A 56128-nucleotide genomic window follows, 5' to 3' on the forward strand; every position below is an offset into this window, starting at 1 on the left:
AGGAGGCGGCGGCGAACGTGGCGTCGTAGCTGGTCAGCATGACGATCTTCTCGCCGCGCTGCTTGAGACCCTGCAGGGTCGTGAGCGTGACATCAGGCATGAACAAATATCCTCGTTGGCGCCAGCCAGAAGCGGCGCGGGGCAAACGGTTGCCTATAGTCCCGATGGGGGGGGTGGAAGTCAATTGCGCCCGGTTATGCGCTGCCCGTTGGCGGCGCGGCGCCGGTGGCCGGAGGCAGGCGCTCCAGGCCGACGCAGGGGCAGTCGGCGAGCAGCGCCTGCAGCGGCCGGCCATCGGGCAGCTGCAGGTCGGCGGCGATCTCCGCCAGCGGATAGAGCACGAAGGCGCGCGCGTGCATATGGTAGTGGGGCACGCGCAGGCGCTCCTCGTCCAGTTGCAGGTCGCCGAACAGCAGGATGTCCAGGTCGAGGGTGCGCGGGCCCCAGCGCTCGGCCTTGCGTACCCGGCCCTGTTCCTGCTCGATGGCCTGCAGCGCGTCGAGCAGCGCCAGCGGCGCCAGGCTGCACTCCAGGGCGGCCACGGCATTGACGTAGCGGGGCTGGTCGGCGGGGCCGAGCGGGTCGCTGGCATAGAAGGAGGAAACCCGCGTCAGCCGGCAACCGGGCAGGCGGGCGATGGCCGCCAGCGCCGCTTCGAGCTGCTGGCGCGGCTCGGCGAGGTTGCTGCCCAGGCCGATGTAAACGGGCGTCATCGTCGGCTCAGTCCTGGCCATGCGCGCCGGGCGCTTCGCTGCGCCGCTTGCGCGGGCTGCGCCGGCGCTTGCGCGGCGCCTTGGCGCCATCCTGGTTGCCCAGCTCGCGGATCATCGCCCGGCGCTCGCTGTCGCTGGCGTCCTGGTAGTCGGTCCACCACTGGCCCAGTTCGCCGGTTTCCTCGCCTGCGCTCTCGCGCAGCAGCAGGAAGTCGTAGCCGGCGCGGAAGCGCGGGTTCTCCAGCAGCAGGTCGGCGCGCTTGCCCTGGCGGCGCGGCAGGCGCTCCTGCATGTCCCAGATCTCCCGCAGCGGCAGGGTGAAGCGTTTGGGAATGGCGGTGCGCCGGCACTGCTCGCCGATCACGTCGTGGGCGGCCTCCTGCAGCGCCGGGATCGCCGGCATGCCGCGCGCCTGCAGGGCGGCGGCGCGGGCCGGAATGGCCGGCCAGAGCAGGGCGGCGAACAGGAAGGCCGGAGTCACCGGCTTGCCCAGGCGGATGCGTTCGTCGGTGTTGGCCAGCGCCTGGCGGATCAGCGTGCCGGCGTATTCGGGGTCGGCCTTGAGTGCCTTGGCGCTGGCCGGGAACAGCGGGGCGAACAGGTCGTACTGGCAGAGCAGCTCGAAGGTGCGCTCGCCCTGGCCGCCGAGCAGCAGCTTGAGCACTTCGTCGAACAGTCGCGCGGCGGGAATGTCGTTGAGCAGACGGGCCAGCGGACGGATCGGCGCGGCGCTGTGCTTGTCGATCTCGAAGCCGAGCTTGGCGGCGAAGCGCACCGCCCGCAGCATGCGCACCGGGTCTTCCTGATAGCGCTGGGTGGGATCGCCGATCAGGCGCACCAGGCGGTTGCGGATGTCGTGCATGCCATGGGCATAGTCGAGGATGCGTTCGCTGGTCGGGTCGTAGTACAGCGCGTTGATGGTGAAGTCGCGGCGCTGGGCGTCGTCTTCCTGGCTGCCGTAGACGTTGTCGCGCAGGATGCGACCGCTCTCGTTGCGCGAGGCCAGGTGGCTGTCCTCGTCGTCCTCGCCCTGCGGGTGGTTGGCGCGGAAGGTCGCCACCTCGATGATCTCGCGGCCGAAGTGGACGTGGACCAGCTTGAAGCGCCGGCCGATCACCCGGGCGTTGCGGAACTCGGCACGCACCTGCTCGGGGGTGGCGCTGGTGGCGACGTCGAAGTCCTTGGGCGTCATGCCCAGCAGCAGGTCGCGCACGCAGCCGCCGACCAGATAGGCCTGGTAGCCGGCCTTCTGCAGGCGGTCGACCACGCCGACCGCGTTGCGGCTGATCTGCTCGTGACGCAGCGGATGCTGGCTGGCGGCGAGCACCTGCGGCGTGGTGCGGACCGGGCGCACGCGGCGCAGGGGCGAACGGAGGGTCTGGAACAGCTTTTTCAGCATGAGGCTAGGGGTACCGGATAGGGCGGGAGCGGGAGCAGCCCCGCGCAATGGGGACGGATTCTAGCACTGGCCGGCGGGGATGGTGAACGCGCAGGCGGCGCGGCGCCGTGCGTGCAAAGTGCGCAAAGCACAAGGGGAGCCGAAGCTCCCCTCAAATCAGATCGTGCTTTGTTCTTCTTGTGCTGCCGGGCCGTTGTTGTTGTTGGTTGCCCGTTCCGGCGTTGGCCGGGGCTGTCCCAAGTCGGGACTCAAGAACAAACGGATTACTTTGGACGCTGATCGTGCCGCACCTTGCGGTCAACCGGTATCGGACGCTGCCTCGGGGCAGTTTTATTGTTCTCTGTCCGGCTGCGGGAAGCTCCCGTCGACTACATCCTCTCCAAAAGAATCAGTTTGCTGCGCCTCCACCCTGTTGTTTTTGTTGTGTCGGAGTCGTTGCGTGTTGTTTTTATTGTGTTGTCTTGGCGTTGTTGTTTTTGTTGTGCGAATACTAGTGCAGTTCCTGTGCCAACTTTTGAAAACCCTTTGAAATCAATGGTTTGAGGGTTTTTCAGGGTGGCCCTCAGGCGTAAAAAACCGGGTTCCCGTTACCGATGAACCCGGTTGCTGTTACGCGGCGCCGATGTGGGTAACACCTCAGGTGTCGCTCGCGGCCCCGGACTTGCGGCGCGGGATGCCCAGGCGCTGGCGGCGTTCCCACAGGCACTTGCGGCTGATGCCCAGCTTGCGGGCCAGTTCGGTCTCGGTCATGTGGTCCTGGTGTTCGAGGACGAAGTGCTGGAAGTAGTCCTCCAGCGACAGGTCCTCGGCTGGCTCGTTGCTGGCGGCCGGCGCGTGTTCGCCGTGGGCGGGGGCGAAGTCCTCGTCCAGTTCGACGTCGATGCCCAGGAGGTCGAGAGGGATCTGCGAGCCCTCGCTGAGGATCACCGCGCGCTCGATGGCGTTCTCCAGCTCGCGCACGTTGCCCGGCCAGTGGTAGTGGCCGATGGCCTTGAGCGCCTCGGCGGAGAAGCTCAGGGCCTCGCGGCCCATGCGCGCGCACTGGCGGGCGAGGAACACCTGGGCGATGTCCTGCACGTCGTCCTCGCGCTCGCGCAGCGCCGGCAGGCGCAGGGAGATGACGTGCAGACGGTAATAGAGGTCCTCGCGGAACTGGCCGTTGCGCGCCAGGCTCTTCAGGTCGCGGTGGGTGGCGGCGATCAGGCGCACGTCGACCTTCTGCGACTGCACCGAGCCGACCCGGCGGATCTCGCCTTCCTGCAGCACGCGCAGCAGGCGCGCCTGGGCCTCCAGCGGCAGCTCGCCGATCTCATCGAGGAACAGGGTGCCGCCGTCGGCCGCCTCGACCAGGCCGGCGCGCCCGGCGGTGGCGCCGGTGAAGGCGCCCTTCTCGTGGCCGAACAGTTCCGACTCGATCAGGGTTTCCGGAATCGCCGCGCAGTTCACCGAGATCAGCGGCGCCTTGGCGCGCCGCGAGAGATTGTGCAGGGCGCGCGCCACCAGCTCCTTGCCGGTGCCGGACTCGCCCTGGATCAGCACCGTGGAGTCGGTGGGCGCCACCTTGCGGATCTTGCCGAACAGGTCCTGCATGGCCGCGCAGCGGCCGATGATGCCGATCTCGTCGCTGCCGGCGCCCTGCCCGGCACGCGCCCCGGCAGCCTGTACGGCGGGGTTCTCGGCGGCCTGCGCCGGGCGCCGCTCGCGCAGGATGCGCGCCACCGCCTGCAGCATCTCGTCGTGGTCGAACGGCTTGGCGATGTAGTCGATGGCGCCGAGCTTCATCGAGTCGACCGCCGAGCGCAGGCTGGCATAGCTGGTCATGATCAGCACCGGAGTGGCGCCGGCCAGGCCGATCAGTTCGGTGCCCGGCGCGCCGGGCAGGCGCAGGTCGCTGATCACCAGGTCGAAGCTGGGAATGCTGTAGCGCTCGCGGGCCTCCTGCACCGAGCCGGCTTCGCTGACCTGGTACTGGTTGCGCTCCAGCAGGCGGCGCAGGGCCGAGCGGATGATGGTTTCGTCTTCGACGATGAGGATGTGTGCCATGTCTGTTCAGCTCTCGCGACGTACACGGAAGCGCCCGGAAACCGTCGCCGCCGCACGGGCCGGTGCGGCGGGGAGGGGCGGCGCGGGGCGCTGCCCGGGGATGACGGTATCCGTCGACTTCACGGATTGCTAGTGGGCCGTCGGGCCGGCATAGCGCGGCAGGGTAACCCGAATGCGCGTGCCGCGCTGCTTTTGCGGGTCGGCCGGGCTGTCGATGGTGATCTGGCCGTAGTGCTCCTCGACGATCGAGTAGACCAGCGCCAGGCCCAGGCCGGTGCCCTTGCCGGGGTCCTTGGTGGTGAAGAACGGCTCGAACAGGCGGTCGACGATCGACTTGGGAATCCCCGAGCCCTCGTCCTCGACGATCAGTTCGACGGTGTGCTCGCCGGCCTCGCTGCGCACGCGGATCGCGCTGCCGGCGGGCGAGGCGTCGCGGGCGTTGGACAGCAGGTTGATCAGCACCTGGGCGAGGCGCTGCGGGTCGCCCTCGACCCAGTGCTGCGGGGCGCAGAGGTTGAAGTACTGCACGTCGTGCTCGCGGTTGAGCGACAGCAGGGCGATGGCCTCGCGGGCCACTTCGGCCAGGCAGACCGGCTCGCTGGCCTGCTGGCGGCCGCCGGCGTGGGCGAAGCTCATCAGCGACTGGACGATGCGGGTGATGCGCTTGGTCTGCTCGATGATCTGCGCGCAGGTCTCGACGATCTCGGCGTCGCCCTCGCGCTCCTCGTGCAGGTTCTGCGCCAGGCAGGCGATGCCGGTGACCGGGTTACCGATCTCGTGGGCCACCCCGGCGGCCAGCCGGCCGATCGAGGCCAGGCGCTCGGAGTGCACCAGGCGGTCTTCCAGCAGCTGGGTCTCGGTGTGGTCCTCGACCAGCAGCACCAGGCCGCTGTTGCCCGGCGCCAGCGGCTCGTCGATGGCCGCCTTGTGCAGGTTGAGCCAGCGGGTCTGGCCGTCGAGGCCGAGGCTCTGCTTGTGTAGGTGCTCGTCGGCGGCGTCGACGAAGCGGCTCAGCAGGCCGCGCCAGGGTTCGGCCAGGCTGCCCAGTCGCGAGCCGACCACCAGATGCGCGTCGATGCCGGTGAGTTCCTCCATGGCGCGGTTCCACATGAGGATTTCCTGGTCCTTGGCCAGCGAGCAGACGCCCATCGGCAGCTCCTGCAGGGTCTGCCGATGGTAGCGGCGCAGGGCGTCCAGCTCGGCGGCCAGGCCGGTGAGGCGCGACTGGTAGTCCTCCAGACGGCTCTCGATGAAGTGGATGTCCTCGGTGACGTAGGTTTCGCCGCCGACCTTGTAGGGCAGGAAGTTCTCGACGATGTCCTGGGCCACGCTCGGCCCCATCAGCCCGGACAGGTTGGCCTCGATGCGGTCGCGCAGGCGGCGCAGGGCATAGGGGCGCTGCTCGTCGAAGGGCAGGTCGAGGTCGCGCAGCGCCTGCTCCACCTCGCGCTGGGCGGTGCGCGCGCCGAGCGGTTTGGCCAGTTCGGCGGCGAACTCCTGGGGCGAGCCGGCGACCAGCTCGCGGCGCTGCGGGCGGCGCAGGTTATCCACCGCGCAGGCCTCGGCGGCGCTCTGTTCCTCGGCGCTGGCCTCGCTGAGCAGCGAGACCAGGGCGAACACCAGCACGTTGGCGGTCAGCGAGGCGATGGCCGCCAGGTGCCAGCTGGTGTCGTCGAGCACGTAGACCAGGTCGAGCAGCGGCAGGTAGAAGCCGGGCACCTTGGCCACCAGCGGCAGCAGCATGGTCAGGACCCAGACGCTGGCGCCGGCCAGCAGGCCGGCGATGAAGCCGCGGCGGTTGGCGCTCGGCCAGTAGAGCAGCGACAGCGCGCCGGGGAGGAACTGCAGGGTGGCGACGAAGGACACGGTGCCCAGGTGGGAGAGGTTCTGCCCGGCGTCGATCAGCCGGTAGAAGCCGTAGCTGGCGGCGATGATCGCCACGATCAGCGCCCGGCGTGTCCACTTCAGCCAGCGGTAGATGTTGCCCTCGGCCGGCGGCTGGTAGAGCGGCAGGACCAGATGGTTGAGGACCATGCCCGACAGCGCCAGGGTGACCACGATGACCAGTCCGCTGGCCGCCGACAGGCCGCCGACGTAGGCGGCGAAGATCAGCCAGGGCTGCTCCACCGCCATGCCGATGCCCAGGGTGTAGTACTCGGGGTTGGTGCTGGCGCCGAGCTTGAGGCCGGCCCAGAGGATCGGCGGCACCGCCAGGCTCATCAGCAGCAGGAACAGCGGCAGGCCCCAGCTGGCGCTGATCAGGCTGCGCGGGTTGAGGTTCTCGGTGAAGGCCATGTGGAACATGTGCGGCATGACGATGGCGGCGGCGAAGAACACCAGCAGCAGGGTGCGCCAGGGGCCTTCCTGCAGCGGGGTGTGCAGGGTGGCCAGCGCCGTCTGGTTCTGCAGCAGCCACTGTTCCAGGCCCGCCGGGCCGTCGAACACGCCGTACAGCGCGTACAGGCCGATGGCGGTCATCGCGCAGAGCTTGACCAGCGACTCGAAGGCGATGGCGATCACCAGCCCCTCGTGGCGCTCGCGGGTGGCGATGCGCCGGGCGCCGAACAGGATGGTGAACAGGCTGATCAGCACGCAGAACACCAGGGCGACCTGCTCGTGGTTCTGCTCCTGGCCGATGAGCGCGACGGTATCGGCGATCGACTGGATCTGCAGGGCCAGCAGCGGCAGCACGGCAAGCAGCATGAACAGGGTGGTCAGCGCGCCGGCCCAGGTGCTGCGGAAGCGGAAGGCGAACAGGTCGGCCAGCGAGGCCAGCTGGTAGGTGCGGGTCAGGCGCAGGACCGGCTGCAGCAGCACCGGGGCGAGCAGGAAGGCGCCGGACAGCCCCAGGTAGATGGCCAGGAAGCCGTAGCCGTACTGGTAGGCCAGCCCCACCGCGCCGTAGAACGCCCAGGCACTGGTGTACACCCCCAGCGACAGGGTGTAGGTCAGCGGGTGGCGCACCAGCGCGCGCGGCAGCAGGCCGCGCTCGGTCAGCCAGGCGAGGCCGAACAGCAGCAGCAGGTAGAAGGTGCTGATCAGCAGCAGGTGGGTCGGGCTAAAGCTCGTCGGCATCGCGCTGGCTCTGCAGGATGAAGGTGACGACGATCAGGATCAGCCAGAGCATGTAAGGCCGGTACCAGGCGCCGGTGGGTTCGATCCACCAGTCCATGATGGCCGGGGAGAACAGGTAGATCCCGACCACCAGGATCAGTACCAGCCGGTAGATGTACATGGCAGGTCTCGCGTGCGGGGTGGCGGACGATGGTAGCCGAGGGCCGGTGCCGCTGGAAGCGTGGCCGCTGCGGCGTTCAGCGCAGCGTCGCCTCGTCCAGGCCGGTGCACCGGGCAATGGCGGCGACGTTCCAGTGGCGCACGCCCCAGTCCAGCACCCCGGCGACCGGCTCGCCGGCCAGCGCTTCCGGCGGCTGCTGGCCGAGGGCGCGCAGGGCGCGCACCAGCAGGGCCGGGGCGCGGTCGGCGGGCAGCGGCGGCGAGCGGTAGGACTTGCCGAGCTTGTGGCCGTCGGGCTGCAGCAGCAGCGGGATGTGCAGGTAGCGCGGGTGGGGCAGGCCGAGCAGTTCCTGCAGGTACAGTTGGCGCGGCGTGGAGTCGAGCAGGTCGGCGCCGCGCACGATGTCGGTGACGCCCTGCCAGGCGTCGTCGAGCACCACCGCCAGCTGGTAGGCGTACAGCCCGTCGCGGCGGCGGATGACGAAGTCGCCGACCTCGCGGGCGAGGTTCTGGGCGAAGCGGCCCTGCACCCGGTCGACGAAGGCGTACTCGGCGTCCGGCACGCGCAGGCGGATCGCCGCGTCGTGGCGCGGCCGCCGCAGCTCGCGGCAGGTGCCGGGATAGAGGTCGTGGCCTGCGAGCTGCTTGCGCGAGCAGCTGCAGGGATAGGCCAGGCCGCGCTCCAGCAGGGTCTCCAGCGCCGCGGCATAGGCGTCGTGGCGCGCGCTCTGCCGCTCGACCGCGCCGTCCCAGTGCAGGCCGTAGGTTTCCAGGCTGCGCAGGATGGCGTCCTGGGCGCCGGGCATCTCGCGCGGCGGATCGAGGTCTTCCATGCGCAGCAGCCAGCGCCCGCCGACGGCGCGGGCGTCCAGCCAGGAGGCGAGGGCGGCGACCAGCGAGCCGAAGTGCAGGTAGCCGCTGGGGGTCGGGGCGAAGCGGCCGGTGTAGGCGGGAATCTGGCTCATCGCGGCGGAATCGGGGGCGGGAGGGGACGTCAGAAACGACACGGGGCGCCGTGGCGCCCCGTGGTGGGTCAGGAACCCAGCTGCTTTTCCTTGATTTCCGCCAGCGTCTTGCAATCGATGCACAGGGTGGCGGTGGGGCGGGCTTCCAGACGGCGGATGCCGATCTCGACGCCACAGGATTCGCACCAGCCGTAATCGTTGTCTTCGATCAGTTGCAGGGTTTCGTCGATCTTCTTGATCAGCTTGCGCTCGCGGTCGCGGGTGCGCAGTTCCAGGCTGAACTCCTCTTCCTGGCTGGCGCGGTCGGCCGGGTCGGGGAAGTTGGCGGCCTCGTCCTGCATGTGATGCACGGTGCGGTCGACCTCCTCCATCAGCTCCTGCTTCCAGTTGTTGAGAATGCCGACGAAATGAGCGCGCATCGCATCGCTCATGTACTCCTCGCCGGGGGTTTCCCGATAGGGGTCGAAGCTGCGGATCAGTTGACTGCTCTTTTCTTGGGTCTTGGTGGGCATGATATGTCCGCCTCTCACATTCGCTAATCCCGTGCGCAGGTTGTGTCCATCAGCGGCATTTTAGCCGGCCCTGCGGTTGCAAGCGGGCGAACCTACCAGAAAGCCCCGGCGGGCGCCAGTGCATGCCCTCCGCGCGCCTGGGCGCGGCGCCAGTTGCTAGAATCGCCCTTTGCCTGATCACGGAGCTACGCATGCCGGCGTCCTACAGTGCGCGCAGTCGCGCCATCGAACCCTTCCACGTCATGGCCCTGCTGGCGCGTGCCAACGAGCTGCAGGCGGCCGGGCACGACGTCATCCACCTGGAGATCGGCGAACCGGACTTCTCCACCGCCGAGCCCATCGTGCGCGCCGGGCAGGCCGCGCTGGCCGCCGGGCACACCCGCTACACCGCGGCGCGCGGCCTGCCGGCGCTGCGCGAGGCGCTGGCCGGCTTCTACGCGCGGCGCTACGGGGTGGACATCGACCCGGCGCGGATCCTGATCACGCCCGGCGGCAGCGGCGCGCTGCTGCTGGCCGCGGCGCTGCTGGTCGATCCCGGCAAGCACTGGCTGCTGGCCGACCCGGGCTACCCGTGCAACCGCCATTTCCTGCGTCTGGTGGAGGGCGCTGCGCAGCTGGTGCCGGTCGGCGCCGAGAGCCGCTACCAGCTCAACCCCGAACTGGTGGCGCGCCACTGGGACCGCGACAGCGTCGGCGCGCTGCTCGCCTCGCCGGCCAACCCGACCGGCACCGTGCTGTCGCGCGAGGAGCTGGCCGGCCTGTCGGCGGCGCTGCGCGCGCGCGGCGGCCATCTGGTGGTGGACGAGATCTACCACGGCCTGACCTACGGCCTGGAGGCGCCCAGCGTGCTGGAGGTGGACGACGAGGCCTTCGTGCTCAACAGCTTCTCCAAGTACTTCGGCATGACCGGCTGGCGCCTGGGCTGGCTGGTGGCGCCGCACAAGGCGGTGCCGGAGCTGGAGAAACTGGCGCAGAACCTCTACATCAGCGCGCCGACCATCGCCCAGCACGCCGCCCTGGCCTGCTTCGAGGAGGAGACCCTGGCGATCCTCGAAGCGCGCCGCGCCGAGTTCGCCCGGCGCCGCGACTACCTGCTGCCGGCGCTGCGCGAACTGGGCTTCGGCATCGCCGTGGAGCCCGAGGGCGCTTTTTACCTGTACGCCGACATCGCGGCGTTCGGCGGCGATTCCTACGCGCTGTGCCAGCATCTGCTGGAGACCGAGCATGTGGCGATCACCCCGGGGCTGGACTTCGGCCGCCACCAGGCCGGCCGCCATGTGCGTTTCGCCTACACCCAGAGCCTGCCGCGCCTGGAGCAGGCGGTCGAGCGCATCGCCCGCGGCCTGCGCAGCTGGCGTCCCGATGCAGTTTGATCCGCCGCTGGAAGAGGGCCGCCTGCTGCGCCGCTACAAGCGTTTCTTCGCCGATGTCGAGACCGCCTCGGGCGAGACGCTGACCATCCACTGCCCGAACACCGGCTCGATGCGTCACTGCATGAGCGAGGGCGCGCGGGTCTGGTTCAGCCGCTGCGACGATCCCAAGCGCAAGCTGCCCGGCACCTGGGAGCTGGTGCAGACGCCCCACGGACGGCTGGCCTGCATCAATACCGCGCGGGCCAATCCGCTGGTCGAGGAGGCGCTGCGCGCCGGGGCGATCGCCGAACTGGCCGGTTTCCAGCGCCTGCGCCGCGAGGTGCGCTACGGCGAGGAGAACAGCCGCATCGACTTCTGCCTCGACTTCGCCGCGGGGCCGGCGTTCGTCGAGGTCAAGAGCGTGACCCTGGGCTTCGACGGCAGCGCCGTGGCAGCCTTCCCCGACGCGGTCAGCGCGCGCGGCAGCAAGCACCTGCGCGAGCTGGCCACCCTGGCGCGGCGCGGGGTGCGCGCGGTGCAGCTGTACTGCGTGAACCTGTCCGGCATCGAGGCGGTGCGCGCCGCCGCGGAGATCGACCCGGGCTACGCCTGCACCTTGCGCGAGGCGCGCGCCGCCGGGGTCGAGGTGCTGGCCTACGGCGCCGAGCTGTCGGCGCAGGGCCTGCGCCTGGTGCGGCGTCTGGAGGTCGTGTCCTAGCGCTGTCGCTGCGCGGCTAGAGCTCGACCCAGATGGCGCCGTCCTGCTCGCGGCAGGGCAGGGCGACGAGGAACTCGCCGGCGCAGGGGCCGGCGACGCATTCCCCGGACTCGATCAGGAACAGCGCGCCGTGGCGGGCGCACCGGATCAGGCTGCCGCTGTCGTCGAGAAAGCGGTCGGGTTGCCATTCCAGCGCCACGCCGCGGTGCGGACAGCGGTTGCGATAGGCGTAGACGCGGCCCTCGCGGCGCACCAGCAGCAGGGCCTGGCGGCCGATCTGGAAGCCGCGGCTGCTGCCCTCGGGCAGCTCCGGGCTGGCGCACAGTCGTGGCATGCTCACCTCCGCAAAAACGCCGATTATCCCCGGCCGCGCGGGCCGCTGGCCAGTACCGGGCATGCCGGCGCTGTTCCTCGGCGCGGCGGCCTCTTATCCTGCGCGCAGGTTTTCCCGGCTGGTGCCCTCCCCGATGATCGTTCCGCTGCGCGGCCCCTGGCTGCTCCCCCTGTTGCTGCTGGTGCTGGGCCTAGCGTTCTGGCTGTCGCTGGCGCTCGGCCCGGTGCCCCTGCCGCTGGCCGACATCCTGCGGGTGCTGGGGCGCCTGGCCGGCCTGCCGCTGGACGGCGAGGGGCTGCAGCAGGCCGAGCTGATCGTCGCCCAGATCCGCCTGCCGCGCAGCCTGCTGGGGCTGGCGGCGGGCGCGGTGCTGGCGCTGTGCGGGGTGGCGATGCAGGGGCTGTTCCGCAATCCGCTGGCCGATCCGGGGCTGATCGGCGTGTCCGGCGGCGCGGCGCTGGGCGCGGCCTGCGCCATCGTCCTCGGCGCCAGCCTGGGCGGGCTGCCGGAGGCCTGGGCGCCCTACCTGCTGTCGGTGTCGGCGTTCGCCGGCGGCCTGCTGAGCACCGCGCTGGTCTACCGCCTCGGCCGCCGCGACGGCGAGATCCGGGTGGCCACCATGCTGCTCGCCGGCATCGCCCTGACCGCGCTGTCCGGCGCGGCCATCGGCCTGCTCAGCTACCTGGCCGACGACACCACCCTGCGCAGTCTGACCTTCTGGAACCTGGGCAGCCTCAACGGCGCCAGCTACCGGCGCCTGTGGCCGCTGCTGCTGATCGCCCTGGCCGTGGCGCTGTGGCTGCCGCGCCGCGCGCGGGCGCTCAACGCCCTGCTGCTGGGCGAGTCGGAGGCGCGCCACCTGGGCTTCGAGGTCGAGCGGCTCAAGCGCGAACTGGTGTTCTGCACCGCGCTGGGCGTCGGCGCGGCGGTGGCGGCGGCCGGGATGATCGGCTTCATCGGCCTGCTGGTGCCGCACCTGATGCGCCTGCTGGTCGGCCCCGACCACCGCCTGCTGCTGCCAGCGGCGGCGCTGGGCGGCGCCAGCCTGCTGCTCGGCGCCGATCTGCTCGCCCGTCTGGCGCTGGCCCCGGCGGAGCTGCCGATCGGCATCGTCACCGCGCTGCTCGGCGCGCCGTTCTTCCTGTTCCTGCTGGTACGGGGGCGCTACTGATGCTGCGCAGCGAGGGGCTGGCGGTGCGCCGTGGCGGGCGTGCGGTGCTGCAGGGCATCGACCTGCAGTTGCATCCGGGCGAGGTGCTCGGCGTGCTCGGCCCCAACGGCGCCGGCAAGAGCAGCCTGCTGGCGGCGCTGTGCGGTGAGCTGGCGGCGGCCGGCGGCGCGGTGTGGTTCGACGGGCGGCCGCTGGCGCACTGGCCGGCGCTGCAGCGCGCCCGGCGCCTGGCGGTGCTGCCGCAGAGTTCCAGCCTCGACTTCGCCTTCCGCGTCGAGGAGGTGGTCGCGCTCGGCCGCCTGCCGCACGCCAGCGGCAGCGCCGCCGACCGGCGCATCGTCGAGGCGGCGCTGGAGGCCGCCGACATCGCCGCGCTGCACGGGCGCAACTACCTGACCCTGTCCGGCGGCGAGCGCCAGCGCGTGCATCTGGCCCGGGTGCTGGCGCAGCTCTGGCCGGGCGACGTAGGACAGGTGCTGCTGCTCGACGAGCCGACCGCGATGCTCGATCCGCAGCACCAGCACCGCTGCCTGGCGGCGGCGCGGCAGCTGGCCGCGCGCGGCGTGGCGGTGCTGGTGATCCTGCATGACCTGAACCTGGCCGCGCGCTATTGTGAGCGCCTGCTGCTGCTCGCCGAGGGGCGCGTGCAGGCGCTGGGGGCGACCCGCGAGGTGCTGCGCGCCGAGCTGCTGGAGGCGGTGTTCGGCCTGCCGGTGCTGGTCCGCGAGCACCCCGAGCGCGGCCACCCGCTGGTCATCGCCCGCTGAGGCGAGGCGTTCTTCACTGCTGTCCGCTCAAGGAGGTTCCATGCGTGTCCTGTCGTTGCTGTGCGCTGCCCTGTGGCTGTGCGGCTGTGCCGCCACCTCGCCCGGCGTCACGCCGCTGCCGGCCTGGCAGAGTCCCGAAGGGCGCGCGGATGCGCAGCTCGGACAGATCGTCGAGCTGGCCAGCGGTCGCACCCTGACCCCGCAGCAGCTGCTCGACCGACTGGCGGAGGCGCCGCGGCTGCTGATCGGCGAGCAGCACGACAACCCCGATCACCACGCCCTGCAGCTCTGGCTGCTGGAAAACCTGGCCGCGCGGCGCGCCTCCGGCAGCCTGCTGCTGGAAATGCTCAACCCCGACCAGCAGGCGCGCGTCGATGCGCTGCGCGCCGCCCTTGCCCGCGGCGAGCGGCCGGAGCTGCCGGCGGCGCTGGCCTGGCAGCCCGGCTGGGACTGGGCGCAGTACGCCGCGCTGGTCGACTGGGCGCTGCGCCAGCCGGCGCCGCTGTGGGCGGCCAACCTGGATCGCGAGGAAATCCGCCGTCTCTATGCCGAGCGCCCGGCGCTCGCCGGACAACGCTCGACCCGCGCGGCGGTGAGCGAGGCGCTGCTGGCGCAGATCCGCGCCTCGCACTGCGGCCTGCTGCCGGACAGCCAGTTGCCGGCAATGCTGGCGGTGCAGCAGCAGCGCGACCGGCGCATGGCCGAGCGGCTGCGCGCGGCGCCGACCCCGGCGGTGCTGATCGCCGGGGCCTTCCATGCGCGCCGCGACTTGGGCGTGCCGCTGCATCTGGAGGATCTCGGCGCCGCCGAGGGCGCCCGCGTGCTGATCCTCGCCGAAGTCGGCAAGCCGGTGGCGGCGCAGGCCGCCGACTACGTCTGGTACACCGCGGCGGTGCCGGCCGAGGATCACTGCGCGCGCCTGCGCCGCTAGCCGCGGTGGCGCGCTGAACGGTTTTTCCCGGGCAAAAAAAGACCCGGCGGGGGAGCCGGGTCGAAACCGTGATTAGCCTGATGAGGAGATAACCGAAAAGCCAGTCTGCCAGGGCCTTTCGTCTATCGACCGATCTCGCGATCAGTTGAGTTGATGATAAGTGTTTTCATTTGAGAGTCAAGCGCATTCTGCGCAAAGGCCTTTACAAGGTGTTACCGCTCTTGCCGAGCGCCTCGACCTGCTGCAGCAGGCGCATCTTGTGCTCGTCCGTCAGCTCGCTCCAGTGGCGGTCGAGCAGGGCGCCCTCGATGGAATAGAGCAGCACCCGCGAGGCGTTGATGCCCCGGGCCAGCACCGCCCGGTAGGCGGCGGCGGCGCCGAGGCGGCGCAGCTCGCCTGCGGTGTGGATGCCCACGGTGTGCAACCAGAGCGCCGAAGTCTTGCCGAGATTGCGCATCTGCAACAACTCGTCGTTCATCGCCTCCCCCTTGCAGCCATGCGCTGCCCACGCGCCCGGCGGCACGCGGCGGGGCGCTGTCTCGTTGTCGTGTCCGCGACGGGGAGGTGCTGGCCGCCCCGCCATATTTCAGTCTAGTCGGCTGTGGCGGGGGCGGCCGGGAGGCGGGGATGTCAGAGTTCGGGCAGTTGCTGGCGGATGCGCTCGACCAGACCGTTGAGGCTGGCGGCGTCGTGGGTGTCGATCCGCCCGCTGTGCGGCAGTTCCTCGTCGCGCAGCGGTTCGCGCCCGGCCTCCTGGGCCTGGATCACCGCGAGGGTGGCATCGGAGGGGTCGCGGCCTTCGGCCTGGCGCTCGGCCAGCCAGGCGGCGATCACCGTCTGCGGCGCCTGGCAGTCGAGGATCAGGAAGGGCACGCCGCTGTCCTCGGCCACCGCCTGGGCGGCCAGGCGCTGGGCGTGCTTGAGGTAGGTGGCGTCGAGCACCACCGGGAAGCCGGCCCGCAGGATGCCCGCCGCCAGCCGGTGCAGCTGCGCGTAGGTCTGCTGGCTGGCCTCGGCGCCGTACAGCTCGGCTTCCCCGGCGGCGGGGAACAGGCGCTTGCGCTCGACGTCCGAGCGCAGGCGCACGGCGCCGAAGGCCTCGACCAGGCGCAGGGCGACGTGGCTCTTGCCGACCGCGGAGACCCCGTGGGTGATGGCCAGGAAGCGCGAGGGAATGGCGCTGTAGCTTTCCGCCAGGGCGGCGTAGTTGCGGTACTGGCGCAGGATCATCGCGCGCTCCACCGGGTCCTGCTCCTGGCCGAGGCGGAACAGGCTGATCTTGGCGCGGACCATGGCCCGGTAGGCCTTGTAGAACGGCAGCAGGGCGAGGCCGGCGTAGTCGCCGCTCAGCTCCAGGTAGGCATTGATGAAGCGCCGCGACAGCGCCTTGAGGCCACGGTCTTCCAGGTCCATGGCGAGGAAGGCGGCGTCGCTGATCACGTCGATCAGGCGGAACGGCTCGTTGAACTCGATGCAGTCGAACAGCACCACTTCGCCGTCGATCAGGGTGACGTTGGCCAGGTGGATGTCGCCGTGGCATTCGCGGATGAAGCCGTCGGCCTTGCGCTGTTCGAGCAGCGGGGCGAGGCGCGCGAAGGTGTCCTCTGCCCAGGCTTCCAGATGCTGCAGCTGGGCCAGGTCGGCGGTCTCCTCGCCGAGCAGCGGGCGGATCTGCTCGAAGTTCTGCCGCACCGGCGCCATCACCGCCTCGGCGCTGCCCAGCGCGTGCCCGGCCGGCACGCGCGCGGCCTGGGCGTGCAGCTCGGCGATGCGCTGGGCGAGGGTGTCGATGTGCGCCGGGGTCAGTTCGCCGCGGGCCAGCACGTTGGACAGCAGGCCGCTCTGCGGGAACTGGCGCATCTTCAGCAGGTGGTCGACGACCGGGCCGTCGCCGCCGAGCTGCGGGGCTTCCGGGCTGCCGGTGACCGGCAGCACTTCCAGATAGAGGTCGCGGGCGCTGCGCTGGTTGAGGCGCAGCTCCTCGTGGCAGAAGTGCTCGCGCGCTTCGCGGCTGCTGAAGTCGAGGAAGCCGAAATCGACCGGCTTCTTCAGCTTGTAGGCATAGTCGCCAGTGAGCAGAACCCAGGAGATGTGCGTCTCGATGACTTCGAACCCCGCCACCGGGTGGGGATAAAGGGCGGGATTCTGCAGGGCTTCGATCAGGGACTGGCTCACGGGCGATCCTTTTCGTCGGAAAATGGTCAGAGCGGCATTATGGCGGCTCGCCCGGTGCCTGCAAACCGCCGGGCGTGCCATCCGTCCACGGCAAAGCCACGTATAATCCCGCGCCATGACTCGATCCCGTACCCCCTCCCGCTCTGCCCGCGGACGCCGCCAGGTGCCCGCCAAGACCCGTCCCTGGCTGCGCTGGCTGATCCGCCTGGGTCTGCTCGGCGCGCTGCTGCTGGCCGGCCTGATGATCTACCTCGATGCGGTGGTGCAGGAGAAGTTCTCCGGCCAGCGCTGGACGGTGCCGGCCAAGGTCTACGCCCGCCCGCTGGAGCTGTTCGCCGGCCTCAAGCTGAGTCGCGACGACTTCCTCACCGAGCTGGACGCCCTGGGCTACCGGCGCACCCGCGCGGTGCAGGGGCCGGGCGAGGTGTCCGTGGCCGGCAACCAGGTCGAGCTGCACAGCCGCGGCTTCCAGTTCTACGACGGCAGCGAGGCGCCGCAGCGGCTGCGCGTGGCCTTCTCCGGCCAGCAGGTGAGCAGCCTCAGCCAGCCCGGCGCCGGCAGCCTGGCGGTGGCGCGTCTGGAGCCCCTGCTGATCGGCGGCCTGTACCCGGCGCACAACGAGGACCGGGTGCTGATCCGGCTCGACGAGGTGCCGCCCTACCTGGTCGAGACCCTGATCGCCGTCGAGGATCGCGAGTTCTACAACCATTTCGGCGTGTCGCCCAAGTCGATCGCCCGCGCCATATGGGTCAACGCCAGCGCCGGCTCGGTGGTGCAGGGCGGCAGCACCCTGACCCAGCAGCTGGTGAAGAACTTCTTCCTCAGCAACGAGCGCAGCCTGACCCGCAAGGGCACCGAGGCACTGATGGCGCTGCTGCTGGAGCTGCATTACGACAAGCAGCAGATCCTCGAGGGCTACCTCAACGAGGTGTTCCTCGGCCAGGACGGCCAGCGTGCGATCCACGGCTTCGGTCTGGCCAGCCAGTACTTCTTCGGCCAGCCGCTGGCCGAACTGCGTCTGCACCAGGTCGCCCTGCTGGTCGGCATGGTCAAGGGGCCGTCCTACTACAACCCGCGGCGCCACCCGGAACGGGCGCTGGAGCGGCGCAACCTGGTGCTCGACCTGCTCGCCGCGCAGGGCGTGGCCAGCGCCGAGGAAGTGGCCCGCGCCAAGCAGGCCGGGCTGGACGTCAGTCCGCGCGGCAGTCTGGCCAACAGCTCGTTCCCGGCGTTCCTCGACCTGGTCAAGCGCCAGCTGCGCCAGGACTACCGCGAGGAGGACCTGACCGAGGAAGGCCTGCGGATCTTCACCAGCTTCGACCCGATCCTCCAGCTCAAGGCCGAAACCGCCATGGCCGACACCCTCAAGCGCCTCGGCGCGCGCAAGGGCGTCGACGAGGTGGAGGCGGCGATGGTGGTGACCAACCCGCAGACCGGCGAGATCCAGGCGCTGCTGGGCAGCCGCCAGCCGCGCTTCGCCGGCTTCAACCGCGCGCTGGATGCCCAGCGGCCGATCGGCTCGCTGGTCAAGCCGGCGGTCTACCTGACCGCCCTGGAGCGGCCCAGCCAGTACACCCTGACCAGCTGGCTGGCCGACGAGCCGTTCTCGGTCAAGGGCGCCGACGGTCAGGTCTGGCAGCCGAAGAACTACGACCGCCGCGCCCACGGCACCATCTTCCTTTATCAGGGGCTGGCCAACTCCTACAACCTGTCCACCGCCAAGCTGGGCCTGGAGGTCGGCGTCGACAACGTGCTGAAGACCGTGCGCCGCCTCGGCGCCGAGCAGGACTGGCCGGCCTACCCGTCGATGCTGCTGGGCGCCGGCGCGCTCAGCCCGATGCAGGTGGCGACCATGTACCAGACCATCGCCAACGGCGGCTTCAATACCCCGCTGCGCGGGATCCGCAGCGTGCTGGCCGCCGATGGCGAACCGCTCAAGGGCTATCCCTACGAGGTGCAGCAGCGCTTCGATCCGGGCGCCATCCACCTGCTGCAGACCGCGATGCGCCGGGTGATGCGCGAGGGCACCGGTCGCTCGGTCTACAACCAGGTGCCGGGCTCCCTGGAGCTCGCCGGCAAGACCGGCACCAGCAACGACTCGCGCGACAGCTGGTTCGCCGGCTTCGGCCAGGATCTGCTCGCCGTGGTGTGGATGGGTCGCGACGACAACGGCACCACGCCGCTGACCGGCGCCACCGGCGCGCTGCAGGTGTGGAGCGGCTTCATGCGCCGCGCCATGCCGGCCTCGCTGGACCTCACGCCGCCGGACAACGTGCAGCGCGCCTGGATCGACCCGTACAGCGGCCAGGGCTCGGACGCCAGCTGCCCGGGCGCGCTGCAGATGCCGTATATTCGCGGCAGCGAGCCGCCGGCCGGCATGCCCTGCCAGTCCGCCCCGGCGCTGGAGGCGGTGGACCCGGTGCTGGACCTGATCCGCGGCTGGCTGCAATGAACGCTGGCGACGCGGTCGCGAACAACTGACGAGAAGGGGATCGATGGTGAACAAGGCTTGGTGGGTGCCGCTGGCACTGTCTCTGCTGGCGGGTTGTGCGACGCCCGTGCAGCGCGGTTCGATTCCGGTGGTGGACGCCGGCGTGCCGCTGCCGTCGGCCGGCGGCGTGGCGACGCGCCAGCCGAGCGCGCCGCCGCGCGCCGTCGCGCCGGCCGTGCCGCAGGACTCCGGGGTGGTGGTGATGGTGCCCGACGCGGTCGGCGCCGCGCCCCTGCAGACTTTCCCGGCCAGCACGGCCGCGCCGGGGCTGAACACCACCTTCGAGCCGCCGCTCGCGCCCAGCCAGCTGAGCCAGCCCAGCGCCGGGGTCGGCGCGGTGACCCTGGCCGCCGACGAGCAGCTCGACGGCCCGGTGCTGGCGCTGCTGACTTCCGCGCAGCAGATGGAGCGCAGCGGCAACCTTGGCGGCGCCTCGGCCAGCCTCGAACGCGCCCAGCGCATCGCCCCGCGCGAGCCGCAGGTGCTCTATCGCCTGGCCGAAGTGCGTCTGGCCCAGGGCGACGCCGCCCAGGCCGAGCAGCTGGCGCGTCGCGGGCTGAGCTACGCCGGCGGGCGTCCCACCCTGCAGGCCAGTCTGTGGGACGTGATCGCCCGCGCCCGCGAGCGCCAGGGCGATGCTGCCGGCGCTGCCGAGGCGCGCCAGCGCGCGCGGGTCAACCTGTGATGGACGCCCGTATTCCGGCGCTGGCCGAGCAACTGCTGCTGATCGAGCGCGAACTGCGCCTGCTGGGCTGGTGGAGCGAGCAGATGCCGGCGGCCGAGCGTCTGGCCAGCGTCGAGCCGTTCTGCGTCGACACCCTGGCCCTCGAAGAGTGGTTGCAGTGGATCTTCCTGCCGCGGATGAAGGCGCTCATCGAGTCGGGCGGCACCCTGCCGGGCGCCTGCGCGATCCGCGCCATGGCCGAGCAGGCCTGGCCTCACGAAGGCCGGCGGGTGATCGTGCTGCTGGAGGCGCTGGGCGAGTTCGACCGCCTGATCGGCGAGCCGTCCGCGTCGATCTGAGCGCCGTGGCCCGGGCGGCGCCGCGCTTTTGCCCTGCCGTCCGGGCGGCAAACTTCGGCTTGACTTGCCCGGGCCTAATCCGAACAATCTGTGATTCGCTTGGCGGGTCGCGACATTTCGCCCCGCTCGGCAGACCATGAGGTGCACACCCGCGCCGCCCAAGCCAGGCCCTGTCACGCGTTTACCTCGCGCCGGGGTGGGGGCCTCCGTAACGCAGGATCGCTCCCGATACTCGCTAAGTCAGCAGCTGACGTCGCCGGCGACTACCATCGCCCATGCTCTGCCTGGCAGTTAACCGAACTTCGGTCGCCCTTCTGTGGGTGTTTCTCAGGCGTTCTAGAGGTGAAACGTGGAGCTTTTATCAGGCGCTGAAATGGTCGTCCGCTTCCTGCGCGACGAAGGCGTGAAGTACATCTACGGGTACCCGGGAGGTGCCCTCCTGCATATCTACGATGCCCTGTTCAAGGAAAAGGCGCTCGAGCACATCCTCGTCCGCCACGAACAGGCCGCGACCCACATGGCTGACGGCTATGCCCGCGCCACCGGCAAGGCCGGCGTGGTGCTGGTGACCTCCGGTCCCGGTGCGACCAACGCCATCACCGGCATCGCCACCGCCTACATGGACTCGATCCCGATGGTGGTGCTGTCCGGCCAGGTGCCGAGCACCATGGTCGGTACCGATGCCTTCCAGGAAACCGACATGGTCGGTATCTCCCGGCCGATCGTGAAGCACAGCTTCATCATCAAGCACCCCTCGGAAATCCCCGAGGTGCTGAAGAAGGCCTTCTACATCGCCGAGTCCGGCCGTCCCGGTCCGGTGGTGGTGGACATTCCCAAGGACATGACCAACCCGGCCGAGAAGTTCGAGTACGTCTATCCGAAGAAGGTCAAGCTGCGCTCCTACGGCCCGGCCGTGCGCGGCCACTCCGGCCAGATCCGCAAGGCTGCCGAGATCCTCCTGGCCGCCAAGCGTCCGGTGCTCTACTCCGGCGGCGGCGCAGTCATGGGCAATGCCGCGGCACCGCTCACCGAGCTGGCGCGCATGCTCAACCTGCCGGTCACCAACACCCTGATGGGCCTCGGCGGCTATCCGGGCAGCGACCGCCAGTTCCTCGGCATGCTCGGCATGCACGGCAGCTACACCGCCAACCTGACCATGCACCACGCCGATGTGATCCTCGCCGTCGGCGCGCGCTTCGACGACCGGGTGATCAACGGCGCGCCGAAGTTCTGCCCGAACGCGAAGATCATCCACATCGACATCGACCCGGCGTCGATCTCCAAGACCATCAAGGCCGACGTGCCGATCGTCGGTCCGGTGGACAGCGTGCTGAACGAGATGGTGGCGATCCTCAAGGAAATCGGCCAGAAGCCGAACCAGGAGGCGCTGGCCAGCTGGTGGAAGCAGATCGAAGAGTGGCGCGGCAACCGCGGCCTGTTCCCCTACGACAAGGGCGACGGCAGCATCATCAAGCCGCAGACGGTGATCGAGACCCTGCACGAAGTGACGCGCGGCGATGCCTTCGTCAGCTCCGACGTCGGCCAGCACCAGATGTTCGCGGCGCAGTACTACAAGTTCGACAAGCCTAATCGCTGGCTCAACTCCGGTGGCCTGGGCACCATGGGCTTCGGTCTGCCGGCCGCGATGGGCGCCAAGCTGAACTTCCCGGACGCCGATGTCGCCTGCGTGACCGGCGAGGGCAGCATCCAGATGAACATCCAGGAGCTGTCGACCTGCCTGCAGTACGACCTGCCGGTGAAGATCGTCAACCTGAACAACGGTTCGCTGGGCATGGTTCGCCAGTGGCAGGACATGGTCTACAGCGGCCGCCACTCGCACTCCTACATGGAGTCGCTGCCGGACTTCATCAAGCTGGCGGAAGCCTACGGCCACGTCGGGATGCGCATCACCGAGCTGAAGGATCTCAAGCCGAAGATGGAAGAGGCCTTCGCTCTGAAGAACCGTCTGGTGTTCCTCGACATCCAGGTCGATGCGCTCGAACACGTATACCCGATGCAGATTCGTGACGGCTCCATGCGCGACATGTGGCTGAGCAAGACGGAGCGCACCTGATCATGCGACACATCATCTCCCTGCTGCTGGAAAACGAGCCGGGCGCCCTGTCCCGGGTGGTTGGTCTGTTCTCCCAGCGCAACTACAACATCGAAAGCCTGACCGTGGCGCCGACCGAAGACCCGACCCTGTCGCGTCTGACGCTGACCACCGTCGGCCATGACGACGTCATCGAGCAGATCACCAAGAACCTCAACAAGCTGATCGAGGTGGTCAAGCTGGTCGACCTGTCGGAAAGCGCGCACATCGAGCGCGAGCTGATGCTGGTCAAGGTCAAGGCCACCGGCGCCCAGCGCGCCGAGATCAAGCGCACCGCCGACATCTTCCGCGGCCAGATCGTCGACGTCACCAGCAGCGTGTACACCGTGCAGCTGGCCGGCACCAGCGACAAGCTGGACAGCTTCATCCAGGCCATCGGCACCGCGTCGATCCTGGAAGTGGTCCGCAGCGGCGTCACCGGCATCGCCCGTGGCGACAAGACACTGAGCATCTGATTTTGAACAAGGCCCGCGAGGCCGCACTGAACCGAGGATTTCTCATGCAAGTTTATTACGACAAAGACTGCGACCTGTCGATCATCCAGAGCAAGAAGGTGGCCATCATCGGTTACGGCTCCCAGGGCCACGCCCATGCCTGCAACCTGAAGGACTCCGGTGTCGACGTGACCGTCGGTCTGCGTCCGGGCTCCTCCTCGATTGCCAAGGCCGAGGCCCATGGCCTGAAAGTCAGCGACGTGCCGAGCGCCGTGGCTGCCGCCGATCTGGTGATGATCCTGACCCCGGACGAATTCCAGGGCCGTCTGTACAAGGACGAGATCGAGCCGAACCTGAAGCCGGGTGCCACCCTGGCCTTCGCCCACGGTTTCTCCATTCACTACAACCAGGTGGTGCCGCGCGCCGACCTCGACGTGATCATGATCGCGCCGAAGGCTCCGGGCCACACCGTGCGTTCCGAGTTCGTCAAGGGTGGCGGCATTCCTGACCTGGTCGCCATCTACCAGGACGCTTCCGGCAACGCCAAGAACGTCGCTCTGTCCTACGCCAGCGGCGTTGGCGGCGGCCGTACCGGTATCATCGAAACCACCTTCAAGGACGAGACCGAAACCGACCTGTTCGGCGAGCAGGCCGTGCTGTGCGGCGGTTGCGTCGAGCTGGTCAAGGCCGGTTTCGAAACCCTGGTGGAAGCCGGTTATGCGCCGGAAATGGCCTACTTCGAGTGCCTCCACGAGCTGAAGCTGATCGTCGATCTGATGTTCGAAGGCGGCATCGCCAACATGAACTACTCGATCTCCAACAACGCCGAGTACGGTGAGTACGTCACCGGTCCGGAGGTGATCAACGAGCAGTCCCGTCAGGCCATGCGCAATGCGCTCAAGCGCATCCAAGACGGCGAATACGCCAAGATGTTCATCCAGGAAGGCGCCACCAACTACCCGTCGATGACCGCCCGTCGTCGCAACAACGCTGCCCATGGCATCGAGGTGGTCGGCGAGAAGCTGCGCGCCATGATGCCGTGGATCGCGGCGAACAAGATCGTCGACAAGACCAAGAACTAAGGTCTGTGACGAAGAAAAGACGCGGCTACGGCCGCGTTTTTTCTTTTCTGGTATAAAAAAGACGGATGGCCGGATCGGCGATATGTCGATCGACGCATGGCCAGTCGATTTGTCCTTCCGAGCAAGGTGGTTACCCATGAGCGAACAACCCGGCGAGCCGCAAAAGGCGCCAGAGACCGACAGCATGCTGCCCATCGACGAGCACGTCGAAGAGGGGCGCGATGCCGAAGGACGCAAGGTCAGGCATCGTGGCGTCTACCTGCTGCCCAACCTGTTCACCACGGCCGCACTGTTCGCAGGCTTCTACGCGATCATCAGCGCGATGAGCGGGCGCTTTTCCGAAGCGGCGGCGGCGATCTTTGTGGCCATGGTGCTGGACGGCCTGGATGGTCGCGTGGCCCGGCTGACCAACACGCAGAGTGCATTCGGCGCCGAATACGACTCCCTGTCGGACATGGTCGCCTTTGGCGTGGCGCCGGCGCTGGTCGCCTTCGAGTGGGCGCTGGGCAGTCTGGGCAAGGTCGGCTGGATGGTGGCCTTCATCTATGTGGCGTGCGCTGCGCTGCGCCTGGCGCGCTTCAATACCCAGGTGGGAACTGCCGACAAGCGCTTCTTCGTCGGTCTCGCCAGCCCGGCGGCGGCCTCGGTGGTGGCCGGCACGGTCTGGGCATTCAGCGACTTCGGCATCCAGGGCTCCAACATGGCCTTCCTCGTCGCTTTGCTGGTGGCTGCCGCCGGTGTGCTGATGGTCAGTAACATCAAGTACCACAGCTTCAAGGATCTGGATCTGAAAGGGCGGGTTCCCTTTGTCGCGGTACTGGTGACGGTGCTGCTGTTCGCCGTGGTGTTCAGCGACCCGCCGCGTGTACTGCTGCTGATCTTCCTCGGCTACGCCCTCTCCGGGCCGGTACAGCGTTTGCTGCAGCTGCGCCGTCGCCGCACTGCCGACTGAATTGACGATTTCTTGTGAAAACTCGTTGACGGCTGCTGGAAGTGGCCTATAATGCGCGCCACTTCCAGCGAGAAGCTGAACAAAAAGCCTTTTAAATCAATAGGTTGCAAAGTTCAGGCGATTGAGCGATGCTTGCGTCGCTCGCTCTTGCAGGGAGTGCGGGGCTCGGGTCCTGCTGCGGTTTTCGCCTCCGGGCGGTGCTGCAAAGAGGTGTTGACTTCGGCTCGAAAGGCTGTAAGATGCGCGCCTCGCTGATCGGAAGGGTCCTTCCGGAAGGCGCCAAGCGATTGAATCGAAAAGAAATTTTCAAAAATCGCTTGACAGGTTGAAAGGCTGCTGTAGAATGCGCGGCCTCGGTTGAGACGAAACACTGGCTCGGTCGAAACGCTCTTTAATAAGTTGAATCAAGCAATTCGTGTGGGTGCTTGTGAGATAAGACTGACAGTCGCAAGATTATCAGCATCACAAGTAACACTCGTGAATTCGAGAGTTTTTTGCGATTGCTGAGCCAAGTTTAGGGTTTTCTCAAAACCCAGATTGATTTGAACTGAAGAGTTTGATCATGGCTCAGATTGAACGCTGGCGGCAGGCCTAACACATGCAAGTCGAGCGGATGAAGGTAGCTTGCTACCGGATTCAGCGGCGGACGGGTGAGTAATGCCTAGGAATCTGCCCGGTAATGGGGGATAACGTTTCGAAAGGAACGCTAATACCGCATACGTCCTACGGGAGAAAGCAGGGGACCTTCGGGCCTTGCGTTATCGGATGAGCCTAGGTCGGATTAGCTAGTTGGTGAGGTAATGGCTCACCAAGGCGACGATCCGTAACTGGTCTGAGAGGATGATCAGTCACACTGGAACTGAGACACGGTCCAGACTCCTACGGGAGGCAGCAGTGGGGAATATTGGACAATGGGCGAAAGCCTGATCCAGCCATGCCGCGTGTGTGAAGAAGGTCTTCGGATTGTAAAGCACTTTAAGTTGGGAGGAAGGGCAGTCAGTTAATACCTTGCTGTCTTGACGTTACCAACAGAATAAGCACCGGCTAACTTCGTGCCAGCAGCCGCGGTAATACGAAGGGTGCAAGCGTTAATCGGAATTACTGGGCGTAAAGCGCGCGTAGGTGGTTCAGCAAGTTGGATGTGAAAGCCCCGGGCTCAACCTGGGAACTGCATCCAAAACTACTGAGCTAGAGTACGGTAGAGGGTGGTGGAATTTCCTGTGTAGCGGTGAAATGCGTAGATATAGGAAGGAACACCAGTGGCGAAGGCGACCACCTGGACTGATACTGACACTGAGGTGCGAAAGCGTGGGGAGCAAACAGGATTAGATACCCTGGTAGTCCACGCCGTAAACGATGTCAACTAGTTGTTGGGTTCCTTGAGAACTTAGTAACGAAGCTAACGCGATAAGTTGACCGCCTGGGGAGTACGGCCGCAAGGTTAAAACTCAAATGAATTGACGGGGGCCCGCACAAGCGGTGGAGCATGTGGTTTAATTCGAAGCAACGCGAAGAACCTTACCTGGCCTTGACATGCAGAGAACTTTCCAGAGATGGATTGGTGCCTTCGGGAGCTCTGACACAGGTGCTGCATGGCTGTCGTCAGCTCGTGTCGTGAGATGTTGGGTTAAGTCCCGTAACGAGCGCAACCCTTGTCCTTAGTTACCAGCACGTTATGGTGGGCACTCTAAGGAGACTGCCGGTGACAAACCGGAGGAAGGTGGGGATGACGTCAAGTCATCATGGCCCTTACGGCCAGGGCTACACACGTGCTACAATGGTCGGTACAGAGGGTTGCCAAGCCGCGAGGTGGAGCTAATCCCACAAAACCGATCGTAGTCCGGATCGCAGTCTGCAACTCGACTGCGTGAAGTCGGAATCGCTAGTAATCGTGAATCAGAATGTCACGGTGAATACGTTCCCGGGCCTTGTACACACCGCCCGTCACACCATGGGAGTGGGTTGCTCCAGAAGTAGCTAGTCTAACCTTAGGGAGGGCGGTTACCACGGAGTGATTCATGACTGGGGTGAAGTCGTAACAAGGTAGCCGTAGGGGAACCTGCGGCTGGATCACCTCCTTAATCGAAGACTTCAGCTTCCTCATAAGCTCCCACACGAATTGCTTGATTCACTCGCGAAAGGCGATTGGGTCTGTAGCTCAGTTGGTTAGAGCGCACCCCTGATAAGGGTGAGGTCGGCAGTTCGAATCTGCCCAGACCCACCAATTGTCGTGGTGCGCAGGCTGATCGAAAGATGGGGCCATAGCTCAGCTGGGAGAGCGCCTGCTTTGCACGCAGGAGGTCAGGAGTTCGATCCTCCTTGGCTCCACCACTTAATCGCCAAGCTCAGAAATGAGTGCTTGTACTGCAACATGCAGTGCGAAACGAGCATTGATTTCTGGTCTTATCGCCAGACGTTCTTTAAAAATTCGGGTATGTGATAGAAGTAGACTGAATGATCTCTTTCACTGGTGATCATTCAAGTCAAGGTAAAATTTGCGAGTTCAAGCGCAAGTTTTCGGCGAATGTCGACATTCACGCACATAATCACAGTCAATCAGATCCTCGGATCACAGATTGCTTGGGGTTATATGGTCAAGTGAATAAGCGCATACGGTGGATGCCTTGGCAGTCAGAGGCGATGAAAGACGTGGTAGCCTGCGATAAGCTTCGGGGAGTCGGCAAACAGACTTTGATCCGGAGATCTCTGAATGGGGAAACCCACTCAGCATAAGCTGGGTATCTTGTACTGAATACATAGGTGCAAGAGGCGAACCAGGGGAACTGAAACATCTAAGTACCCTGAGGAAAAGAAATCAACCGAGATTCCCTTAGTAGTGGCGAGCGAACGGGGATTAGCCCTTAAGCTGCTTGGATTTTAGTAGAAGGCTCTGGAAAGTGCCGCCATAGTGGGTGATAGCCCCGTATACGAAAAGATCCTTGCAGTGAAATCGAGTAGGACGGAGCACGAGAAACTTTGTCTGAATATGGGGGGACCATCCTCCAAGGCTAAATACTACTGACTGACCGATAGTGAACCAGTACCGTGAGGGAAAGGCGAAAAGAACCCCGGAGAGGGGAGTGAAATAGAACCTGAAACCGTATGCGTACAAGCAGTGGGAGCCTACTTTGTTGGGTGACTGCGTACCTTTTGTATAATGGGTCAGCGACTTATATTCAGTGGCAAGCTTAACCGTATAGGGGAGGCGTAGCGAAAGCGAGTCTTAATAGGGCGTTTAGTCGCTGGGTATAGACCCGAAACCGGGCGATCTATCCATGAGCAGGTTGAAGGTTAGGTAACACTGACTGGAGGACCGAACCCACTCCCGTTGAAAAGGTAGGGGATGACTTGTGGATAGGAGTGAAAGGCTAATCAAGCTCGGAGATAGCTGGTTCTCCTCGAAAGCTATTTAGGTAGCGCCTCACGTATCACTCCAGGGGGTAGAGCACTGTTTCGGCTAGGGGGTCATCCCGACTTACCAAACCGATGCAAACTCCGAATACCTGGAAGTGTCAGCGTGGGAGACACACGGCGGGTGCTAACGTCCGTCGTGAAAAGGGAAACAACCCAGACCGTCAGCTAAGGTCCCAAAGTTGTGGTTAAGTGGTAAACGATGTGGGAAGGCTTAGACAGCTAGGAGGTTGGCTTAGAAGCAGCCATCCTTTAAAGAAAGCGTAATAGCTCACTAGTCGAGTCGGCCTGCGCGGAAGATGTAACGGGGCTCAAACCACACACCGAAGCTACGGGTTCATCCTTTGGATGAGCGGTAGAGGAGCGTTCTGTAAGCCTGTGAAGGTCAGTTGAGAAGCTGGCTGGAGGTATCAGAAGTGCGAATGCTGACATGAGTAACGACAATGGGAGTGAAAAACTCCCACGCCGAAAGACCAAGGGTTCCTGCGCAACGTTAATCGACGCAGGGTTAGTCGGTCCCTAAGGCGAGGCTGAAGAGCGTAGTCGATGGGAAACAGGTTAATATTCCTGTACTTCTAGTTACTGCGATGGAGGGACGGAGAAGGCTAGGCCAGCTTGGCGTTGGTTGTCCAAGTTTAAGGTGGTAGGTCGAATTCTTAGGCAAATCCGGGAATTCAAGACCGAGAGCTGATGACGAGCGTTCTTTTAGAATGCGAAGTGGTTGATGCCATGCTTCCAGGAAAAGCTTCTAAGCTTCAGGTAACTAGGAACCGTACCCCAAACCGACACAGGTGGTTGGGTAGAGAATACCAAGGCGCTTGAGAGAACTCGGGTGAAGGAACTAGGCAAAATGGCACCGTAACTTCGGGAGAAGGTGCGCCGGTGAGGGTGAATGACTTGCTCAGTAAGCCCACGCCGGTCGAAGATACCAGGCCGCTGCGACTGTTTATTAAAAACACAGCACTCTGCAAACACGAAAGTGGACGTATAGGGTGTGACGCCTGCCCGGTGCCGGAAGGTTAATTGATGGGGTTAGCGAAAGCGAAGCTCTTGATCGAAGCCCCGGTAAACGGCGGCCGTAACTATAACGGTCCTAAGGTAGCGAAATTCCTTGTCGGGTAAGTTCCGACCTGCACGAATGGCGTAACGATGGCGGCGCTGTCTCCACCCGAGACTCAGTGAAATTGAAATCGCTGTGAAGATGCAGTGTATCCGCGGCTAGACGGAAAGACCCCGTGAACCTTTACTATAGCTTTGCACTGGACTTTGAGCTTGCTTGTGTAGGATAGGTGGGAGGCTTTGAAGTGGAGACGCCAGTTTCCATGGAGCCATCCTTGAAATACCACCCTGGCAATCTTGAGGTTCTAACTCTGGTCCGTTATCCGGATCGAGGACAGTGTATGGTGGGTAGTTTGACTGGGGCGGTCTCCTCCTAAAGAGTAACGGAGGAGTACGAAGGTGCGCTCAGACCGGTCGGAAATCGGTCGCAGAGTATAAAGGCAAAAGCGCGCTTGACTGCGAGACAGACACGTCGAGCAGGTACGAAAGTAGGTCTTAGTGATCCGGTGGTTCTGTATGGAAGGGCCATCGCTCAACGGATAAAAGGTACTCCGGGGATAACAGGCTGATACCGCCCAAGAGTTCATATCGACGGCGGTGTTTGGCACCTCGATGTCGGCTCATCACATCCTGGGGCTGAAGCCGGTCCCAAGGGTATGGCTGTTCGCCATTTAAAGTGGTACGCGAGCTGGGTTTAGAACGTCGTGAGACAGTTCGGTCCCTATCTGCCGTGGACGTTTGAGATTTGAGAGGGGCTGACCTTAGTACGAGAGGACCGGGTTGGACGAACCTCTGGTGTTCCGGTTGTCACGCCAGTGGCACTGCCGGGTAGCTATGTTCGGAAAAGATAACCGCTGAAAGCATCTAAGCGGGAAACTTGCCTCAAGATGAGATCTCACTGAAGCCTTGAGCTTCCTGAAGGGTCGTCGAAGACTACGACGTTGATAGGTCGGGTGTGTAAGCGCTGTGAGGCGTTGAGCTAACCGATACTAATTGCCCGTGAGGCTTGACCATATAACACCCAAACAATCTGACAATTGTTGCGTGTGACAGGCCGAAAGCTTGCATGAACCGCAAATACCGAATAGAAACACCGCTATCACATACCTGATTCGGGGTCGCGCCACGGCGAGATCCCAACCGAATTGCTTGACGACCATAGAGCGTTGGAACCACCTGATCCCATCCCGAACTCAGCAGTGAAACGACGCATCGCCGATGGTAGTGTGGGGCCTCCCCATGTGAGAGTAGGTCATCGTCAAGCACCTATACCGAACCCCCGATTAGCGCACGCTGGTCGGGGGTTTCTCTTTGCGCCGAAAATGAACGGCGGCAACGATAAGCGATGCGCTAAAGCAGCTGCTATCGCTGCTCCGGCGAGCCGAGGCGCTCGGCCTTGTTCCCCTCGGCTGGGCAAGTCGGTGGGGGAAAGCCTGCGGAAGCGCGCCGGGCTCCGCTAAAATGGCACGCAGTCTTTCCCGAGCAATCCTCATGAGCGAAACCGAGTCGCGCCCCCTGCATGAGCTCCCGCTGGAGCAGCTGCTGGCCTGTCACGAGTGCGACCTGCTGATGCGCAGACCGGTGCTGGCCGTGGAGCAGAAAGCCTGCTGTCCGCGCTGCGGCTACGAGTTGTTGGCCCGGCGCAGCCAGATGGAGCGGCGCAGCCTGGCTCTGGTGCTGACCGCCCTGGCGCTGTTCGTGCCGGCCAACTTCCTGCCGATCATGCAGCTCGATCTGCTCGGCCAGACCACTCGGGACACGGTCTGGAGCGGCGTGCTCGGTCTCTACGACAGCGGCATGGAGGCGATCGCCCTGGTGGTGCTGCTCTGCAGCATGGTGGTGCCCCTGCTCAAGCTGCTCTGCCAGTTGCTGGTGCTGCTCAGCATCCGTGGCCGCAGGGCGCTGGCCTGGGGGCGCTGGCTGTATCGTTCGTACCATCACCTGCGCGAGTGGGGCATGCTGGAGGTCTATCTGATGGGCATCCTGGTGTCCATCGTCAAGCTGATGGACATGGCCGATCTGACCCTGGGGGTTGGGCTGTTCTGTTTCGTCGCGCTGCTGCTTGCGCAGGTCTGGCTGGAGGTGACCATGTCGCCGCAGCAGGTCTGGGAAGCGCTGGAGGATGACGATGCGCGCCCTTGATGCCGGCATCCTGGTCTGCCACGAATGCCAGCAGCTCAATCGCCCGCCCGCCGGGCAGCCGCCGCGCTGTAGGCGCTGCGGTGCCCGCCTGCACGGGCGCCGCCCGAACAGCATCGCGCGGACCTGGGCCTTGCTGCTGAGTGCGGCGCTGCTCTACATCCCGGCGAACCTGCTGCCGATCATGAGCGTGCACATGCTCGGCCGCGGCAGTCCGGCCACCATCATGGGCGGGGTGATCGAACTGATCCAGGCCGGCATGCTGCCGATCGCCCTGGTGGTGTTCGTCGCCAGCATCCTGGTGCCGAGCTTCAAGCTGCTGGGGATTGCCCTGCTGCTCTACTCGGTGCAGCGCCATCAGGTGATGTCGCCGCGCCAGCGCATCCTCATGTACCGTTTCATCGAGTGGATCGGCCGCTGGTCGATGCTCGACATCTTCGTCATCGCCATCCTGGTCGCCCTGGTCAGCTTCGGCAACCTGGCCAGCATCGAGGCCGGCGCCGGCGCTCTGGCTTTCGCGGCGGTGGTGATCCTCACCATGCTGGCGGCAATCACCTTCGATCCCCGACTGATCTGGGACAACACCGACGCGGACATCGCCCATGACTGAACCTGCCCTTCCCGAACTCCGCAAGACCGGCAACTGGTCGGCCATCTGGGTGCTGCCGCTACTCGCCCTGGCCATCGGCCTGTGGCTGCTGTGGCGCGCCTTCAGCGAAGCCGGGGTGGAGATCCGCGTGCATTTCGCCGACGGCGAGGGCATCCAGACCAACAAGACCCAGGTGATGCACAAGGGCATCGCCGTGGGCCGGGTGGTCGATCTGCACGTCAGCCAGGACCTGCAGGGCGTCGAGGCCATCGTGGAGATCAACCGCGAGGCGAAGGACTACCTGAGCGGCGACACCCGCTTCTGGCTGGTCAAGCCGCGGGTATCGCTGGCCGGGGTGACCGGCCTGGAGACGCTGGTGTCCGGCATCTACATCGCCATCGACCCGGTCAAGGGCGAGGCGGTCGACGAGTTCACCGCCCTCAGCGAACCGCCGCCGCTGTCCGACCGTCTGCCCGGCCTGCACTTCACCCTCAAGGCCGAGCGCCTCGGCTCGCTGGAGCAGGGCAGCCCGGTCTACTACCGGCAGATCCAGGTCGGTCAGGTGAAGAGCTACCGCCTCGGCGAGGACCAGCGCACCGTCGAGCTGCAGATCTACGTCGAGGAACCCTATGCCCACCTGGTGCGCAAGCACACCCGTTTCTGGAACGCCAGCGGCATCAGCTTCAGCGGGGGTCTGTCCGGCTTCAAGCTGCGCACCGAGTCGTTGGTCAGCCTGGCCACCGGCGGCATCGCCTTCGCCACCCCGGAGCACCGCCAGGACAGCCCGCCCACCGACCCGGCCCTGCCGTTCCGCCTCTACGACGACTACGAAAGCGCCGAGGCCGGGCTCAAGGTGACGCTTCAGCTGCAGGACGTCGCCGGCCTGCAGCCGGGGCGTACCGCGGTGCTGTACAACGGCGTGCAGGTCGGCACCCTGAAGAAGATCGACATGGGCCGCGACTTCGCCCAGCCGGTGGCCGAGCTGACCATGGACCCGCGCACCGAGGAGCTGCTGGTCGACAGCAGCGAGTTCTGGATGGTCAAGCCGTCGATCTCCCTAGCCGGGATCACCGGCCTGGATGCGCTGGTGCAGGGCAACTACCTGGAGGTGCGCTTCGGCAAGCAGGGCGTGCCGGCCCGCGAATTCACCATCCGCGCCAAGGCGCCGCCGCTCAACGTCGACGCCCCGGGGCTGCATCTGGTGCTCGCCGCCGAGCGGCTCGGCTCCCTGGAGGTCGGCAGCCCGCTGCTCTACCGGCAGATGCGCATCGGCAGCGTGCAGAGCTACCAGCTGTCGCGCGACCGCCAGCGCGTGCTGATCGGCGTGCATGTCGAGCCGGACTATGCCGGCCTGGTCAACGAGTCGACGCGCTTCTGGAACGCCAGCGGCATCCGCCTCAAGGGCGGCCTGAGCGGCGTCGAGGTGCAGAGCGAGTCGCTGCAGACCCTGATGCTCGGCGGCATCGCCCTCGATACCCCCGATCCGCAGGCCGCGCCGGTCACCCGGGTCAAGCGCTTCCGGCTGTTCGACGACGAGGCCCGGGCGCTGGCCCGCGGCCACCTGCTGGAGCTGAGCCTGCCCCGCGCCGACGGCATCGACGCCGGCACGCCGCTGCGCTACCGCGGCCTGCAGGTCGGCGCAGTGGAGCAGGTGCGCCTCGCCGACGACCTGCAGCAGGTGCTGCTGACCCTGCGGGTCACCGAGGCCGGCGAGCGGATCGCGCGCGCCGGCAGCCGCTTCTGGGTGGTACGCCCGGAACTGGGCCTGGCGCGTACCGCCAACCTCGACACGCTGGTCAGCGGTCCTTATCTGGAGGTCGCGCCGGGGCCGCGTAGCGCCGCGTTGCAGAGCCGCTTCGAGGTGCTGGCCGCCGCGCCGCAGGCCCTGCCGGCCGAGTCCGGCCTGCCGCTGGTGCTCAGCACGCCGCGCCGCGGCTCCCTCAAGCCGGGAGTGGCGGTGACCTACCGCGAGATGCCGGTGGGCAAGGTCACCCGCGTCGAGCTGGGGCCGAACGCCGACCGCGTGCTGGTGCATATCCTCATCGAGCCGCGCCACGCCGCGCTGGTGCGCGGCGGCAGCCGCTTCTGGAACGCCAGCGGCATCGGCGTCGAGGTCGGCCTGCTCAAGGGCGCGCAGATCCGCACCGAGTCCCTGGAGGCGATCCTCGAAGGCGGCATCGCCTTCGCCACCCCCGACGAGGTGCGCCCGGTGCAGCCAGGGCAGACCTTCGCACTGTTCGACGCGCCGCAGCCGGAGTGGCTGCAATGGGCGCCGAAGATTCCCCTCGGGCGCTGACGCGGCGCCCGGCGCCGCTTTCCCGGGTCGGCGATTCAGGCCACAATTCGCCCCACCAACGCGCGTGCCACGACACGCCCGCCGCCTGCAGCCGCCGGCAGCCATGAGGAGACCGACATGAGCAACGACCGCGTCATCATATTCGACACCACGCTGCGCGACGGCGAGCAGAGCCCCGGCGCGTCGATGACCAGGGAAGAGAAGCTGCGCATCGCCAAGGCGCTGGAGCGCATGCGCGTCGACGTGATCGAGGCGGGCTTCGCCATCGCCAGCCCGGGCGACTTCGAGTCGGTCAAGGCGGTCGCCGAAGCGGTCAAGGACAGCACTGTGTGCAGCCTGGCGCGCGCCCTCGACGCCGACATCGAACGCGCCGCCGAGGCGCTGAAGAACGCCAACTCCGGGCGCATCCACACCTTCATCGCCACCAGCCCGATCCACATGCAGTACAAGCTGCGCATGCAGCCGGACGCGGTGGTCGAGCAGGCGGTGCGCGCGGTGAAGAAGGCGCGCAGCCTGTGCGGCGACGTCGAGTTCTCCTGCGAGGACGCCGGCCGCTCGGAAATCGACTTCCTCTGCCGGATCATCGAGGCGGCCATCGAGGCCGGTGCGCGCACCATCAACATCCCGGATACCGTCGGCTACGCCATCCCGCACCAGTACGCCGAGACCATCGCCCAGCTGCTCAATCGCATCCCCAATGCCGACAAGGCGGTGTTCTCGGTGCACTGCCACAACGACCTCGGCCTGGCCGTGGCCAACTCGCTGGCCGCGGTGGTCGCCGGTGCGCGCCAGGTGGAGTGCACCATCAACGGCCTCGGCGAGCGCGCCGGCAACGCTGCGCTGGAGGAGATCGTCATGGCGATCAAGACCCGCAAGGACCTGCTCGACGTCTATACCAACATCGAGACCGAGCACATCCTCAGCACCTCGCGGCTGGTCTCCGGCATCACCGGCTTCCCGGTGCAGCCGAACAAGGCCATCGTCGGCGCCAACGCCTTCGCCCACGAGTCGGGCATCCACCAGGACGGCGTGCTCAAGCACCGCGAGACCTACGAGATCATGCGCGCCCAGGACGTCGGCTGGAACGCCAACAAGATGGTCATGGGCAAGCACTCCGGGCGCAACGCGTTCCGCGCGCGTCTCGACGAGCTGGGCATCGTCCTGCCCGGCGAGGCCGAGCTGAACGCCGCCTTCGCCCGCTTCAAGGCGCTGGCCGACAAGAAGCACGAGATCTTCGACGAGGACCTGCAGGCGCTGGTCTCCGACAGCCTCGCCGAGGAAGCGCCGGAGCACTTCAAGCTGGCCTACCTGGACGTCGCCAGCAAGACCGGCGAGGTACCGGTCGCCGCGCTGGTGCTCAGCGTCGACGGCGTCGAGCACAAGGCCTCGGCCAGCGGCTCCGGCCCGGTGGATGCCACCTTCAAGGCTATCGAGGCCATCGCCGCCTCCCAGGCCAGCCTGCAGCTCTACTCGGTCAACGCCATCACCCAGGGCACCGACTCCCAGGGCGAGGTCACCGTGCGTCTGGAGAAGGGCGGGCGTATCGTCAACGGCAACGGTGCCGATACCGACATCGTGGTGGCCTCGGCCAAGGCTTACCTGCATGCGCTGAACCTGATGCAGGCCGGCGTGCACAAGGCCCACCCGCAGACGGACGGCGTGTGATCGACGAGCAGCAGCGCCGCGCCTGGCTGGGTGCCATGCAGATCGACGTCTGGCTGCCGCGCCAGGCGCTGCCGTTCGCCGCCCCCTCGCGCCCGGAACTGCTGGCCCTGCCCGAGCCGCGCAGCGAGGCGCCGTCGCGGCGCCCGGTGCGTCCGCGCCCCGGCCCGCCGGCCGCCGAGAGCGCCGCCGCGCCGGCCACGCTGCCGGCGCGCAAGGTGCTGCCGCTGCCGGCTCGGCTGTCGGTCGGGCCAGCGCCCGAGCCGTCGCGCGCGCCAGCGCCAGCGCCGGCCGCTGCGCGCGAGGCGCCGCCGCGCTTCGCCCTGCAACTGCTGCGCGCCGGCGCCTGCCTGCTGCTCGTCGAGCTGCCCAGCGGCGAACCCTTCGCCAGCCGCGATCCGGCCTACCGCCTGCTCAAGGACCTGCTGCGCGCCGCGCAGCTGCCGGACAGCCCGCAGCCGCTGGGCGAGCCGATCCGCTGGCCGATGCTGCGCGGCAACCCGGTCAGCTTCGACCAAGGCCCCGAGGCGGCGCGCCTGTACGTGCGCACCGTGCTGCAGGGGCAGCTGGAGCAGGCGCCGGCGCCCTGCCTGTGGCTGGTCGGCGAGGCGGCGGCGCGTTTCGCCTCCAGCCGGGATGCGCAGGCCTCGGAGCCGGACGACCTCGGCCTCGGCGCCCTCGGTCAGGCTTGGCGCCTGCCGGGCCTGGAACACCTGATGACGACGCCGGCCCTCAAGGCCGCGCTGTGGGACAGCATGCGCCGCACGATGCGGTGCTGGACGGACAAGCCATGAGCGATGCAATCACTTTCCGGCGCATGGGCGCCGACGACCTGGATGCGGTGCTGAAGATCGAGTACGCCGCCTTCAGCCATCCCTGGACCCGCGGCATCTTCAGCGACGCGCTGAAGTCCTACGAGTGCTGGCTGATGTTCGAGGGCAGCCAGCAGGTCGGCCACGGGGTGATCAACCTGATCGTCGACGAGGCGCACCTGCTGAACATCACCGTCAAGCCGGAGAGCCAGGGCCGCGGCCTCGGCCTGCGCCTGCTCACCCACCTGATGCAGTGCGCCCGCGAGCGCGGCGGCAACGAATGCTTCCTCGAAGTGCGCGCCTCCAACCAGTCGGCCTACCGCCTCTACGAGCGCTTCGGCTTCAACGAGATCGGTCGCCGCCGCGACTACTACCCGGCCGTCGGCGGGCGCGAGGACGCGCTGGTGATGGCCTGCCCGCTATTCGACTGAGCCGCGCCTCCCCCTGCATCGGCGCCCCGCGCGCCGCCGTCCCCGGATAGTCCCTTGTTCCGTCATCGAGAATGCCCGCCATGTCCCAGCACTGCGCCGAAGTGATAGTGGTCGGTGCCGGCCTGTCCGGCCTGACCGCGGCCTGGCGCCTGGGCTGGGCCGGGCGCACGGTGCGCGTGCTGGAAGCCGCGCCGCGCATCGGCGGGCGGATTCTCGATGCCGAGCTGGCCGATGGCCGGCGAGTCGAACTGGGGGCCCGTGGCCTCGACCTGCGCCAGCCGCGCCTTGCCCAGTTGGTGCGCGAACTGCAGCTGCCCTTGCAGGCGCCGGACGAAACCGGCGGCGCCGTCGCGGCCGTCTGGCCGCCGCCCGATCCGGCCCTGGGCCGGCTGGGCCGCTGGCAGTGCCGGCGGCTGTGGCACGCGCTGGAGCGGGAAGCGGCGCTGCTGCCGCCCGAGCCGGGCAGCGAACATGCGCGGGCGGCGGCGCTCGATCGCCTGAGCCTGGGCGACTGGCTGGCGCGGCGCTGGCCGGGGCGCGCCGCCCGCCAGGCCATCGAGGCACAGGCGCTGCTGCTGTTCGGCGCAGCGCCTGACCAGCTGTCCCTGCTGCACGCCCTGCTGCAACTGCGCCAGCACGGCCGCGCGGCCCTGCACGGTCGCCAGCTCGCGCCGCCCGCGCAGCGCCCGCGCGGCGGCATGTCGGCGCTCTGTGCGGCGCTGGTCGAGCGGCTGGGCGACGACCTGATCCTCGACAGCCCGCTGCTCGGCATGCGCCAGGACGGCGAGACGGTCGAGCTGATCTGCGCGGCGGCGCGCTACCGCGCCCGCCATGTGGTGCTGGCGCTGCCGGCGCTGCAGTTGGCCCGTCTGGACTGCGTGCCGGCGCTGCCCGGCTGGCGCGAGCACGGCCTGCGCCACCTGCTGCCCCAGGCGCGCATCGACTGCCTGCTGCGCTACGAGCGGCCGTTCTGGCGCGAGCGCCTGCCGCGGATCGACCTGCCGTTGCTGGCCGCCGGCTGCCTGATCGTCGAGGACGAGAGCGGCCAGCCCTGGCTGCGCGTTACCCTGAGCGGCGAACGCGCGCGCCGTCTGGGCCGCGAGGCCCGCGCGCGCCGCCAGGCGCAACTGCTGGACAGCCTGGTCGGGCTGCTCGGCCGCGCGGTCCACGAGGTCCAGGAATGCCTGATCCACTGCTGGGCCGACCAGCCGTTCCTGCGCGCCGCCGCGCCGTTCTGGCCGGCCGGCGGCTGGAGCCTGCAGGCCCCGCTGCTGCGGCGCAGCTGGGGACGCATCCATTTCGCCGGCGCCGATCTGGCCGCCCGCGCGCCCGGCACTCTGGAGGGCGCGGTGGATGCCGGCGAGCGCGCCGCCGAGGCGGTGCTGGCGCGCCTGTGAGGTCTGCGGCGGACTTGCCAGCGGCGCCGGGCAGTCCGTAAGGTGCCGCCCTTGACTGCCGGCGGCCCCCGCCGCCGGCGCGAGCGCACAAGGAGTCGTCGCATGTCCTTCCTTCCGCTGCCGCCGCGCGGCCATGGCCGCGTATCCTGCCGTCCCCGCGGCGGGCACCGCTGATGCCCCGGCACACGCTCTGGGCGGCGGCCGGCCTGCTGCTGGCCTGCCTGTGCTGGGCGGGCAACGCGCTGGTGGCGCGCGCGGTGGCCGACAGCATCCCGCCGATGTCGCTGGCCTTCGGCCGCTGGTCGCTGGCGCTGGCGTTGCTGCTGCCCTTCGTCGGGCGCACCCTCTGGCAGCGGCGCGCCGCCCTGCGCCGGGCCGGCTGGCGCCTGTGGGTGGTGTCCGGACTGGGCATCGCCAGCTACAACTCGCTGCTCTACCACGCCGCGCACAGCACCTCGGCGATCAACATCACCCTGCTCAACACCTGCCTGCCGCTGGCCACCTTCCTCGGCGCCGGCCTGCTGCTCGGCGAATGGCCGGCGCGGCGCGCCTGGCTGGGCATGGCGCTGGCGGCGTGCGGCCTGCTGCTGCTGATCGGGCGTGGCGAGCTGGCCACCTTCCTGACCCTCGACTTCTATCGCGGCGACCTGATCATGCTGCTGGCGGTCGTGGTCTGGGCGCTGTACTCGCTGCTGATGCGCCTGTGGGCGCCGCGCCTGGAACTGCCGGCACTGCCTCTGCTGGGCGCGATGATCCTCTACGGCCTGTTGCTGATGCTGCCGTTCTACCTGCTCGAACTGGCCCTGGTCGGTGGCTTCACGCCCAGCCCGGAGACCCTCGGCGCCATCGCCTATACGGCGCTGTTCGCCTCGCTGCTCGCCTACCTGGCCTGGAACCACGGCCTCAAGGTGCTCGGCGCGGCGCGCGCCTCGCTGTTCAGCTACCTGATGCCGGTGTTCGCCGCGCTGCTGGCCTGGCTGTTGCTCGGCGAGGGGCTGGCGTTCTACCACTGGCTGGGCGGCGCGCTGATCTTCGCCGGCCTGCTGCTGGCGACCCGCCTGCCGCCGGCTCAGCGCAGCGGCGAATAGTTGTTCTGCGCATGGCAGGCCGCCGGGTCGCGCCGCTCCCGGCACAATCGGGCAAAGGCCGCCCGGGCGCCGCGCCGGCAGTCGCGGTAGCGCAGCGAACCGGGCCGCTCGTTGCGGCATACGCTGGCGTAATCGATGCGCCCGTTGCGCTCCTGCCACTGGAAGCGCCCCTGGACCATGCCCCGGTTGCTCCGCCACGACCACGCGGCCGAGCGGATGACCGGGGCGGCCTTCGGCTCGCGCCCCGGCGCGTGCGAGCGCGGCGTGGCCGGCAGGCGGTTGAGCGCACCCCGCGGTGGGTAATTGTCGTCGCCGAACGTGCCGGGACGGGCGGGCGTTGCGCCGGACGCGGTATGGCTGGCGAGGCAGCAGCCGAGCAGGATGGCGAGCAGCAGGGGGGCGAGCGCTCCGCGCCTTGGTCGTTGCGGGAGGCTCCAGAGGGCGTTGCCGGCAGAGCGCCGCCGGGGTGTCGCACAGTCCTTGTCCGCTCGCATGAAGCCTGCTCCGTCATCTCCGATACCGCAGAGAGACTTAACCCGCGGGGCTGTAGCCCGGCGTGCTGTGCCGCACGTTCCGAGGGTTTTGGGGGTGGTTGCGCAGGCGTGCCGGCAGTCGGCACTGTGCGGTGCGGGGAAGGTTGCGATGGCGCGGCTCCGGCACACCTGCGTCAGCCACGGCATGATGGGTGGCGGCGACATCCTGGCACTGCATATGCCCACCTGTCGCCCGAGCACCTGGAGTCGGCATTGCGCTTCTCTCCGCTTGCCCAGTGTGGACACGCCGTAGTCACTTTGTAGTCACCGAGGCATAAAAAAAGGGCCTGCCTTTCGGCAAGCCCTTGATATTTTGGTGTGTGCCACTCCCGTGCTAGTGCCTCGAAGGTGCTGTTGGCCGCCAGCAGCTCGGCGTCCTTGCGTGCCTTCCGGCTCAGGATGGGGTTGGCCAGGTCGGCCCGCAGCTCGGCGGCCTTCTGGCGGGCGAGGGCGCCGCTCACTTGGGGATACCCGCCGAGGCCGAGCCAGGACCATTTGCCGGCCGGGGTCTTGTAGCGCAGCTGCCAGGACTTGGTGGCGTCCGGTTTGACCCGGAAGTACAGGCTGTTGCCGTCGAGTTCGCGGTACTCCTTGGCCTCGGCTTCCAGCCCGGCGAGGACACTATCGGCGAGGGGGCGGCGCTTGATCTCTGAGCGCTTCATGTCCTTGTATCCCTTCGGTTCAATTATTTTCGAAGGATACAAGCCGGGATACAGATTTCCCAGCGATAGGGGGAGACAAGGGGGGACAGCCAGAAACAAGAAAGCCCGCACAAGGCGGGCTTCTTGGGGCGTTTCGTAGACTGTTAGATACAGCTAGAAACAGTGTTTTGGTGGCTACGCAGGGACTTGAACCCCGGACCCCAGCATTATGAATGCCGTGCTCTAACCAACTGAGCTACGTAGCCAAGTGGCGCGCATTATTCTCTTCGAACCCGGCGGTGTCAACCCCGGGGTCGAAGAAAATTCCAGCCCGATCAATTGCTTGCCTCGACTGCCGGACGAGGCGCGGGTCTGGTGTCCCGTGGGCGCGCCGGTGGATCAGTTGCCGCGGTAGGTGGAGAAGCCGTAGGGGCTGAGCAGCAGCGGGATGTGGTAGTGCTGCTCGGTGTTCTCCACCTTGAAGAGCACCGGGATCTCCGGGAAGAAGGTGTCGCGCTTGGCACCGGCGTAGTAGTCACCGGTCTTGAACACCACGCGGTAGTCGCCGGCGGCCAGCGCCTTGCCTTCCGGGTAGAGGGCGGTGATGCGGCCCTGTTCGTTGGTCTTGCCGCGGCTCAGTTCCTGCCACTGGCCCTTGGACTGGTGTTCCAGGGTCACTTCGATGCCCGGGGTGGGGATGCCGTTCTCCAGGTTCAGCACATGGACGCTGAGCGGGTTGCCGGCGGCCATGGCCAGGCCGGACAGGCTGGAGAGGCCGAGGGCGAGGAGGGTGGTCTTCAGTGCGGTCATGGTGTGCTCCAGTGATGGATGAGTGGAGAGGATTTCAGCGTTGTGCCGGGGCGATGCTCAGGCCGAAGCGCTCGGCGGCCTGCACCGCGCAGGCCTGGTCCTGGTCGGCGCCGCCGGCACCGGCCACGCCGAGGGCGCCGACCAGCGCGTCGCCGGCGAACAGCGGGACGCCGCCGCCCAGCAGCAGCAGCTCGGGGAGGGTGTTGAGGTTGGCGGCGTCGGGATTGGCGCGCGCCCGCTCGGCCAGCAACTGGCTGGGGGTCTTGGTGGACAGTGCGGTGTAGGCCTTGCGCTGGCTGGCCAGGGTGTTGTGCGGGCCGACGCCGTCGCCGCGCTGCACCACGATCAGGTTGCCGCCGCGGTCGAGTACGCTGACCACCGCCGAGCGTCCGGCGGCGCGGCAGGCTTCCAGGGTCAGGTCGCTCAACTGGCGGGCGCTGGCCAGGTCGAGGTCGGCGTGCTGCGGCAGCTTCGGCGCGGCGCTGGCGGCGGCGCTGGCGGTCAGCAGGGCGGTGGCGATGAGCAGGTGTCTGGGCTTCATGGTGGGCCTCCTGAGTGGATGGGCACAGCCTAGGACGCGGCCCCCGTCGCCAAGCCGTCGCGGCGATTACAACTTTGTAATGGGCAACCCCGGGCCGTCCCGCTAGCCTGTACGGCAACGATGGCGGAGGTGGGCGATGCGTTTGCTGGTGGTGGAAGACGAGGTGAAGACCGCGCAGTTCCTGGCCCGCGGCCTGGGTGAATCGGGCTATACGGTGGATGTGGCGCACAACGGCCTCGACGGCCGCCACCTGATCGAGGAGGAGCAGTACGACCTGGCGATCCTCGACGTGATGCTGCCCGGCCTGGACGGCTGGCAGCTGCTGCGCCTGCTGCGCGAGCGCGGCGCCACGCCGGTGCTGTTCCTCACCGCGCGCGATGCGCTAGAGGACCGCATCAAGGGCCTGGAGCTGGGCGCCGACGATTACCTGGTCAAGCCGTTCGCCTTCGCCGAGCTGCTGGCGCGGGTGCGCAGCCTGCTGCGCCGCGGCCCGCTGCGCGAACTCGACTATCTGGGCGTCGCCGACCTGGAAATCGACGTGCTGCGCCGCCGGGTCAGTCGCGGCGGCCAGCGCATCGCCCTGACCAACAAGGAATTCGCCCTTCTGCACCTGCTGGCCAGCCATCGCGGCGAGGTGCTGTCGCGCACCCGCATCGCCTCCCAGGTGTGGAACATGAACTTCGACAGCGACACCAACATGGTCGAGGTGGCCGTGCGCCGCCTTCGCGGCAAGATCGACGATCCCTTCCCGGTCAAGCTGATCCACACCGTGCGCGGCATGGGCTACCGCCTGGACGCCGAAGCATGAGCCGCGCGCCGTCCCTGGCCTGGCGCCTGGCGCTGGCCTTCGCGCTGGTCTGCGCGGTGGTGCTCGGCGCCATCGGCTTCTACCTGTACCGCTCGCTGGAGCGCGAGCTGGCCTTCCGCGACGACCAGGCGCTGCTCGGTCGCGTCGAGCAGGTGCGCATCCTGCTGCAGGACAGCGACAGCCTGGAGGGCCTGCAGGAGCGCCCGCGCCTTTACCAGAACATGCTCGGCAACCGCGAGAGCCTGCTGCGGGTGCTGCGCGCCGACGGCACGGCGCTGATCGACATCAACCCCGCCGCCGAGCAGTTGCCGGAGCTGCCGGCGCTGGCCGCGGACCGGCGCGCGCAGCGCGGCGATCTGCGCGACTGGCGCGCCGCCGACGGCACCCCGGCGCGACTCCTGGCGGTGGCGGCGCAGGGACCGGGCGGCGAGCCGCTGCACATTCTTGCCGGCAAGCTGATGATCGAGCGCGAGCAGATGCTGGCCAGCTACCGCTGGCGGCTCTACGGCGGGGTCGGCGGCGGCGCGCTGCTGGCCTTGCTGCTTGGCCTCGGGCTGGTACGTCGCGGCCTGGCGCCGCTGCGCCGGCTGGCTGGGGCGGTGGCCGGCATCGACCGGCGCAGCCTGGACCGCCGGCTACCGCTGGAAGGCGTGCCCGAGGAGCTGCACGCGCCGATCGAGGCGCTCAACGCCATGCTGGCGCGCCTGGAGGACAGCGTGCAGCGGCTCTCGCAGTTCTCCGCCGACCTGGCCCACGAGATCCGCACGCCGCTGCACAACCTGCTGGGCAGCAACCAGCTGGCCCTCGGTCAGCCGCGCAGCCAGGGCGAATACGAGGAGCTGCTTGCCTCGAACCTGGAGGAGTACGAGCGCTTGATCCGCATGGCCGAGAATCTGCTGTTCCTCGCCCGCGTCGACAACGCCCAGCAGGCCCTGGAGCGGCGCGAGGTCGCCCTCGACGAGCTGGGCGAGCAACTGGTCGACTACTTCGAGGCGCTGGCCAGCGAGCGCGGCCTGCACCTCGACAACCGCCTGCACGGCCAGTTGTGCGCCGACCGCCTGCTGCTGCAGCGCGCCCTCGGCAACCTGCTGGCCAACGCCATCCGCCATGCCGAGGCGGACTCGACCATCCTGCTGGAACGCCACGACGGCGCGGGGCTGTGCTGGCTGGCGGTGGACAACCGCGGCGCGGCGATTCCCGCCGAGCACCTGCCGCGGCTGTTCGACCGCTTCTTCCGCGCTGATCCCTCGCGCGCCGCGCCCGGCGACAGCGGCGGCCTGGGGCTGGCCATCGTCAAGTCGATCGCCGAACTGCACGGCGGTCGCGTCGAGGTGCTCAGCGGCGACGGTCGCAACCGCTTCGCCATCGGCCTGCCGCCGGTCGAGCGGTGCGCCTGAGGCGCGGGCGGACGGCGCCTCGCTAGGCAGCGTGCAGGTGGTCGATGGACGAGCTGGCGCGAGAGGGCTGGCCGAGGCTGCCCCAGGCGGCGCGGCAGGTCCTGACCATCGAGGATGCCCCGCCGTTGGCTTGTCCCTCAAGGTGACGCCGGAAACCTAAGGCTTCGCGGTAACGCGGGTTGCCATGCCAGGCAGCCCCGGGCCTGGGAGCGGCGGTTCGCCCCGATCCCCTGCGGCATCCTGCTTGCCGGGGCTGGGGAACCTCGATCCTGCGCGCGTTCAGGCGCGCCAGGCGGGGGCCGTTTCGCTGCGCCGGCCGGCCGCCTGGCGCCGCTCGCTGCTGCGCCGGTCCGCCACCAGCTCCAGGCGTGCCGCGCCGAGGGCGCTCAGGTGGGTGTCGATGTCGGCGATCCGCGCGCTCATCGGCATGTCCAGCCAGCCGATCACGCTGCCCTGGTCGTCAAACAGTTTGATGGTGCGACAGTCTTGGCGCATGTCGGAGTCCTCGTCGGGATGTCTGCTGCGGTCACGGACGAGCGGGCTGCAGGTGCTGAGCCGCAGGGTGCGTCCTGGCTTTTACTGTATATGAATACAGTATCTTGTCGCCAGTCCCTTGTGACGCCGATCATCCCCGCCCTGTGTGGCCGCTTCCCGCGCGAGCCGTGACGCGGATAAAGAAAACCCCCGTATCGCGCGGGCGATGACGGGGGTTGCGGACGGCGCGCCGGAGTCCGGCAGGGCGGTCAGACGTTGAAGCGGAAGTGCATCACGTCGCCGTCCTTGACGATGTACTCCTTGCCTTCCAGGCGCCACTTGCCGGCTTCCTTGGCGCCGGCTTCGCCGCGGTACTGGATGAAGTCGTCGTAGGCGATGACCTCGGCGCGGATGAAGCCCTTTTCGAAGTCGGTGTGGATCACCGCGGCGGCCTGCGGCGCGGTGGCGCCGATCTTCACGGTCCAGGCGCGCACTTCCTTCACCCCGGCGGTGAAGTAGGTCTGCAGGCCGAGCAGCTGGTAGCCGGCGCGGATCACCCGGTTGAGGCCCGGCTCTTCGAGGCCGAGGGATTCGAGGAACATGTCCTTCTCCTCGCCGTCGTCCAGTTCGGCGATCTCCGCCTCGATCTTGTTGCACACCGGCACCACGATGGCGCCTTCTTCCTCGGCGATGGCCTTGACCACGTCGAGGTGCGGGTTGTTGTCGAAGCCGTCCTCGGCGACGTTGGCGATGTACATCACCGGCTTGCTGGTGAGCAGATGGAAGCCGCGGATGATCAGCTTCTCCTCCGGGCTCATGTGCTTCATCAGCGAGCGCGCCGGCTTGCCCTGGGTGAAATGCGGGATCAGCTGTTCGAGGATGGCTTTCTGCGCCAGGGCTTCCTTGTCGCCGCCCTTGGCGTTGCGCGCGACCTTCTGCAGCTGCTTCTCGCAGCTGTCGAGGTCGGCGAAGATCAGTTCCAGGTCGATGATCTCGATGTCGCGCTTGGGATCGACCGAGTTGGACACGTGGATCACGTTGTCGTCCTCGAAGCAGCGCACCACATGGGCGATGGCGTCGGTCTCGCGGATGTTGGCGAGGAACTTGTTGCCCAGGCCTTCACCCTTGGAGGCACCGGCGACCAGGCCGGCGATGTCGACGAATTCCATGGTGGTCGGCAGCACACGCTCGGGCTTGACGATCTCGGCCAGCGCATCGAGGCGCGCGTCGGGCATCGGCACGATGCCGCTGTTCGGCTCGATGGTGCAGAACGGGAAGTTCTCCGCGGCGATGCCGGACTTGGTCAGGGCGTTGAACAGGGTGGACTTGCCGACGTTGGGCAGGCCGACGATGCCGCAGTTGAATCCCATGGTGTATCCCTCGCGGAGATGAATTCGGACGTGAAGAGAAGGCGTCAGGCTTTCTGGCTGTGCAGCTTCTGCATCGCCTTGGTCCAGTCGCCGGCGAGCATTTCCGGCAGCGCGTCGAGGGCGAAGTCGATGCTCGCCTCGAGCTTTTCCTGTTCGCTGCGCGGCGCTCGGCCGAGGACGAAGTTGGAGACCAGGTGCTTGTCGCCGGGATGGCCGATGCCCAGGCGCAGGCGATGGAAGGAATTCTGGTTGCCGAGCTGGGCGATGATGTCGCGCAGGCCGTTGTGCCCGCCATGGCCGCCGCCGACCTTGAGTCTGGCGGTGCCGGGGAGCATGTCGAGTTCGTCGTGGGCCACCAGGATGGCCGCCGGCGGAATGCGGAAGAAGTTCGCCAGCGCCGCCACGGACTGGCCGCTGCGGTTCATGTAGGTGGTGGGGATGAGCAGACGAACGTCGCGGCCCTGGTGGCTGAACTTGCCGACCAGGCCGAAGTATTTCTTGTCGGCGCTGAGGCTTGCGCCCATGGCTGACGCCACGCGCTCGACGAAAAGAGCCCCTGCGTTGTGCCGGGTCTGTTCGTATTCCGCTCCGGGGTTACCGAGGCCGACGATCAGTTGGATGGCAGTCACGACAGGGGCTCTCTCAGACGTGCAGGCGGATATCAGGCGCGCACGAAGTCCATGTGCAGGGCGAAGCCCTTGGACGGATGACGCTGGACAGCCTTGATCACCACGTTCTGCACGGCGCCGTCGATGTTCAGGGCAACGGTGCTGCCGAACACGGACTGGTCTTCCAGCAGCTTGACGACTTCGCGGGCTTCCATGCAGATCGACTGCGGGGCCTGCTCGCCGCCGTAGACAACGGCCGGAACCAGGTTGGCGTTACGACGCAGGCGGCGGCTCGCACCTTTCCCCAGGTCGGAACGCGCTTGGGCATTCAGGGTGAAGTTGGTCATTGCAGTTCTCCAGAATGACAACAGGCCCGAAGCGCTTGCGACCAGCGTTTCGGGCTGTTGGCTAAAGGCCCTGCGCGGGGCAGGGCAGTTTATATCGGCGCCCGTGCCTTAGCGGAACATGGCGCTGATGGATTCCTCGTTGCTGATGCGGCGTACCGCTTCGGCAACCACCGGGCCGATGTCCAGCTGGCGAATGCGCTCGCAGGCCTGGGCAGCGGCGGACAGCGGGATGGTGTTGGTCACCACCAGCGCGTCCAGCTCGGAGTTTTCGATGTTCTCGATGGCGCGCCCGGACAGCACCGCGTGGGTGCAGTAGGCGTAGACCTTGGAGGCGCCGTGCTTCTTCAGTGCGCTGGCGGCGTGGCACAGGGTGCCGGCGGTATCGACCATGTCGTCCACCAGCACGCAGGTGCGGCCGTCGACGTCGCCGATGATGTGCATCACCTCGGAGACGTTGGCCTTCGGCCGGCGCTTGTCGATGATCGCCAGGTCTACGCCCAGGCTCTTGGCGACTGCACGGGCACGCACCACGCCGCCGATGTCCGGGGAGACAATCATCAGGTTCTCGAAGCGCTGATCCTGGATGTCGTCGACCAGGGTCGGCGAGCCGTAGATGTTGTCCACCGGCACGTCGAAGAAGCCCTGGATCTGGTCGGCATGCAGATCGACGGTGAGCACGCGGTCGACGCCGACTACGGTCAGCATGTCGGCCACCACCTTGGCGCTGATCGCCACGCGGGCGGAACGCGGACGGCGGTCCTGGCGGGCATAGCCGAAGTAGGGGATCACTGCCGTGATACGACTGGCCGAGGAGCGGCGGAAGGCATCGGCCATCACCACCAGTTCCATCAGGTTATCGTTGGTCGGCGCACAGGTCGGCTGAATCAGGAAGACATCCTTACCGCGGACATTTTCGTTGATTTCGACACTGATTTCGCCGTCGGAGAATTTGCCGACGGAAACGTCGCCGAGGGGGATGTGCAGTTGACGCACGACACGGCGAGCGAGATCGGGGTTGGCGTTCCCCGTAAAGACCATCATCTTGGACACGCGCAGTTCCTGCCGGCTGAGGGTGGACCCTGGATGAACAAAAAACCTTTGTGACCTCGCGGCGCTGTACCGCAAAACCACAAAGGTTTTTCTGGAATATGGCAGGGGCGGCTGGATTCGAACCAACGCATGGCAGGATCAAAACCTGCTGCCTTACCGCTTGGCGACGCCCCTGTGGCATCAAGTGTGTGCTGACCGGACTGTACGATTCCCGTGAGGGTTATGGCAGGGGCGGCTGGATTCGAACCAACGCATGGCAGGATCAAAACCTGCTGCCTTACCGCTTGGCGACGCCCCTGTATCGTACAACCCCGTGCTAGGCACGTGCTTCCGCTGTCAGGCCTTGCAGGACCCGGTGCAACGGTGAAAGGTTGCAACCGCGAGCTGTGAAGCTTGGCAGAGTGGCCGGAAGCTGGCGCGAGACTTTATCAGCATCGCTGCGGTTTGGGAAGCTCCCAAACACACAAGCTCCGGTTCCGGTCATCCTTGCGTGAACGAATTTGTTCAGCAAGTTCAAGGCGTTACGAACTTCGGGATAACGCGCTTCGACCACCGGCTGGCAGTCGTTATGACCGCCCCCCTCGGGAAGGCCGCAAACTTTAATGATCGGGGTATTTCGTGTCAACTCCGGCGCCGAGAAAATTTCTGCAGTGCTGACAGAGACTTGCGGCACGGCGACGAGAAACCAGGGCTCGTCCAGGTCGAGCGGGGTGAGATGCTCGCCCACGCCTTCGGCGAAGGCGGCGCGGCCGCGCACGAACACCGGCACGTCGGCGCCGAGGCGCAGGCCCAGTTCTGCCAGGCGGTCGAGGCCGAGGTTCAGCTGCCACAGGTGGTCGAGACCAAGCAGGGTGGTGGCGGCGTCCGAGCTGCCGCCGCCGATCCCGCCGCCCATCGGCAGACGCTTGTCCAGCCAGAGGTCGGCGCCCAGCGGCGTGGCGGACGCCTGCTGGAGCAGGCGCGCGGCGCGCACGATCAGGTTGCTGTCGTGGGGCACCCCGGCGATTTCGCCGTGCAGGCGGATCTCGCCGTCCTCGCGCACGCGAAAGCCCAGCGTGTCGCCGTGGTCGAGGAACTGGAACAGCGTCTGCAGCTCGTGGTAGCCGTCGGCGCGTCGGCCGGTGATGTGCAGGAACAGGTTGAGCTTGGCCGGGGCGGGCAGGATCAGGGTGGCGTCGTGCATGGTGGCGGGTCTGTCGTGAAGGCGCCGGGCCTGTGCGGCCCGGCGTTGAGCAGTGGGCTCAGCGGCCGAGGCGGCGCGGTTGCCAGTCCTTGATCACCAGGGTGACGTCGAGGTCGTGGCCGCGCAGCTTGAGGCGTTCGGGCAGCCAGTAGCCGGCGTGCCGGGCGTACTGGGCGTATTCGACCTGCCAGCCGTCCTGTTCCAGGCGGGCCAGGCGGCTGTCGGCGTCGAGGGTCAGGCGGCTCTTGCTGTCGGGCGCCGGCAGGCCGCGCACCCACCACAGCAGGTGGGCGACCGGCAGGCGCCAGCCGAGCTGCTCCTCCAGCAGCGCCTCGGGGGAGGCGGCGCGGTAGCGGCCCTGGTTGGCCACTTCGAGGAGGATGTCGCCCTCGCGGCCGGTGAGCCGCGCCGCGCCGCGGCCCAGCGGGCCGGACAGGCGTATGTCGTAGTAGTCCTGGCGCTGCAGCCAGAACAGGGTGCCGCTGCCGGAGTCCTGCGGGGCGCGGATGCCGACCTTGCCGGCGATCTGCCAGGCGTCGATGCCGGCGACCTGGCCGCGGTGGCTGCGCCAGACATCGGCATCGCCTGCGCCGGAGAGGTCCTCGCGCGGTGCGAGGCCGGCGCAGCCGGCGAGCAGCAGGGTGGCGAGCAGCGCCAGGCTGCGCAGTTTCATGGCTGCTCCTTGCCGGTCAGGCGCCGCAGGGTGTCGCGCAGGATGTCGCTGTCCGGGGTGTCCTGCAGCGCCCGGCGCCAGACGTCGCGGGCCGCGCCGCGCTGGCCGGAGACCCAGAGCACCTCGCCCAGGTGGGCGGCGATCTCGGCGTCGGGCATGCGTTCGAGGGCCCGGCGCAGGTAGTCCTCGGCTGCCTTGAGGTTGCCCAGGCGGTACTGTACCCAACCCAGGCTGTCGAGGATCGCCGGGTCGTCCGGGTTCAGCTCGTGGGCCCGTTCGATCAGTTCGCGGGCCTCGGCGTAGCGGGTGGTGCGGTCGGCCAGGGTGTAGCCGAGGGCGTTGAGGGCCATGGCGTTGTCCGGCTCGCGCTCGAGGATGAAGCGCAGGTCGCGCTCCAGGCCGGCCAGGTCGCCGCGCTTCTCGGCCAGCATGGCCCGCGAGTAGAGCAGGTTGAGGTCGTCCGGGTAGCTGGCCAGCGCCTGCCCGGCGCTCTGCCAGGCGGCATCGATGCGCCGCTGGTTGGCCAGGCTGTCGATCTCGATCAGGTACAGCTGCAGGGCGTAGTCCGGCTGGCTGTCGCGGGCGGCGGCGAGCAGGCGCAGGGCCTGTTCGCCCTGGCCGGCCTTGACCAGCAGCTCGGTGCGGCGCAGCTGGGCCGGCAGGTAGTCGTTGCCTGGGCCGACCTTGGCGTAGGCGTCCAGGGCGGCGGCGCGGTCGCCTTCCTGTTCGGCGATGCGGCCGAGGTTGTAGTGGGCGGCGTCGGTGTGGCTGTCGCGCACCACCAGTTCCTGCAGGTGTTCGCGGGCAGCGGCCCATTCCTTGGCCTCGAAGTCGACCAGCGCCAGGGTCAGGCGCAGGTCGTCGTCTTCGGGGTTGCGCTCCAGCAGTTCGCCGAACTGCGCGCGGGCGGCCTCGAGTTGCTGCTGTTCGAGCAGCTGACGCGCATAGGTCAGGCGCAGGCGCTTGTCGTCCGGGTGCAGGCGCAGGCCGCTCCTGAGCAGCGGCAGGGCTTCCTCGCCGCGCTCGAGGGCATTGAGCAGGCGCACGCGCAGCAGCAGCGGGGCGATCTCGCGGCTGCCGGCCGGGTGGTTCTCCAGGCTGGCCAGCGCTTCCTGCGGGCGGCCTTCCTGCTGCAGCAGCACGGCGCGGCCGAACAGCAGCTGGGCGTTGTCCGGGTGGCGTCCGAGCAGGCGCTCGAAGCCCTGCAGCAGGCCGGCGCGGGCTTCGGGGTCGAGCTGCGCGGCGCTCAGGGCGAGGAAGTCGAAGTGGGTGTCGCCCTTGGCCTGCAGCACCTGCTCCATGTACAGCATGCCCTGCTCGTGGCGGCCGGCGCGGGCCAGCTGGATCGCCGCGGCGCGCTGCGCGTCGAGGTTGTCCTCGGCGCTGTCGGCCCACAGCAGGGCGGTTTCCAGCGCGGCCTCGTCGGCGCCGAGGTACTCGGCGATGCGGTAGGCGCGTTCGGCCACCGCCGGGTCGCCGGTGAGCCGGGCCTGTTCGACGTAGCCGCTCAGGGCGATGTCGAAGCGCTCGCGCTGGCCGGCCAGTTCGGCGACCAGCAGGGCATACAGGGTGTCTGGGCGGAACGAGGCGCTGGGGACGGGCGCCGGGGCGACCTCGGCCTCGGCGACCGGCGGGGGGCCGTCGGGGCGGGCGGCAGGCAGGAACTGACAGCCGCCGAGCAGCGCGAGGGCCGTCAGCAGTGCGAGAGATGGGTTCATGGCTGGCATACGTGGGCTCACCGACAAGTCGCGCAATCATGACACAAGCCTCGGGTCAATCCCATGGGCGCCGGGTGTGCGCCTCGACCGCCGGCGCGCCGGCGACGGCCGATCACGGCCTGGCAGTTGTCCTGCCTTCGTCTAAGTAGGACAATTGCCCGCTTTCCAGGTCACCTAGCGTTCCGGCATGGCATTTCTCGCCCTCGGCATCAACCACAAAACCGCATCGGTGGCGGTCCGCGAGCGCGTGGCCTTCGGCCCCGAGCAGCTGGTCGACGCCTTGCAGCAGCTGTGCCGGGTGACCCCTTGCCAGGAAGCGGCGATCCTCTCCACCTGCAACCGCAGCGAGCTGTACCTGGCCCTAGACGAGGCGCGCGCCGAGGCGATCCTCGCCTGGCTTGCCGACTACCACGGGCTGAGCCTCGACGATCTGCGCGCCTGCGCCTACATCCACCAGGACAACGACGCGGTGCGCCACATGATGCGCGTGGCCTGCGGACTGGACTCGATGATCCTCGGCGAGCCGCAGATCCTCGGCCAGATGAAGGACGCCTACGCCACCGCCCGCGAGGCCGGCACCCTCGGTCCGCTGCTCGGCCGGCTGTTCCAGGCCACCTTCAGCACCGCCAAGACCGTGCGCACCGACACCCGCATCGGCGAGAACCCCGTGTCGGTGGCCTTCGCCGCGGTGAGTCTGGCCAAGCAGATCTTCAGCGATCTCAAGCGCAGCCAGGCGCTGCTGATCGGCGCCGGCGAAACCATCGCCCTGGTCGCCCGCCACCTGCACGAGCAGGGCGTGTCGCGCATCGTGGTGGCCAACCGCACCCTGGAGCGCGCCAGCGCGCTGGCCGAGGAGGTCGGCGGCCAGGCGGTGCTGCTCTCGGCGATTCCCGACGAGCTGGTCAACAGCGACATCGTCATCAGCTCCACTGCCAGCCCGCTGCCGATCCTCGGCAAGGGCGCGGTGGAGCGCGCGCTGAAGAAGCGCAAGCACCGCCCGGTGTTCATGGTCGACATCGCAGTGCCGCGCGACATCGAGCCGGAGGTCGGCGAGCTGGACGACGTCTACCTGTACAGCGTCGACGACCTGCACGAGGTGATCGCCGAGAACCTGCGCAGCCGCCAGGGCGCGGCGCTGGCCGCCGAGGAGCTGGTGCTCAGCGGCGTCGACGAATTCATGCAGCGCCTGCGCGAGCGCGACAGCCTCGACCTGCTGCGCGGCTACCGGGCGCGCGCCGAGCAGCTGCGCGACGAGGAGCTGGCCAAGGCGCTGCGCCTGCTCGGCAACGGCACCCCGGCCGAGGACGTGCTGGCCCAGCTGGCCCGCGGCCTGACCAACAAGCTGCTGCATGCGCCCAGCGTGCAGCTGAAGAAATTCTCCGCCGCCGGCCGCCACGATGCGCTGGCCGTGGCCCAGGAACTGCTCGCCCTCGACGGGGCGGCGCACCACCGCTAACCGCATCGCTCGCGCCGCACCGCCCGGCGGCGCGGCGCCCCATGGTGACTCCACCGATGAAAGCCTCGCTGCTGAACAAGCTCGATACCCTGCAGGATCGTTTCGAGGAGCTGACCGCGCTGCTCGGCGATGCCGAGGTGATCAGCGACCAGACCAAGTTCCGCGCCTACTCCCGCGAATACGCGGAGATCGAGCCGGTGATCGAGGCCTTCCGCGCCTTCCGCAAGGTGCAGGGCGACCTCGACGGCGCCCAGGCGCTGCTCAAGGACAGCGACCCCGACCTGCGCGCCATGGCCGAGGAGGAGGTCGCCGAGGCCCGCGCCCAGCTCGAGGTGCTGGAGGCCAACCTGCAGCGCATGCTGCTGCCCAGGGACCCCCGCGACGGGCGCAACGTGTTCCTCGAAATCCGCGCCGGCACCGGCGGCGACGAGGCGGCGATCTTCTCCGGCGACCTGTTCCGCATGTACTCGCGCTACGCCGAGAAGCAGGGCTGGCGGGTCGAGGTGCTCTCCGAGAGCGAGGGCGAGCACGGCGGCTACAAGGAGGTGATCGCCCGCGTCGAGGGCGACAACGTCTACGCCAAGCTCAAGTTCGAGTCCGGCGCCCACCGCGTGCAGCGCGTGCCGGAGACCGAATCCCAGGGACGCATCCACACCTCGGCCTGCACCGTGGCGGTGCTGCCCGAGCCGGACGAGCAGGCGGCCATCGAGATCAATCCGGCCGACCTGCGCGTCGACACCTACCGCGCCTCCGGCGCCGGCGGCCAGCACATCAACAAGACCGACTCGGCGGTGCGCATCACTCACCTGCCCACCGGCATGGTGGTGGAATGCCAGGAAGAGCGCTCGCAGCACAAGAACCGCGCCCGCGCCATGGCCTGGCTGGCGGCGCGCCTGCAGGACCAGCAGGATGCCGCCGCGCACAAGGAAATCTCCGAGACGCGCAAGCTGCTGGTCGGCTCGGGCGATCGCTCCGAGCGCATCCGCACCTACAACTTCCCCCAGGGCCGGGTCACCGACCATCGCATCAACCTGACCCTCTACTCGCTGAACGAGGTCATCGGCGGCGCGGTGGAGCAGGTGATCGAGCCGCTGCTGCAGGAATACCAGGCCGACCAGCTGGCGGCGCTGGGCGATTGAGATTTGCTCCTCGCCGGCCGCCGTCAAGCGTAGGGTAGAAAACGCGCGCAGCGATCTTCTACCGTTGCCGGCCTCCCGGTGGACCACGCTGCGCGGTTGTCCACCCCACGTTCCAATGCGCCTCCGCGGGAGAACGCTGCTGATGCCCACCATCGAATCCCTGCTCAAGAGCGCCGAACTGCCCGACTCGCCCAGCCCCCGGCTGGACGCCGAGCTGCTGCTCGCCCACGCGCTCGGCCAGTCGCGCAGCTACCTGCGCACCTGGCCGGAGCGCGAGCCCTCCGCCGCGCAGTGCGCCGCCTTCGACGCCCTGCTGGAACGCCGCCGCGCCGGCGAGCCGGTGGCCTACCTGCTCGGCCGCCAGGGCTTCTGGAGTCTCGATTTGGAAGTGGCGCCGCACACCCTGATTCCCCGCCCGGACACCGAGCTACTGGTGGAGACCGCGCTGGCGCTGGGTCCGGGCGGCCCGGCCCGGGTGCTCGACCTCGGCACCGGCACCGGCGCCATCGCCCTGGCTCTGGCCTGCGAGCGCCCGGCCTGGCAGGTGCTCGGCGTCGACCGGGTGAGCGAGGCGGTGCAGCTGGCCGAGCGCAACCGCGCGCGGCTCGGGCTGGGCAATGCGCGCTTCGTCGAGAGCGTCTGGTTTTCCACGCTGGGCGGCGAGCGTTTTGCGCTGATCGTCGGCAATCCGCCGTACATCGCCGCCGACGACCGCCACCTGAACGAGGGCGACGTGCGCTTCGAGCCGGCCAGCGCGCTGGTCGCAGGTCAGGACGGACTGGACGATATCCGCTTGATCGTCCATGAGGCGCCGGAGCACCTCGAAGCCGGCGGCTGGCTGCTGCTGGAGCACGGTTACGATCAGGCCGAGGCGGTGCGTGCGCTGTTCGCCGCGCGCGGTTTCGCGGCCGTGGAGAGCCGGCGCGATCTGGGCGGCCACCAGCGCATCACCCTCGGCCAGTGGACGGGAGACGCCGATGCTCAGTGACGACGACCTGCTGCGCTACAGCCGGCAGATCCTGCTCAGGCAGATCGACATCGACGGCCAGCTGAAGATCGCCGCCGGCCGCGTGCTGGTGGTCGGCCTCGGCGGCCTCGGCTCGCCGCTGGCGCTGTACCTGGCCGCCGCCGGGGTCGGCGAGCTGCACCTGGCCGACTTCGACACGGTGGACCTGACCAACCTGCAGCGCCAGGTGCTCCACGACAGCGCCAGCGTCGGCCAGGCCAAGGTCGACTCGGCGATGGCGCGCCTGGCCGCGCTCAACCCCAATGTGCGCCTGCTGCCGCTGCGCCGCGCGCTGGACGCCGACACGCTGGCCGCCGCGGTGGCGGCGGTCGACGTGGTGGTCGACTGCTGCGACAACTTCGCCACCCGCGCGGCAGTCAACGCCGCCTGCGTGGCCGCCGGCCGGCCGCTGGTGTCCGGCGCGGCGATCCGTCTGGAAGGCCAGCTGGCGGTGTTCGACCCGCGCCGCGCCGACAGTCCCTGCTACCACTGCCTGTACGGCGAGGGCGGCGACGAGGAGCTGACCTGCAGCGAGGCCGGGGTGCTCGGCCCGCTGGTCGGCACCGTCGGCAGCCTGCAGGCGCTGGAAGTCCTCAAGCTGCTGGCCGGCTTCGGCGAGCCGCTGGTCGGTCGCCTATTGCTGATCGACGCGCTGACCACGCGCTTCCGCGAGCTGCGGGTGAAGCGCGACCCGCTGTGCGCGGTCTGCGGGAATCGCCATGGCCAGTGAGGCGCCGGTCGGGGTGTTCGACTCCGGGGTCGGCGGCCTGTCGGTGCTCGGCGCGATCCGCGCGCGGCTGCCCTTTGAGTCGCTGCTCTATGTCGCCGACAGCGGCCATGTGCCCTATGGCGAGAAGAGTCCCGAGTACATCCGCGAGCGCTGCCGCTGCATCGCCGACTTCCTGCTGGCGCAGGGCGCCAAGGCGCTGGTGGTGGCCTGCAACACCGCCACGGTGGCGGCGGTGGCCGAGCTGCGCGAGCGTCACCCCGGGCTGCCCATCGTCGGCATGGAGCCGGCGGTCAAGCCGGCGGCGGCGGCCACCCGCTGCGGCACGGTGGGCGTGCTGGCCACCACCGGGAC

At 67.8% G+C, this 56128-nt stretch carries 48 protein-coding genes, 5 tRNA genes, 3 rRNA genes and 3 pseudogenes (2 of these 59 only partly in view); 33 read left to right on the plus strand and 26 right to left on the minus strand.

Annotation, left to right across the window (positions count from 1 at the left end):
• The 8 genes from panB to dksA form a co-directional block, all read right to left on the minus strand.
• Positions 1 to 100, minus strand: the beginning of a protein-coding gene (gene panB / locus BLU22_RS07285; RefSeq protein WP_090213265.1) for a 3-methyl-2-oxobutanoate hydroxymethyltransferase. 695 nt of this gene lie to the left of the window's left edge; only the first 100 of its 795 coding nucleotides appear in the window; it begins with the start codon at positions 98 to 100; the stop codon falls past the left edge of the window.
• A gap of 94 nt (positions 101 to 194) precedes the next feature.
• On the minus strand, positions 195 to 713 hold the full coding sequence (folK, locus tag BLU22_RS07290; protein WP_090213266.1) for a 2-amino-4-hydroxy-6-hydroxymethyldihydropteridine diphosphokinase: 519 nt from the start codon (positions 711 to 713) through the stop codon (positions 195 to 197).
• A gap of 7 nt (positions 714 to 720) precedes the next feature.
• Positions 721 to 2112 (minus strand): polynucleotide adenylyltransferase PcnB, encoded by a 1392-nt coding sequence (locus BLU22_RS07295; RefSeq protein ID WP_090213268.1) that lies wholly within the window; start codon positions 2110 to 2112, stop codon positions 721 to 723.
• Positions 2113 to 2748: 636 nt separating this feature from the next.
• Positions 2749 to 4155, minus strand: a complete 1407-nt coding sequence (locus BLU22_RS07300; RefSeq protein ID WP_090213270.1) for a sigma-54-dependent transcriptional regulator — start codon at positions 4153 to 4155, stop codon at positions 2749 to 2751.
• A gap of 129 nt (positions 4156 to 4284) precedes the next feature.
• Positions 4285 to 7230: a sensor histidine kinase gene (locus tag BLU22_RS07305; protein ID WP_090213272.1), complete on the minus strand. Its 2946-nt coding sequence runs from the start codon at positions 7228 to 7230 to the stop codon at positions 4285 to 4287.
• Positions 7214 to 7390 carry a hypothetical protein gene (locus BLU22_RS07310; protein WP_090213274.1) on the minus strand — a complete coding sequence of 59 codons (177 nt, stop codon included), beginning with the start codon at positions 7388 to 7390 and terminating at the stop codon, positions 7214 to 7216. The genes BLU22_RS07305 and BLU22_RS07310 overlap by 17 nt, the downstream gene beginning before the upstream one ends.
• Before the next feature lie 76 nt (positions 7391 to 7466).
• Positions 7467 to 8354, minus strand: a complete 888-nt coding sequence (gluQRS, locus tag BLU22_RS07315; RefSeq protein WP_090213275.1) for a tRNA glutamyl-Q(34) synthetase GluQRS — start codon at positions 8352 to 8354, stop codon at positions 7467 to 7469.
• A gap of 68 nt (positions 8355 to 8422) precedes the next feature.
• Positions 8423 to 8866: an RNA polymerase-binding protein DksA gene (gene dksA, locus BLU22_RS07320; RefSeq protein WP_090213277.1), complete on the minus strand. Its 444-nt coding sequence runs from the start codon at positions 8864 to 8866 to the stop codon at positions 8423 to 8425.
• A gap of 191 nt (positions 8867 to 9057) precedes the next feature.
• Between dksA and BLU22_RS07325 the strand changes: the two genes are divergently transcribed.
• Together BLU22_RS07325 and sfsA are read left to right on the plus strand one after the other, a co-directional pair.
• Positions 9058 to 10239, plus strand: coding sequence for a pyridoxal phosphate-dependent aminotransferase (locus BLU22_RS07325; protein WP_090213278.1), 1182 nt, complete (start codon positions 9058 to 9060; stop codon positions 10237 to 10239).
• Complete coding sequence (sfsA, locus tag BLU22_RS07330) at positions 10229 to 10936, plus strand: DNA/RNA nuclease SfsA (RefSeq protein ID WP_090213280.1); 708 nt, start codon at positions 10229 to 10231, stop codon at positions 10934 to 10936. The genes BLU22_RS07325 and sfsA overlap by 11 nt, the downstream gene beginning before the upstream one ends.
• Positions 10937 to 10952: 16 nt before the next feature.
• Here sfsA and BLU22_RS07335 read toward each other — a convergent pair whose 3' ends face one another.
• Positions 10953 to 11270 carry a Rieske (2Fe-2S) protein gene (locus BLU22_RS07335; protein ID WP_090213281.1) on the minus strand — a complete coding sequence of 106 codons (318 nt, stop codon included), beginning with the start codon at positions 11268 to 11270 and terminating at the stop codon, positions 10953 to 10955.
• Positions 11271 to 11403: 133 nt separating this feature from the next.
• Here BLU22_RS07335 and BLU22_RS07340 point away from each other — a divergent pair, with 133 nt between their 5' ends.
• From BLU22_RS07340 to BLU22_RS07350, 3 genes are read left to right on the plus strand one after another with little or no spacing between them, the layout of a single operon-like run.
• A complete protein-coding gene (locus BLU22_RS07340; RefSeq protein WP_090213283.1) occupies positions 11404 to 12441 on the plus strand; it encodes a FecCD family ABC transporter permease in 1038 nt (345 codons plus the stop codon).
• Entirely contained in the window at positions 12441 to 13208 is a 768-nt protein-coding gene (locus BLU22_RS07345) for a heme ABC transporter ATP-binding protein (RefSeq protein WP_090213284.1), read from the plus strand. The genes BLU22_RS07340 and BLU22_RS07345 overlap by 1 nt, the downstream gene beginning before the upstream one ends.
• A gap of 40 nt (positions 13209 to 13248) precedes the next feature.
• Positions 13249 to 14139, plus strand: a complete 891-nt coding sequence (locus BLU22_RS07350) for a ChaN family lipoprotein (protein WP_090213286.1) — start codon at positions 13249 to 13251, stop codon at positions 14137 to 14139.
• A gap of 202 nt (positions 14140 to 14341) precedes the next feature.
• On the opposite strand, the gene BLU22_RS07355 is transcribed toward BLU22_RS07350, so the two are convergent.
• On the minus strand, positions 14342 to 14617 hold the full coding sequence (locus tag BLU22_RS07355; protein WP_090213288.1) for a TfoX/Sxy family DNA transformation protein: 276 nt from the start codon (positions 14615 to 14617) through the stop codon (positions 14342 to 14344).
• A gap of 152 nt (positions 14618 to 14769) precedes the next feature.
• Positions 14770 to 16314, minus strand: coding sequence for a bifunctional aminoglycoside phosphotransferase/ATP-binding protein (locus BLU22_RS07360; RefSeq protein ID WP_231975283.1), 1545 nt, complete (start codon positions 16312 to 16314; stop codon positions 14770 to 14772).
• 115 nt (positions 16315 to 16429) lie between these two features.
• On the opposite strand from BLU22_RS07360, the gene mrcB reads away from it, so the two are divergent.
• From mrcB to BLU22_RS07460, 20 genes are all read left to right on the plus strand, one after another.
• Positions 16430 to 18766, plus strand: coding sequence for a penicillin-binding protein 1B (gene mrcB / locus BLU22_RS07365; protein ID WP_090213291.1), 2337 nt, complete (start codon positions 16430 to 16432; stop codon positions 18764 to 18766).
• Between the two features lie 46 nt (positions 18767 to 18812).
• Positions 18813 to 19490: a tetratricopeptide repeat protein gene (locus tag BLU22_RS07370; RefSeq protein ID WP_162274149.1), complete on the plus strand. Its 678-nt coding sequence runs from the start codon at positions 18813 to 18815 to the stop codon at positions 19488 to 19490.
• Positions 19490 to 19828 (plus strand): YqcC family protein, encoded by a 339-nt coding sequence (locus BLU22_RS07375; protein ID WP_090213294.1) that lies wholly within the window; start codon positions 19490 to 19492, stop codon positions 19826 to 19828. Before BLU22_RS07370 ends, BLU22_RS07375 begins: the two co-directional genes overlap by 1 nt.
• A 349-nt stretch (positions 19829 to 20177) precedes the next feature.
• Positions 20178 to 21902 carry an acetolactate synthase 3 large subunit gene (locus BLU22_RS07380; protein ID WP_090213296.1) on the plus strand — a complete coding sequence of 575 codons (1725 nt, stop codon included), beginning with the start codon at positions 20178 to 20180 and terminating at the stop codon, positions 21900 to 21902.
• Between the two features lie 2 nt (positions 21903 to 21904).
• Positions 21905 to 22396: an acetolactate synthase small subunit gene (gene ilvN, locus BLU22_RS07385; protein WP_090213298.1), complete on the plus strand. Its 492-nt coding sequence runs from the start codon at positions 21905 to 21907 to the stop codon at positions 22394 to 22396.
• A 44-nt stretch (positions 22397 to 22440) separates the two neighbouring features.
• The gene (gene ilvC, locus BLU22_RS07390; RefSeq protein ID WP_090213299.1) at positions 22441 to 23457 is read left to right on the plus strand and encodes a ketol-acid reductoisomerase; all 1017 of its coding nucleotides are present in this window, start codon (positions 22441 to 22443) and stop codon (positions 23455 to 23457) included.
• A 136-nt stretch (positions 23458 to 23593) separates the two neighbouring features.
• Positions 23594 to 24409 (plus strand): CDP-diacylglycerol--serine O-phosphatidyltransferase, encoded by an 816-nt coding sequence (gene pssA, locus BLU22_RS07395; protein ID WP_090213300.1) that lies wholly within the window; start codon positions 23594 to 23596, stop codon positions 24407 to 24409.
• Between the two features lie 544 nt (positions 24410 to 24953).
• A 16S ribosomal RNA gene (locus tag BLU22_RS07400) occupies positions 24954 to 26490 on the plus strand.
• Positions 26491 to 26556: 66 nt separating this feature from the next.
• Positions 26557 to 26633 (plus strand) — tRNA-Ile (locus BLU22_RS07405).
• Positions 26634 to 26664: 31 nt separating this feature from the next.
• Positions 26665 to 26740 (plus strand) — tRNA-Ala (locus BLU22_RS07410).
• A 261-nt stretch (positions 26741 to 27001) separates the two neighbouring features.
• Positions 27002 to 29893 (plus strand): 23S ribosomal RNA (locus BLU22_RS07415).
• Between the two features lie 134 nt (positions 29894 to 30027).
• Positions 30028 to 30143: ribosomal RNA gene (gene rrf, locus BLU22_RS07420) — 5S ribosomal RNA — on the plus strand.
• The 16S, 23S and 5S rRNA genes sit together here with 2 tRNA genes alongside, the layout of an rRNA operon.
• Positions 30144 to 30370: 227 nt before the next feature.
• Positions 30371 to 31021 (plus strand): paraquat-inducible protein A, encoded by a 651-nt coding sequence (locus BLU22_RS07425; protein WP_090213301.1) that lies wholly within the window; start codon positions 30371 to 30373, stop codon positions 31019 to 31021.
• Entirely contained in the window at positions 31008 to 31628 is a 621-nt protein-coding gene (locus tag BLU22_RS07430; RefSeq protein WP_090213303.1) for a paraquat-inducible protein A, read from the plus strand. The genes BLU22_RS07425 and BLU22_RS07430 overlap by 14 nt, the downstream gene beginning before the upstream one ends.
• Positions 31621 to 33903 (plus strand): PqiB family protein, encoded by a 2283-nt coding sequence (locus BLU22_RS07435; RefSeq protein WP_090213304.1) that lies wholly within the window; start codon positions 31621 to 31623, stop codon positions 33901 to 33903. Before BLU22_RS07430 ends, BLU22_RS07435 begins: the two co-directional genes overlap by 8 nt.
• Before the next feature lie 117 nt (positions 33904 to 34020).
• Positions 34021 to 35568 (plus strand): 2-isopropylmalate synthase, encoded by a 1548-nt coding sequence (locus BLU22_RS07440; RefSeq protein ID WP_090213306.1) that lies wholly within the window; start codon positions 34021 to 34023, stop codon positions 35566 to 35568.
• Complete coding sequence (locus BLU22_RS07445) at positions 35565 to 36359, plus strand: hypothetical protein (RefSeq protein WP_090213307.1); 795 nt, start codon at positions 35565 to 35567, stop codon at positions 36357 to 36359. The genes BLU22_RS07440 and BLU22_RS07445 overlap by 4 nt, the downstream gene beginning before the upstream one ends.
• The gene (rimI, locus tag BLU22_RS07450; protein ID WP_090213309.1) at positions 36356 to 36808 is read left to right on the plus strand and encodes a ribosomal protein S18-alanine N-acetyltransferase; all 453 of its coding nucleotides are present in this window, start codon (positions 36356 to 36358) and stop codon (positions 36806 to 36808) included. Before BLU22_RS07445 ends, rimI begins: the two co-directional genes overlap by 4 nt.
• A gap of 80 nt (positions 36809 to 36888) precedes the next feature.
• A complete protein-coding gene (locus BLU22_RS07455; RefSeq protein WP_157718978.1) occupies positions 36889 to 38205 on the plus strand; it encodes a flavin monoamine oxidase family protein in 1317 nt (438 codons plus the stop codon).
• 173 nt (positions 38206 to 38378) lie between these two features.
• Entirely contained in the window at positions 38379 to 39293 is a 915-nt protein-coding gene (locus tag BLU22_RS07460) for a DMT family transporter (protein WP_090213312.1), read from the plus strand.
• Here the strand turns inward: BLU22_RS07460 and BLU22_RS14950 are convergent.
• Positions 39275 to 39787, minus strand: coding sequence for a hypothetical protein (locus BLU22_RS14950; RefSeq protein ID WP_157718979.1), 513 nt, complete (start codon positions 39785 to 39787; stop codon positions 39275 to 39277). The two genes, BLU22_RS07460 and BLU22_RS14950, sit on opposite strands and share 19 nt — an antisense overlap.
• A gap of 157 nt (positions 39788 to 39944) precedes the next feature.
• Between BLU22_RS14950 and BLU22_RS15250 the strand changes: the two are divergent.
• Positions 39945 to 40090 (plus strand): annotated as a pseudogene (locus tag BLU22_RS15250) (phage integrase); the annotation flags it as partial.
• Between the two features lie 47 nt (positions 40091 to 40137).
• On the opposite strand, the pseudogene BLU22_RS15145 reads toward BLU22_RS15250, so the two are convergent.
• From BLU22_RS15145 to BLU22_RS07485, 4 genes and pseudogenes are all read right to left on the minus strand, one after another.
• A pseudogene (locus BLU22_RS15145) lies at positions 40138 to 40488 on the minus strand (Arm DNA-binding domain-containing protein); the annotation flags it as partial.
• A 168-nt stretch (positions 40489 to 40656) separates the two neighbouring features.
• Positions 40657 to 40733: transfer RNA gene (locus BLU22_RS07475), tRNA-Met, on the minus strand.
• A gap of 133 nt (positions 40734 to 40866) precedes the next feature.
• Positions 40867 to 41277 (minus strand): hydroxyisourate hydrolase, encoded by a 411-nt coding sequence (uraH, locus tag BLU22_RS07480; RefSeq protein WP_090213317.1) that lies wholly within the window; start codon positions 41275 to 41277, stop codon positions 40867 to 40869.
• Between the two features lie 34 nt (positions 41278 to 41311).
• Positions 41312 to 41818, minus strand: a complete 507-nt coding sequence (locus BLU22_RS07485; protein WP_090213319.1) for a GlcG/HbpS family heme-binding protein — start codon at positions 41816 to 41818, stop codon at positions 41312 to 41314.
• 136 nt (positions 41819 to 41954) lie between these two features.
• On the opposite strand from BLU22_RS07485, the gene BLU22_RS07490 reads away from it, so the two are divergent.
• Positions 41955 to 42626 carry a heavy metal response regulator transcription factor gene (locus BLU22_RS07490; protein WP_090213320.1) on the plus strand — a complete coding sequence of 224 codons (672 nt, stop codon included), beginning with the start codon at positions 41955 to 41957 and terminating at the stop codon, positions 42624 to 42626.
• A complete protein-coding gene (locus BLU22_RS07495) occupies positions 42623 to 44023 on the plus strand; it encodes a heavy metal sensor histidine kinase (protein WP_090213322.1) in 1401 nt (466 codons plus the stop codon). The genes BLU22_RS07490 and BLU22_RS07495 overlap by 4 nt, the downstream gene beginning before the upstream one ends.
• Positions 44024 to 44302: 279 nt before the next feature.
• Here BLU22_RS07495 and BLU22_RS07500 read toward each other — a convergent pair whose 3' ends face one another.
• The 10 genes and pseudogenes from BLU22_RS07500 to BLU22_RS07545 all read right to left on the minus strand — a co-directional run bounded on the left by BLU22_RS07500 (position 44303) and on the right by BLU22_RS07545 (position 51446).
• Positions 44303 to 44518, minus strand: coding sequence for a hypothetical protein (locus tag BLU22_RS07500; RefSeq protein WP_090213324.1), 216 nt, complete (start codon positions 44516 to 44518; stop codon positions 44303 to 44305).
• A 248-nt stretch (positions 44519 to 44766) separates the two neighbouring features.
• Positions 44767 to 45867, minus strand: a complete 1101-nt coding sequence (ychF, locus tag BLU22_RS07505) for a redox-regulated ATPase YchF (RefSeq protein WP_090213325.1) — start codon at positions 45865 to 45867, stop codon at positions 44767 to 44769.
• Positions 45868 to 45911: 44 nt separating this feature from the next.
• Positions 45912 to 46496 carry an aminoacyl-tRNA hydrolase gene (gene pth / locus BLU22_RS07510; protein WP_090213327.1) on the minus strand — a complete coding sequence of 195 codons (585 nt, stop codon included), beginning with the start codon at positions 46494 to 46496 and terminating at the stop codon, positions 45912 to 45914.
• A 38-nt stretch (positions 46497 to 46534) separates the two neighbouring features.
• Positions 46535 to 46822 (minus strand): annotated as a pseudogene (rplY, locus tag BLU22_RS07515) (50S ribosomal protein L25); the annotation flags it as partial.
• 108 nt (positions 46823 to 46930) lie between these two features.
• The gene (locus BLU22_RS07520) at positions 46931 to 47872 is read right to left on the minus strand and encodes a ribose-phosphate pyrophosphokinase (RefSeq protein WP_090213330.1); all 942 of its coding nucleotides are present in this window, start codon (positions 47870 to 47872) and stop codon (positions 46931 to 46933) included.
• Positions 47873 to 47971: 99 nt separating this feature from the next.
• A tRNA-Gln gene (locus BLU22_RS07525) sits at positions 47972 to 48046 on the minus strand.
• A gap of 49 nt (positions 48047 to 48095) precedes the next feature.
• Positions 48096 to 48170 (minus strand) — tRNA-Gln (locus tag BLU22_RS07530).
• Between the two features lie 18 nt (positions 48171 to 48188).
• Positions 48189 to 49055, minus strand: a complete 867-nt coding sequence (gene ispE / locus BLU22_RS07535; protein ID WP_090213332.1) for a 4-(cytidine 5'-diphospho)-2-C-methyl-D-erythritol kinase — start codon at positions 49053 to 49055, stop codon at positions 48189 to 48191.
• 58 nt (positions 49056 to 49113) lie between these two features.
• Positions 49114 to 49728, minus strand: a complete 615-nt coding sequence (gene lolB, locus BLU22_RS07540; RefSeq protein ID WP_090213334.1) for a lipoprotein insertase outer membrane protein LolB — start codon at positions 49726 to 49728, stop codon at positions 49114 to 49116.
• Positions 49725 to 51446 (minus strand): tetratricopeptide repeat protein, encoded by a 1722-nt coding sequence (locus tag BLU22_RS07545; RefSeq protein WP_090213335.1) that lies wholly within the window; start codon positions 51444 to 51446, stop codon positions 49725 to 49727. The genes lolB and BLU22_RS07545 overlap by 4 nt, the downstream gene beginning before the upstream one ends.
• 187 nt (positions 51447 to 51633) lie before the next feature.
• Here BLU22_RS07545 and hemA point away from each other — a divergent pair, with 187 nt between their 5' ends.
• From hemA to murI, 5 genes are all read left to right on the plus strand, one after another.
• A complete protein-coding gene (gene hemA, locus BLU22_RS07550; RefSeq protein WP_090213337.1) occupies positions 51634 to 52902 on the plus strand; it encodes a glutamyl-tRNA reductase in 1269 nt (422 codons plus the stop codon).
• 56 nt (positions 52903 to 52958) lie between these two features.
• Complete coding sequence (prfA, locus tag BLU22_RS07555; protein WP_090213339.1) at positions 52959 to 54041, plus strand: peptide chain release factor 1; 1083 nt, start codon at positions 52959 to 52961, stop codon at positions 54039 to 54041.
• A 142-nt stretch (positions 54042 to 54183) separates the two neighbouring features.
• A complete protein-coding gene (gene prmC / locus BLU22_RS07560) occupies positions 54184 to 55029 on the plus strand; it encodes a peptide chain release factor N(5)-glutamine methyltransferase (protein WP_090213340.1) in 846 nt (281 codons plus the stop codon).
• The gene (gene moeB / locus BLU22_RS07565) at positions 55019 to 55777 is read left to right on the plus strand and encodes a molybdopterin-synthase adenylyltransferase MoeB (RefSeq protein ID WP_090213342.1); all 759 of its coding nucleotides are present in this window, start codon (positions 55019 to 55021) and stop codon (positions 55775 to 55777) included. The genes prmC and moeB overlap by 11 nt, the downstream gene beginning before the upstream one ends.
• Positions 55767 to 56128 carry the beginning of a glutamate racemase gene (gene murI, locus BLU22_RS07570; RefSeq protein WP_090213344.1) on the plus strand. It continues 433 nt past the right edge of the window, so 362 of the gene's 795 nt are visible here — the first part of the coding sequence; the start codon lies at positions 55767 to 55769; its stop codon lies off the right edge, out of view. The genes moeB and murI overlap by 11 nt, the downstream gene beginning before the upstream one ends.

The sequence above is a fragment of the Pseudomonas guangdongensis genome (genome assembly GCF_900105885.1).
GTDB lineage: Bacteria > Pseudomonadota > Gammaproteobacteria > Pseudomonadales > Pseudomonadaceae > Geopseudomonas > Geopseudomonas guangdongensis.

Bases quoted from the DNA above. Each gene is read 5' to 3' on its own strand.
- BLU22_RS14950 (WP_157718979.1), bottom strand. From the start codon at position 39,787: ATGCGAGCGGACAAGGACTGTGCGACACCCCGGCGGCGCTCTGCCGGC.
- BLU22_RS07355 (WP_090213288.1), bottom strand. From the start codon at position 14,617: ATGAACGACGAGTTGTTGCAGATGCGCAATCTCGGCAAGACTTCGGCG.
- BLU22_RS07340 (WP_090213283.1), top strand. From the start codon at position 11,404: ATGATCGTTCCGCTGCGCGGCCCCTGGCTGCTCCCCCTGTTGCTGCTG.
- BLU22_RS07350 (WP_090213286.1), top strand. From the start codon at position 13,249: ATGCGTGTCCTGTCGTTGCTGTGCGCTGCCCTGTGGCTGTGCGGCTGT.
- BLU22_RS07335 (WP_090213281.1), bottom strand. From the start codon at position 11,270: ATGCCACGACTGTGCGCCAGCCCGGAGCTGCCCGAGGGCAGCAGCCGC.
- BLU22_RS07495 (WP_090213322.1), top strand. From the start codon at position 42,623: ATGAGCCGCGCGCCGTCCCTGGCCTGGCGCCTGGCGCTGGCCTTCGCG.
- sfsA (WP_090213280.1), top strand. From the start codon at position 10,229: ATGCAGTTTGATCCGCCGCTGGAAGAGGGCCGCCTGCTGCGCCGCTAC.
- dksA (WP_090213277.1), bottom strand. From the start codon at position 8,866: ATGCCCACCAAGACCCAAGAAAAGAGCAGTCAACTGATCCGCAGCTTC.
- BLU22_RS07455 (WP_157718978.1), top strand. From the start codon at position 36,889: ATGTCCCAGCACTGCGCCGAAGTGATAGTGGTCGGTGCCGGCCTGTCC.
- moeB (WP_090213342.1), top strand. From the start codon at position 55,019: ATGCTCAGTGACGACGACCTGCTGCGCTACAGCCGGCAGATCCTGCTC.
- BLU22_RS07375 (WP_090213294.1), top strand. From the start codon at position 19,490: ATGGACGCCCGTATTCCGGCGCTGGCCGAGCAACTGCTGCTGATCGAG.
- BLU22_RS07490 (WP_090213320.1), top strand. From the start codon at position 41,955: ATGCGTTTGCTGGTGGTGGAAGACGAGGTGAAGACCGCGCAGTTCCTG.
- gluQRS (WP_090213275.1), bottom strand. From the start codon at position 8,354: ATGAGCCAGATTCCCGCCTACACCGGCCGCTTCGCCCCGACCCCCAGC.
- BLU22_RS07545 (WP_090213335.1), bottom strand. From the start codon at position 51,446: ATGAACCCATCTCTCGCACTGCTGACGGCCCTCGCGCTGCTCGGCGGC.
- BLU22_RS07310 (WP_090213274.1), bottom strand. From the start codon at position 7,390: ATGTACATCTACCGGCTGGTACTGATCCTGGTGGTCGGGATCTACCTG.
- ispE (WP_090213332.1), bottom strand. From the start codon at position 49,055: ATGCACGACGCCACCCTGATCCTGCCCGCCCCGGCCAAGCTCAACCTG.
- uraH (WP_090213317.1), bottom strand. From the start codon at position 41,277: ATGACCGCACTGAAGACCACCCTCCTCGCCCTCGGCCTCTCCAGCCTG.
- BLU22_RS07500 (WP_090213324.1), bottom strand. From the start codon at position 44,518: ATGCGCCAAGACTGTCGCACCATCAAACTGTTTGACGACCAGGGCAGC.
- ychF (WP_090213325.1), bottom strand. From the start codon at position 45,867: ATGGGATTCAACTGCGGCATCGTCGGCCTGCCCAACGTCGGCAAGTCC.
- prfA (WP_090213339.1), top strand. From the start codon at position 52,959: ATGAAAGCCTCGCTGCTGAACAAGCTCGATACCCTGCAGGATCGTTTC.
- BLU22_RS07295 (WP_090213268.1), bottom strand. From the start codon at position 2,112: ATGCTGAAAAAGCTGTTCCAGACCCTCCGTTCGCCCCTGCGCCGCGTG.
- BLU22_RS07300 (WP_090213270.1), bottom strand. From the start codon at position 4,155: ATGGCACACATCCTCATCGTCGAAGACGAAACCATCATCCGCTCGGCC.
- BLU22_RS07325 (WP_090213278.1), top strand. From the start codon at position 9,058: ATGCCGGCGTCCTACAGTGCGCGCAGTCGCGCCATCGAACCCTTCCAC.
- BLU22_RS07485 (WP_090213319.1), bottom strand. From the start codon at position 41,818: ATGAAGCCCAGACACCTGCTCATCGCCACCGCCCTGCTGACCGCCAGC.
- rimI (WP_090213309.1), top strand. From the start codon at position 36,356: ATGAGCGATGCAATCACTTTCCGGCGCATGGGCGCCGACGACCTGGAT.
- ilvC (WP_090213299.1), top strand. From the start codon at position 22,441: ATGCAAGTTTATTACGACAAAGACTGCGACCTGTCGATCATCCAGAGC.
- BLU22_RS07305 (WP_090213272.1), bottom strand. From the start codon at position 7,230: ATGCCGACGAGCTTTAGCCCGACCCACCTGCTGCTGATCAGCACCTTC.
- BLU22_RS07460 (WP_090213312.1), top strand. From the start codon at position 38,379: ATGCCCCGGCACACGCTCTGGGCGGCGGCCGGCCTGCTGCTGGCCTGC.
- BLU22_RS07345 (WP_090213284.1), top strand. From the start codon at position 12,441: ATGCTGCGCAGCGAGGGGCTGGCGGTGCGCCGTGGCGGGCGTGCGGTG.
- prmC (WP_090213340.1), top strand. From the start codon at position 54,184: ATGCCCACCATCGAATCCCTGCTCAAGAGCGCCGAACTGCCCGACTCG.
- BLU22_RS07440 (WP_090213306.1), top strand. From the start codon at position 34,021: ATGAGCAACGACCGCGTCATCATATTCGACACCACGCTGCGCGACGGC.
- mrcB (WP_090213291.1), top strand. From the start codon at position 16,430: ATGACTCGATCCCGTACCCCCTCCCGCTCTGCCCGCGGACGCCGCCAG.
- BLU22_RS07430 (WP_090213303.1), top strand. From the start codon at position 31,008: ATGCGCGCCCTTGATGCCGGCATCCTGGTCTGCCACGAATGCCAGCAG.
- BLU22_RS07425 (WP_090213301.1), top strand. From the start codon at position 30,371: ATGAGCGAAACCGAGTCGCGCCCCCTGCATGAGCTCCCGCTGGAGCAG.
- ilvN (WP_090213298.1), top strand. From the start codon at position 21,905: ATGCGACACATCATCTCCCTGCTGCTGGAAAACGAGCCGGGCGCCCTG.
- hemA (WP_090213337.1), top strand. From the start codon at position 51,634: ATGGCATTTCTCGCCCTCGGCATCAACCACAAAACCGCATCGGTGGCG.
- lolB (WP_090213334.1), bottom strand. From the start codon at position 49,728: ATGAAACTGCGCAGCCTGGCGCTGCTCGCCACCCTGCTGCTCGCCGGC.
- pssA (WP_090213300.1), top strand. From the start codon at position 23,594: ATGAGCGAACAACCCGGCGAGCCGCAAAAGGCGCCAGAGACCGACAGC.
- BLU22_RS07435 (WP_090213304.1), top strand. From the start codon at position 31,621: ATGACTGAACCTGCCCTTCCCGAACTCCGCAAGACCGGCAACTGGTCG.
- folK (WP_090213266.1), bottom strand. From the start codon at position 713: ATGACGCCCGTTTACATCGGCCTGGGCAGCAACCTCGCCGAGCCGCGC.